The organism is Aquariibacter albus (assembly GCF_014145335.1).
GTDB classification, from domain to species: domain Bacteria; phylum Pseudomonadota; class Gammaproteobacteria; order Burkholderiales; family Burkholderiaceae_C; genus Aquariibacter; species Aquariibacter albus.
In genome coordinates, this window is sequence record NZ_JACIVI010000003.1 from 1 (window position 1) to 56,937 (window position 56,937).

General features: G+C 72.2%; 43 protein-coding genes and 3 pseudogenes (1 of these 46 only partly in view). 17 read left to right on the forward strand and 29 right to left on the reverse strand.

Annotation, left to right across the window (positions count from 1 at the left end; all coding sequences use genetic code 11):
• Positions 1–113, reverse strand: a pseudogene (locus H4F90_RS09380) (NAD(P)(+) transhydrogenase (Re/Si-specific) subunit alpha); the annotation flags it as partial.
• Positions 114–558: 445 nt separating this feature from the next.
• Here H4F90_RS09380 and H4F90_RS09385 point away from each other — a divergent pair.
• Together H4F90_RS09385 and mnmA are read left to right on the forward strand one after the other, a co-directional pair.
• Entirely contained in the window at positions 559–1,083 is a 525-nt protein-coding gene (locus H4F90_RS09385) for an NUDIX hydrolase (RefSeq protein WP_182663881.1), read from the forward strand.
• A complete protein-coding gene (gene mnmA, locus H4F90_RS09390) occupies positions 1,080–2,231 on the forward strand; it encodes a tRNA 2-thiouridine(34) synthase MnmA (protein ID WP_182663883.1) in 1,152 nt (383 codons plus the stop codon). The genes H4F90_RS09385 and mnmA overlap by 4 nt, the downstream gene beginning before the upstream one ends.
• Positions 2,232–2,260: 29 nt before the next feature.
• Here the strand turns inward: mnmA and H4F90_RS09395 are convergent, their stop codons facing one another.
• From H4F90_RS09395 to H4F90_RS09410, 4 genes and pseudogenes are all read right to left on the reverse strand, one after another.
• Positions 2,261–2,896 (reverse strand): DUF2238 domain-containing protein, encoded by a 636-nt coding sequence (locus H4F90_RS09395; RefSeq protein WP_182663885.1) that lies wholly within the window; start codon positions 2,894–2,896, stop codon positions 2,261–2,263.
• 77 nt (positions 2,897–2,973) lie between these two features.
• The gene (egtB, locus tag H4F90_RS09400; RefSeq protein ID WP_235972137.1) at positions 2,974–4,194 is read right to left on the reverse strand and encodes an ergothioneine biosynthesis protein EgtB; all 1,221 of its coding nucleotides are present in this window, start codon (positions 4,192–4,194) and stop codon (positions 2,974–2,976) included.
• A gap of 25 nt (positions 4,195–4,219) precedes the next feature.
• A pseudogene (locus tag H4F90_RS09405) lies at positions 4,220–5,603 on the reverse strand (transaminase).
• A gap of 92 nt (positions 5,604–5,695) precedes the next feature.
• A complete protein-coding gene (locus H4F90_RS09410; RefSeq protein WP_182663889.1) occupies positions 5,696–6,997 on the reverse strand; it encodes a glycosyltransferase family 4 protein in 1,302 nt (433 codons plus the stop codon).
• A gap of 318 nt (positions 6,998–7,315) precedes the next feature.
• Between H4F90_RS09410 and H4F90_RS09415 the strand changes: the two genes are divergently transcribed.
• Both H4F90_RS09415 and H4F90_RS09420 read left to right on the forward strand, forming a co-directional pair.
• Positions 7,316–9,226: a B12-binding domain-containing radical SAM protein gene (locus H4F90_RS09415; RefSeq protein ID WP_182663891.1), complete on the forward strand. Its 1,911-nt coding sequence runs from the start codon at positions 7,316–7,318 to the stop codon at positions 9,224–9,226.
• Positions 9,227–9,386: 160 nt separating this feature from the next.
• Positions 9,387–10,235, forward strand: coding sequence for a 3-hydroxybutyryl-CoA dehydrogenase (locus tag H4F90_RS09420; RefSeq protein WP_182663893.1), 849 nt, complete (start codon positions 9,387–9,389; stop codon positions 10,233–10,235).
• A gap of 51 nt (positions 10,236–10,286) precedes the next feature.
• Here H4F90_RS09420 and H4F90_RS09425 read toward each other — a convergent pair whose 3' ends face one another.
• From H4F90_RS09425 to H4F90_RS09435, 3 genes are all read right to left on the reverse strand, one after another.
• Positions 10,287–15,014, reverse strand: coding sequence for a hypothetical protein (locus H4F90_RS09425; RefSeq protein WP_182663895.1), 4,728 nt, complete (start codon positions 15,012–15,014; stop codon positions 10,287–10,289).
• 23 nt (positions 15,015–15,037) lie between these two features.
• The gene (locus tag H4F90_RS09430; protein WP_182663897.1) at positions 15,038–19,546 is read right to left on the reverse strand and encodes a dynamitin family protein; all 4,509 of its coding nucleotides are present in this window, start codon (positions 19,544–19,546) and stop codon (positions 15,038–15,040) included.
• Positions 19,547–19,711: 165 nt separating this feature from the next.
• Complete coding sequence (locus H4F90_RS09435; RefSeq protein ID WP_182663899.1) at positions 19,712–20,608, reverse strand: patatin-like phospholipase family protein; 897 nt, start codon at positions 20,606–20,608, stop codon at positions 19,712–19,714.
• Positions 20,609–20,686: 78 nt separating this feature from the next.
• Here H4F90_RS09435 and H4F90_RS09440 point away from each other — a divergent pair, with 78 nt between their 5' ends.
• From H4F90_RS09440 to H4F90_RS09460, 5 genes are all read left to right on the forward strand, one after another.
• Positions 20,687–20,923 (forward strand): SlyX family protein, encoded by a 237-nt coding sequence (locus H4F90_RS09440; RefSeq protein WP_182663901.1) that lies wholly within the window; start codon positions 20,687–20,689, stop codon positions 20,921–20,923.
• A 6-nt stretch (positions 20,924–20,929) separates the two neighbouring features.
• Positions 20,930–21,484 carry a YgjP-like metallopeptidase domain-containing protein gene (locus tag H4F90_RS09445; protein WP_328700881.1) on the forward strand — a complete coding sequence of 185 codons (555 nt, stop codon included), beginning with the start codon at positions 20,930–20,932 and terminating at the stop codon, positions 21,482–21,484.
• Between the two features lie 9 nt (positions 21,485–21,493).
• Positions 21,494–22,768: a sulfite dehydrogenase gene (gene soxC, locus H4F90_RS09450; RefSeq protein WP_182663903.1), complete on the forward strand. Its 1,275-nt coding sequence runs from the start codon at positions 21,494–21,496 to the stop codon at positions 22,766–22,768.
• On the forward strand, positions 22,758–23,324 hold the full coding sequence (locus H4F90_RS09455; protein WP_182663905.1) for a c-type cytochrome: 567 nt from the start codon (positions 22,758–22,760) through the stop codon (positions 23,322–23,324). Before soxC ends, H4F90_RS09455 begins: the two co-directional genes overlap by 11 nt.
• A gap of 120 nt (positions 23,325–23,444) precedes the next feature.
• Positions 23,445–24,563, forward strand: a complete 1,119-nt coding sequence (locus tag H4F90_RS09460) for an alkene reductase (protein ID WP_182663907.1) — start codon at positions 23,445–23,447, stop codon at positions 24,561–24,563.
• On the opposite strand, the gene H4F90_RS09465 is transcribed toward H4F90_RS09460, so the two are convergent.
• From H4F90_RS09465 to H4F90_RS09505, 9 genes are all read right to left on the reverse strand, one after another.
• Complete coding sequence (locus H4F90_RS09465) at positions 24,539–25,576, reverse strand: glucokinase (protein WP_182663909.1); 1,038 nt, start codon at positions 25,574–25,576, stop codon at positions 24,539–24,541. The genes H4F90_RS09460 and H4F90_RS09465 overlap by 25 nt on opposite strands.
• Positions 25,569–27,167: a glucose-6-phosphate isomerase gene (gene pgi, locus H4F90_RS09470; RefSeq protein WP_182663911.1), complete on the reverse strand. Its 1,599-nt coding sequence runs from the start codon at positions 27,165–27,167 to the stop codon at positions 25,569–25,571. The genes H4F90_RS09465 and pgi overlap by 8 nt, the downstream gene beginning before the upstream one ends.
• A gap of 89 nt (positions 27,168–27,256) precedes the next feature.
• Positions 27,257–27,913: a bifunctional 4-hydroxy-2-oxoglutarate aldolase/2-dehydro-3-deoxy-phosphogluconate aldolase gene (gene eda, locus H4F90_RS09475; protein WP_182663913.1), complete on the reverse strand. Its 657-nt coding sequence runs from the start codon at positions 27,911–27,913 to the stop codon at positions 27,257–27,259.
• A 44-nt stretch (positions 27,914–27,957) separates the two neighbouring features.
• Positions 27,958–29,805, reverse strand: coding sequence for a phosphogluconate dehydratase (edd, locus tag H4F90_RS09480; RefSeq protein ID WP_182663915.1), 1,848 nt, complete (start codon positions 29,803–29,805; stop codon positions 27,958–27,960).
• A gap of 16 nt (positions 29,806–29,821) precedes the next feature.
• On the reverse strand, positions 29,822–30,592 hold the full coding sequence (pgl, locus tag H4F90_RS09485) for a 6-phosphogluconolactonase (RefSeq protein ID WP_182663917.1): 771 nt from the start codon (positions 30,590–30,592) through the stop codon (positions 29,822–29,824).
• A gap of 2 nt (positions 30,593–30,594) precedes the next feature.
• Positions 30,595–32,115, reverse strand: a complete 1,521-nt coding sequence (gene zwf / locus H4F90_RS09490; RefSeq protein WP_182663919.1) for a glucose-6-phosphate dehydrogenase — start codon at positions 32,113–32,115, stop codon at positions 30,595–30,597.
• On the reverse strand, positions 32,102–33,430 hold the full coding sequence (locus H4F90_RS09495) for an MFS transporter (protein ID WP_182663921.1): 1,329 nt from the start codon (positions 33,428–33,430) through the stop codon (positions 32,102–32,104). Before H4F90_RS09495 ends, zwf begins: the two co-directional genes overlap by 14 nt.
• 34 nt (positions 33,431–33,464) lie before the next feature.
• Complete coding sequence (locus H4F90_RS09500) at positions 33,465–35,396, reverse strand: alpha-amylase family glycosyl hydrolase (RefSeq protein ID WP_182663923.1); 1,932 nt, start codon at positions 35,394–35,396, stop codon at positions 33,465–33,467.
• Between the two features lie 86 nt (positions 35,397–35,482).
• Positions 35,483–37,738, reverse strand: a complete 2,256-nt coding sequence (locus H4F90_RS09505) for a TonB-dependent receptor (protein ID WP_328700883.1) — start codon at positions 37,736–37,738, stop codon at positions 35,483–35,485.
• Between the two features lie 419 nt (positions 37,739–38,157).
• On the opposite strand from H4F90_RS09505, the gene H4F90_RS09510 reads away from it, so the two are divergent.
• The 7 genes from H4F90_RS09510 (at position 38,158) to H4F90_RS09540 (ending at position 43,993) form a co-directional block, all read left to right on the forward strand.
• The gene (locus H4F90_RS09510; RefSeq protein ID WP_182663925.1) at positions 38,158–38,859 is read left to right on the forward strand and encodes an energy transducer TonB; all 702 of its coding nucleotides are present in this window, start codon (positions 38,158–38,160) and stop codon (positions 38,857–38,859) included.
• A gap of 73 nt (positions 38,860–38,932) precedes the next feature.
• Positions 38,933–39,769, forward strand: a complete 837-nt coding sequence (locus H4F90_RS09515) for a MotA/TolQ/ExbB proton channel family protein (protein WP_182663927.1) — start codon at positions 38,933–38,935, stop codon at positions 39,767–39,769.
• Between the two features lie 40 nt (positions 39,770–39,809).
• Complete coding sequence (locus H4F90_RS09520; protein ID WP_182663929.1) at positions 39,810–40,232, forward strand: ExbD/TolR family protein; 423 nt, start codon at positions 39,810–39,812, stop codon at positions 40,230–40,232.
• 18 nt (positions 40,233–40,250) lie between these two features.
• Complete coding sequence (locus H4F90_RS09525) at positions 40,251–40,682, forward strand: ExbD/TolR family protein (protein WP_182663931.1); 432 nt, start codon at positions 40,251–40,253, stop codon at positions 40,680–40,682.
• An 8-nt stretch (positions 40,683–40,690) separates the two neighbouring features.
• Positions 40,691–41,914 carry a tetratricopeptide repeat protein gene (locus H4F90_RS09530; RefSeq protein WP_182663933.1) on the forward strand — a complete coding sequence of 408 codons (1,224 nt, stop codon included), beginning with the start codon at positions 40,691–40,693 and terminating at the stop codon, positions 41,912–41,914.
• 47 nt (positions 41,915–41,961) lie between these two features.
• On the forward strand, positions 41,962–43,005 hold the full coding sequence (locus H4F90_RS09535) for a LacI family DNA-binding transcriptional regulator (protein ID WP_235972138.1): 1,044 nt from the start codon (positions 41,962–41,964) through the stop codon (positions 43,003–43,005).
• Between the two features lie 10 nt (positions 43,006–43,015).
• Entirely contained in the window at positions 43,016–43,993 is a 978-nt protein-coding gene (locus tag H4F90_RS09540; RefSeq protein WP_328700885.1) for a PfkB family carbohydrate kinase, read from the forward strand.
• Between the two features lie 23 nt (positions 43,994–44,016).
• On the opposite strand, the gene H4F90_RS09545 is transcribed toward H4F90_RS09540, so the two are convergent.
• From H4F90_RS09545 to H4F90_RS09585, 9 genes are all read right to left on the reverse strand, one after another.
• The gene (locus H4F90_RS09545) at positions 44,017–44,340 is read right to left on the reverse strand and encodes a hypothetical protein (protein ID WP_182663935.1); all 324 of its coding nucleotides are present in this window, start codon (positions 44,338–44,340) and stop codon (positions 44,017–44,019) included.
• A complete protein-coding gene (locus tag H4F90_RS09550; protein WP_182663937.1) occupies positions 44,337–44,888 on the reverse strand; it encodes a DUF3299 domain-containing protein in 552 nt (183 codons plus the stop codon). Before H4F90_RS09550 ends, H4F90_RS09545 begins: the two co-directional genes overlap by 4 nt.
• Complete coding sequence (locus tag H4F90_RS09555; protein ID WP_182663939.1) at positions 44,885–46,162, reverse strand: ABC transporter permease; 1,278 nt, start codon at positions 46,160–46,162, stop codon at positions 44,885–44,887. Before H4F90_RS09555 ends, H4F90_RS09550 begins: the two co-directional genes overlap by 4 nt.
• The gene (locus tag H4F90_RS09560) at positions 46,159–46,878 is read right to left on the reverse strand and encodes an ABC transporter ATP-binding protein (protein ID WP_182663941.1); all 720 of its coding nucleotides are present in this window, start codon (positions 46,876–46,878) and stop codon (positions 46,159–46,161) included. The genes H4F90_RS09555 and H4F90_RS09560 overlap by 4 nt, the downstream gene beginning before the upstream one ends.
• Entirely contained in the window at positions 46,875–47,393 is a 519-nt protein-coding gene (locus H4F90_RS09565; protein ID WP_182663943.1) for a ZrgA family zinc uptake protein, read from the reverse strand. The genes H4F90_RS09560 and H4F90_RS09565 overlap by 4 nt, the downstream gene beginning before the upstream one ends.
• Positions 47,363–48,169, reverse strand: a complete 807-nt coding sequence (locus tag H4F90_RS09570) for a type IV secretory system conjugative DNA transfer family protein (protein WP_182664492.1) — start codon at positions 48,167–48,169, stop codon at positions 47,363–47,365. The genes H4F90_RS09565 and H4F90_RS09570 overlap by 31 nt, the downstream gene beginning before the upstream one ends.
• Before the next feature lie 141 nt (positions 48,170–48,310).
• On the reverse strand, positions 48,311–49,321 hold the full coding sequence (locus H4F90_RS09575) for an AraC family transcriptional regulator (protein ID WP_182663945.1): 1,011 nt from the start codon (positions 49,319–49,321) through the stop codon (positions 48,311–48,313).
• A 142-nt stretch (positions 49,322–49,463) separates the two neighbouring features.
• Positions 49,464–50,639, reverse strand: a complete 1,176-nt coding sequence (locus H4F90_RS09580) for an alpha/beta fold hydrolase (RefSeq protein WP_182663948.1) — start codon at positions 50,637–50,639, stop codon at positions 49,464–49,466.
• A gap of 97 nt (positions 50,640–50,736) precedes the next feature.
• On the reverse strand, positions 50,737–51,783 hold the full coding sequence (locus H4F90_RS09585; RefSeq protein WP_182663950.1) for an alpha/beta fold hydrolase: 1,047 nt from the start codon (positions 51,781–51,783) through the stop codon (positions 50,737–50,739).
• A gap of 173 nt (positions 51,784–51,956) precedes the next feature.
• Here H4F90_RS09585 and H4F90_RS09590 point away from each other — a divergent pair.
• Positions 51,957–52,202 (forward strand): annotated as a pseudogene (locus H4F90_RS09590) (integrase core domain-containing protein); the annotation flags it as partial.
• Between the two features lie 7 nt (positions 52,203–52,209).
• Here H4F90_RS09590 and H4F90_RS09595 read toward each other — a convergent pair.
• From H4F90_RS09595 to glmS, 3 genes are all read right to left on the reverse strand, one after another.
• Positions 52,210–53,577: a hypothetical protein gene (locus H4F90_RS09595; protein WP_182663952.1), complete on the reverse strand. Its 1,368-nt coding sequence runs from the start codon at positions 53,575–53,577 to the stop codon at positions 52,210–52,212.
• A complete protein-coding gene (locus H4F90_RS09600; protein WP_182663954.1) occupies positions 53,570–54,589 on the reverse strand; it encodes a nucleoid-associated protein in 1,020 nt (339 codons plus the stop codon). The genes H4F90_RS09595 and H4F90_RS09600 overlap by 8 nt, the downstream gene beginning before the upstream one ends.
• Positions 54,590–55,069: 480 nt before the next feature.
• Positions 55,070–56,937 carry the 3' portion of a glutamine--fructose-6-phosphate transaminase (isomerizing) gene (gene glmS, locus H4F90_RS09605; protein WP_182663956.1) on the reverse strand. Its footprint extends 16 nt past the window's final position, so the window shows 1,868 of its 1,884 coding nt (coding positions 17–1,884); its start codon lies beyond the right edge, outside the window; the stop codon is at positions 55,070–55,072.

The following is a 56,937-nucleotide window of genomic DNA, read 5'->3' on the forward strand; positions in this document are numbered from 1 at the left end:
CCGGACTGCAGCCGGATGCGGTGACCCTGGGCAATGAGCTTCTTGGCCGTCTCGGGGGTGACGGCAACCCGGGTTTCGCCTGCGGACGTTTCCGCGGGCACTCCGATCAGCATGGGGACTCCTCCGGGCAGGGGCCGACTTGTGTGCGGCCTCGTACAAGGGACAACAGGAAACAGAACCGTGGCAGACCTCGGCGAGGCCGCACACCGTGCAGCCCTGCAGGCGGGCAGGGCCAGGGCGGCGCGCAGCTTACACAATGTGTCCTGTTTTGGGTCGAAACGTCTTCGGAACGCTCCGGCCGCTGCGCCGGCGGCAAGTTCCGGGCCGCCCCCGGTCCCGGCTGACGCCTGGGCCCGCACTTCGTGCTTACCCGGGGCGGCTTGCCGCGCCGCGGCTCGGAGGCGGGCGGCGAACCCGCAGCGCGCGGGGGGTCTTCGCCTGCCCTTGTTGCAAGCCCGCACGATGCGGACTGTCGCTGTCCCCTGCACCGTCGCTTGCGCCGCGGCCGGACTTCGCCTGGCGTCCCAGCGGCGGCGGCCGGGGACCGACAATCCCGGCATGAGTGCCGTCGCCCCCCCCCGCTGGAGTCCCAACGTCACGGTCGCCGCCGTGATCGAGCAGGACGGACGTTTCCTGCTCGTCGAGGAGCACACGCCCGAGGGCCTGCGCCTGAACAACCCGGCCGGCCACCTGGATCCGGGGGAGTCACTGCAGGAGGCGGTGGTCCGCGAGGTGCTGGAGGAGACGGCCCGCGTCTTCACCCCCACCGCGCTCCTGCCGGTCTGCCTGGCGCGCTTCCAGCGTCCGGCGCGGCGACAGGACGTGACCTATTTGCGCTTCTCCTTCGTCGGCCGGGTTGGCGAGGCCGATCCGGGGCGCGCACTCGACACCGGCATCGTCCGCACCCTGTGGATGACGATCGACGAGCTGCGCGCCTGTCCCGAGCGCCACCGCAGCCCGATGGTGCAGCAGAGCATCGAGGCCCATCTGGCCGGCCGCCACCTGCCGCTGGAGGCCGTCTGGGCCGATGCCAGCCTCTACATGGCGCCCCTGCCCCCGGCCGGTGACGGGCTCAGCGCATGAGCCACGCCGGTTCCAAGCGCCGCGTCGTTGTCGGCCTGTCCGGCGGCGTGGATTCCGCCGTCAGCGCCTGGCTGCTCAAGCAGCAGGGCCATGAGGTCGTCGGCCTGTTCATGAAGAACTGGGAGGACGACGACGATTCCGAGCACTGCACCTCGCGCCAGGACTGGCTGGACGCGGCCAGCGTGGCCGACGTGATCGGCATCGACATCGAGCACGTGAACTTCGCGGCCGACTACAGGGACCGCGTCTTCGCCGACTTCCTGCGCGAGTACGCCGCCGGCCGCACGCCCAACCCCGACGTGCTCTGCAATGCCGAGATCAAGTTCAAGGCCTTCCTCGACCATGCCCTGGCCATGGGCGCCGAGACCATCGCCACCGGCCATTACGCCCGCGTGCGCCTCAATCCGGCCAGCGGCCGCCACGAGCTCCTGAAGGGCCTGGACCCGCTGAAGGACCAGAGCTACTTCCTGCACCGCCTGAACCAGGCCCAGCTTGCGCGCACCCTCTTCCCCGTGGGCGAACTGCCCAAGACCGAGGTGCGCCGCCTCGCCGCCGAGATCGGCCTGCCCAACGCGAAGAAGAAGGACTCCACCGGCATCTGCTTCATCGGCGAGCGGCCCTTCCGCGACTTCCTCAACCGCTACCTGGCCAACCAGCCCGGCCCCATCGTCGACGACCGCGGCCGGCGCCTGGGCGAGCATGTCGGCCTGAGCTTCTACACCCTGGGCCAGCGCAAGGGCATCGGCATCGGCGGCGTGAAGGACAAGGGCGCGCCGCGCGGCGGCGGCGACCATGAGGCCTGGTTCGTCGCCCGCAAGGACCTGGCGCGCAACACCCTGGTCATCGTGCAGGGCCATGCCCATCCCTGGCTGCAGCAGCACAGCCTGCAGGCCGACGCGCCCAGCTGGGTGGCCGGCGAGCCCCCCGCGCCCGGCGCCCGCCTGGCCGCCAAGACCCGCTACCGCCAGGCCGATGCCGCCTGCAGCTTCCAGCCCGCCACCCTGCCCGGGGCCGGCGAGCGGCCGGCGCGCGAAGGCTTCGCGCTCACCTTCCCCGAGGCCCAGTGGGCCGTCACGCCGGGCCAGTCGGCCGTGCTCTACGACGGCGAGGTCTGCCTGGGTGGGGGCTTCATCGACGCGGCGGCCTGAGCCGCCGGGCCCTCAGCGCCCCCGGCCCCTCAGCGCCCCCGGCCCAGCGCCGCGATCTGCCGGTCCTGCGTGCGCCCCAGCAGCAGCAGGGCGAGCAGCGCCCCCAGCAGGGCGCAGCCCATGTCGGCCTGGGTGTCCCAGGCATCGCCCTGGGTGCCGAGGAAGTCGTCGGCGCCCTGGCCCAGGGCCAGGGCCGCACCCCATTCGATCAGCTCGTAGCTTGCGCTCAGCGCGAGCGCGAAGCAGACGACCAGGAAAGCGAGCATGCGCCGGCCGGCCACATGGGCGCCGCGGATCAGGATCTCGCGCGCGACCAGGGCCGGCACGAAGCCCTGCATCAGGTGGCCGAAGCGGTCGTAGGGGTTGCGCGACAGGTCGAACAGCTCCTGCACCCAGAAGCCGAGCGGCACGCGGGCGTAGGTGTAGGCCCCGCCCAGGATCAGCACCAGCGCATGGGCCGCGATGGCCAGCTGCAGCAGGGAGGTCAGCGGGAAGCGTCGGTGGGTGGCCAGCAGCAGCGGCAGGGCGACGAGGACCGGCGCCACCTCCATCCACCAGGTCGCGCGGTCGAAGGGCCGCAGGCCGGAGGCGATCAGCGCCGCCAGCACGAGCGCGATCAGGGCCAGCGGCAGCGCCGGTGAGCGGGGCGGGGCAGGGCGTGTCATGCCCCCAGCATCGCATGCAGGCCGGGCCGGGCGCCAGGGTGGTCCGGCTTCGGCGGGGCCGCGGCAGGCGCCTCCGCTCAGGCGTCCTGTGCCAGGCGCAGGCCGCTGAACTGCCAGCGCGCGGCGGGCGGGAAGAAGTTGCGGTAGCTGTCGCGCGCATGGCCGGGCGGGGTGGCCAGGCTGCTGCCGCGCAGCACGAGCTGGCTGACCATGAACTTGCCGTTGTACTCGCCCACCGCGCCGGCCCAGGGGCGGTAGCCCGGGTAGGGGTCGTAGCTGGAGCGGGTCCACTGCCAGGCCACGCCGTGCAGTTGATGCAGGGCGGCGGCCTGCGGGCCGGTCGCGGCGGCTTCCCACTCGGCCTCGGTCGGCAGGCGGGCGCCGGCCCATTCGGCATAGGCGGCGGCTTCGTAGAAGCTCAGGTGCAGCACCGGGGCTTCGGGCCGGAAGGCTTCGACGCCGCGCAGGGTGTAGATGCCCTCGGGCTGGCCGTCGGCGCCCTCGGGCAGCCAGTAGGCCGGCGCGGTCCAGCCCTGGGCCTGCACCGTGGCCCAGCCGTCGCTGAGCCAGAAGGCCGCCCGGCGGTAGCCGCCGTCGGCGATGAAGGCCTGGTACTCGCCCTGGGTGACCAGGCGGTTGCCCAGGCGGTAAGGCTGCAGCCACACCGGATGGCGCGGGCCTTCGTTGTCGTAGGCGAAACCGGGGCCGGCGTGGCCGATCCAGGCCTCGCCGCCGGCTTGCTCGATCCACGCAAAGGGCTGCCCGGCCTCGGTGGCGCGCGGCGCCTGCGGCAGGGCGGCCGGCCGCAGCGGGTTCATGGACATCGCATGCAGGATGTCGGTCTGCAGCAGCTCCTGGTGCTGCTGCTCGTGGTGCAGGCCCAGCTCGACGAGGAAGGCGAGTTCCGCTTCGAGCGGCGCGGCCAGCAGCGCCTCCATGGCGGCATCGACATGCGCGCGGTAGGCATGCACCTCGGCCAGGTCGGGCCGCGTGATCAGGCCGCGCTGCGGCCGTGGGTGGCGCGGGCCGAGCTGCTCGTAGTAGGAATTGAACAGGGTCGCGTAGGCCGGGTCCGGGGTCCGGTAGCCGGCGCCGTGGGGCTTGAGCAGCAGGGTCTCGAAGAACCAGCTGGTGTGCGCCAGGTGCCATTTGGTCGGGCTGGCATCCGGCATGGACTGGATGCACTGGTCCTCGGCCGAGAGCGGCGCGGCCAGGGCGACGCTGTGGCTGCGGACGGCGGCGTAGCGCGCCTGGCGCTCGGCGGCGAGGAGCAGGGCCGATTCGGTGCTGGCGTTCATGGGCGGGTTCGGTTGGGGGCGCGGTTCAGGCCGCAGCCAGGGAGTCGAGGGCATCGGCCAGCGCATCGAGCAGGCGCTGGATCTGCGCGTCCTGCGTGGCCGGGCTGACCAGCATCATCATGTGGAAGGGCGTCAGCAGCACGCCGCGGTTCAGCAGGGCGAGGTGCAGCCAGGCCGCCAGAGGCTCGTCGAAGCAGGCGGCCGCTTCCTTACCGTTGCGCGGCAGCACGGGGCTGAACTGGAGTTCACAGCGCGCACCGAGCCGGCATACGGACCAGGGCAGGCCGCGGATGCCGATCAGCCGCTCCAGCCCGTCGGCCAGGCGCGCGCCGCGGGCCAGCATGCCGGCGTAGACGGCCGGGGTCATCAGCGTTTCCAGCGTCGCGCGCATCGCCGCCAGGCCGGCCAGGTGGCCGCTCAGCGTGGTGCCGATGCCGGAATGCCCGGGCGCGGCGGCCTGCTTGGCGGCCGTGGCGGCTTCGGCCCAGCGTGCGCTGAAGCCGTAGGCCGCCCCCGGCAGGCCCCCCCCGAGGGCCTTGCCGACGACCAGGGCATCGGGCCGCAGGCCCTGGGCGCGGCACCAGCCGCCCGGCCCGGCGCTGAGGGTGTGGGTTTCGTCGGCGACCAGCGGCACCCCGTACCGGTCCAGCAGGGCGCGGGCCGCGGGCCGCGGGCCAGAAGCCGGGCTCGGGCAGCACCATGCCGCAGTTGGTCAGCGCGGGTTCGGCCAGCAGGCAGGCCACGTCCCCTTCGGCCAGCGCGGCCTCCAGGGCGGCCAGGTCGTTGAAGGGCAGCACGGTGGTCGAGCCGCGCAGGTCCTGCACCTGGCCGAGCAGGCTGGGGCGCATGGTCGGCCGGCCGGCTCCGTCCAGGTCGACGAAGCAGTCGTCGACCGTGCCGTGGTAGCAGCCATCGAAGACCAGCAGGCGCCGCCGCCCCGTGGCTGCGCGCAGCCAGCGCAGCAGGAAGCGGTTGGCATCGCTGGCCGACAGCGCGAACTGCCACTGCGGCAGGCCGAAGCGGGCCTGCAGCAGGGCGCCGACGGCGGCCGCGTCCTCGTTGGGCAGCATGACCGTGCTGCCGCGGGCGATCTGGCGCTGCACGGCCGCCACCACGGCCGGCGGGGCATGGCCGAAGAGGGCGGCGGTGTCGCCCAGGCAGAAGTCGTCCAGCCTGTGGCCGTCGATGTCCTGCACGGTGGCGCCCTCGGCGTGCTCGATCAGCAGGGGAAAGGGCAGGCCCCAGTCGCGCATCCAGTGCATCGGCAGGCCGAAGAGCAGCGAAGCCTCGGCCTGCCGGGCGGAGGCTTCGCTGCGCGGTCGCAGACGGGCATACCGTGCTTGCTCGGCTGCCCGGGCCGCCGCCAGCTGATCGGGGTCGAAGGGAAGGCGGGCAGCGCGGGGCGACATGGCCGCTGCATTCTCGGGGCCGAGCCTGCCGCCAGGCTGAAGCTCGGGGATTGCCGGGTCCGCAGCCGCCGGCGGAGGCCCGCGGCAGGCCCTCAGCGGTCGGTGCCGGTCGGCCGCACGGTCTGCAGGCCGGGCCAGTCGGGGGCGGGCGGCTCGGCCTGATGCAGGGTGCCCCAGGGCTCCGTGGCTTCGCGGTACAGGGCCAGCAGCGCCTCGGCATGCCGGGACGGGCTGTGCGAGGCCAGCACGCGATGCTGGGCGGCGCGGCCGATGTCGGCCAGGTCCTCGCCGCGCTCCAGCGTGCGGCGCAGCGCGTCGCCCAGGCCGCGGACGGTGTCGGCATCGCACAGGAAGCCGTTCACGCCGTCGCGGATCAGCTCCGCCGCCATGCCGACGGGGCTGGCGAGCACCGGCGTGCCCAGGGCCATCGCGTCCAGGGCCGGCGAAGGCCGCGGGTCGTCGACCGTCGAGGGCAGCACCAGCAGGTCGGCGGCCCGGTAGGCCGCGGCGGGCACGCCTTCCCGCGGCAGGCTGCGCAAGGCGACCGAGGCGGCCCGGTCCAGCCGCGGCAGCAGGCGGTAGATGGCCGGACGTTCGGCCTCGGTGGTCAGCACGGTCAGGTGCCAGGAGGCGGGCAGCTGGTCGAGGGCCTGCAGCAGCCGCGGCAGGCCGCTTGCCGGCTGCGCGCCGCCGGCGTAGAGCAGGGCCAGGGGCCGCTCCTGGCCGGGGCGTCCCGGCGGGCGCTGCACCGTGGCCGCTTCGCTGCCGTCGAAGCGGCTGCAGCCGGGCATCACGCGCAGCGGGGCCGGGTGGAAGCGATTGGCCAGCAGCAGCTTGCGCATCGACTCGCTGGGCACCAGCACGCGGTCGAACAGACGTTCGAAGTCGAGCGCGGCCCGCTTGGTGTTCAGCCGCCGCAGCCCGCCCGGCAGGCCGCCCTGCGGGACCGTCGGGGGCTCGGCCAGCGAGCAGCCGAAGGCCAGGCAGCCCAGGCCGAGGCTGCGCGTGCATTGGTCGCCGGGCCAGCGGCGGCGGTCGTCGCGCAGGCAGAGCACGTTGTGGTCGTGGACGCTGCGCACCAGCGGCACGTCCAGGGTCTGCAGCTCGCTCAGCAGGTGAAGCTGCTCGCAGCGGTGCACATGCACCACATCAGGCGCCCAACGGTGCAGCGCGCGCAGCGTCGCCTCGCTGCTGACGGCCGGCAGCGGCAGCAGGGTCACGCCCTCGGGCACGGGCTGGGTCAGGGCGGTGGTCAGCGGCAGGGCCAGGCCCACCGTCGCGCCCGCGGCGGCCAGCGCCGGCGCCAGGGCCAGCAGGTGGGCGGACAGCGCGTCGCCGCCGCCCTCGGTGGACAGCCGATCGGCGAGCAACAGCACGCGCAGGGCTGGTTTCATGGTCGGGAGATCGGGTCGTCAGGGGGGCGCAGGCAGAAGGTCGGGCCGTCGCGCGGCATCTTCGCCCGCAGCATGCCAAGCAACATGCCGGCCACCGTCGGCCTGGGCTTTCCGGTCCCGCCTGATCAGGGGGGATCGGCCTGCGCGCGGACAATCGGGCGCGGCAGCCGGTCCTTCGCGACGGCCTCGGCCCGGTCCCCCTCGTCCCCGCCTCCTCCCGTGTCGTCTCCCCCTGTCCTTCCCGCGCCCGTCCCGTCGGCTGCAGCCTGTCCGGATGCGACGGGCCCGGCGCTGCGCGTGCTGTCGCTCATCCCGCCGATGACGCAGCTCAACACGCCCTACCCGTCGACGGCCTACCTCACGGGCTTCCTGCGATCGCGCGGCCTCGAGGCGGTGCAGGCCGACCTCGCGCTGGATCTGGCGCTGGACCTGCTGTCGCCGGCGGGCCTGGACGCCATCCGGGCCGAGCTCCTGGCCCTGCCCGCCGACCATGCCGCCCACGGGCGGCCCGCGGTGCAGACCTTCCTCGCGCAGTTCGAGGCCTACCGCCTGAGCCTGCCGCGCACCCTGGCCTTCCTGCAGGGCCGCGACCCGACCCTGGCCCACCGCATCGCCAACCGCAGCTTCCTGCCGGAAGGCCCGCGCTTCGACACGCTGGAGGCCCATGCCCTGGGTGAGGACGGCGGCGAGGATCCCCTGGCCTGGGCCTTCGGCAGCCTGGGTGTGCAGGACCGTGCGCGCCACCTGGCCACGCTCTACCTGAACGATCTGGCCGAGGTCATCCAGGCCGGCGTCGACCCGCGCTTCGAGTTCGTCCGCTACGGCGAGAGCCTGGCCGCCAGCCAGGCCTCCTTCGACCCGCTGGCCGAGGCCCTGGCCGCGCCGCCGACCCTGGTTGACCGCAGCCTGCAGCGCCTGAGCGCCGCGGTGCTGGCGCGTCATCGCCCGCGGCTGGTGCTGCTGTCCGTGCCCTTCCCGGGCGCGGTCTATGCCGCGCTGCGGATCGCGCAGACGATCAAGGCGCAGGACCCCTCGGTCGCCATCGCCCTGGGCGGCGGCTGGGTCAACACCGAGCTGCGCGAGCTGGCCGAGCCGCGGCTCTTCGATTTCGTCGATTTCGTCTGCCTCGACGCGGGCGAGCGGCCGCTGCTGGCCCTGGTCGAGCACTTGCAGGGCCGCCGCTCGCGCCAGCGCCTGGTCCGCACCTTCCACCGTGCCCCGGCGGACGACGGCCAGCCCACCGTGCGCTACGCGAACTGGGCCGAGCCCGACATCCCCTTCGCCGAGGTCGGCACCCCCACCTGGGACGGCCTGCCGCTGGACCGCTACCTCAGCCTGCTCGACCTGCTCAACCCCATGCACCGGCTGTGGAGCGACGGCCGCTGGAACAAGTTGACCGTGGCCCATGGCTGCTACTGGAAGAAGTGCAGCTTCTGCGATGTGAGCCTGGACTACATCAGCCGCTACGACGCCGCCGGCGCCGAGCTGCTGTGCGACCGCATCGAGGCCATCGTCGCCGAGACCGGCCAGACCGGCTTCCATTTCGTCGACGAGGCCGCGCCGCCCAAGGTGCTCAAGGCCCTGGCCACCGAGATCCTGCGCCGCAAGCTGGCCATCAGCTGGTGGGGCAATGTGCGCTTCGAGAAGACCTTCACCCCGGAGCTGGCCGGCCTGCTGGCCGACAGCGGCTGCATCGCGATCTCCGGCGGGCTGGAGGTGGCCTCCGACCGCCTGCTCGCGCTGATGAAGAAGGGCGTCTCCGTCGAGCAGGTCGCTCGCGTGACGCGCGGCTTCACCGAGGCCGGCGTGCGCGTGCATGCCTACCTGATGTACGGCTTCCCGACCCAGACCGTGCAGGACACGGTGGATGCGCTCGAGTACGTGCGCCAGCTCTTCCAGCAGGGCTGCATCCAGAGCGGCTTCTTCCACCGCTTCGCCTGCACCGTGCATTCGCCGGTCGGCCAGCGGCCGCAGGACTACGGCATCACGCTCAAGCCGCTGCCGCCGGGCCACTTCGCGAAAAACGACGTCGGCTTCATCGACCCGACCGGCACCGACCACGACACCCTGGGCCGCGCGCTGAAGAAGGCGCTCTACAACTACATGCACGGCCTGGGGCTGGAGGACGATGTGCGCGGCTGGTTCCAGGAGCAGGGGGTGCACCCCGTGCCCCGGCCCACCGTGGGACGCCGCCGCATCGAGCGCGCGCTGCAGGCCCCCGCGGCCTGAATCCCCGGCCGGGCCGCCCGGGCCTGTCGCGGCCCGGAACAGGGCGGCACGACCCATGCTGCAGTGCAAAAAACGGCTGACAATCGATGCCAGCCGCACTGGCGGGCCCCGGTCCCCAGCCGCGACCCCTTTTCCCCGATCGAGTCTGGAGAACCACACCGTGAGCTTGACCACCGTGGGCGTCATCGGCGCCGGCACCATGGGCAACGGCATTGCGCAGGTCAGCGCGCTGGCCGGCCTGGACGTCGTGATGATCGACGTCAGCGACGCCGCCCTGCAGCGCGGCCGCGACACCCTGGCCGGCAGCCTGGACCGGCTGATCAAGAAGGACAAGCTGACGGCCGAGGCCCGCGATGCGGCCCTGGCCCGTCTGACGCTCAGCACCGACTACGCGGCCCTGGCCGGCTGCCAGCTGGTGATCGAGGCGGCCACCGAGAACCTGGAGCTGAAGCTGCGCATCCTGCGCCAGGTGGATGCCGTCGCCGGCGAAGGCGCGGTGATCGCGACCAACACCTCCTCGATCAGCATCACCCAGCTGGCCGCGGTCATGAAGCAGCCGGGCCGCTTCGTCGGCATGCACTTCTTCAACCCGGTGCCCCTGATGGGCCTGATGGAGGTGATCCGCGGCCTGCAGACCGAGGACGCGACCCATGCGCTGGCGGTGGACTTCGCGGCCCGGGTCGGCAAGACCCCGGTCACCGTGAAGAACGCGCCGGGCTTCGTCGTCAACCGCATCCTGGTGCCGATGATCAACGAGGCCATCTTCGTGCTGCAGGAGGGCATTGCCAGCGCGGCCGACATCGACGCCGGCATGAAGCTGGGCTGCAACCATCCGATCGGCCCGCTGGCCCTGGCCGACCTGATCGGCCTGGACACGGTGCTGGCCATCATGAATGTCTTCCACGCCGATTTCGGCGACCCGAAATACCGCCCGGCCCCGCTTCTCAAGGAGATGGTGGCCGCCGGCCACCTCGGCCGCAAGGCGGGCCGCGGCTTCTACGCCTACTGAGTCCGCCCGCGGCGGGGCGGCCGGCCGTCGCATGACGGCCGGCCGCCAGCCTCACTGCGTGGCGAAGCTCGTCGAGAAGACCAGCCGCTCCTCGATCACCCGCTGGCTGCGGCTGCGGCCCTCGACGCTCACGGCGATCGAGCGGTCGCTGTGGAAGCGCTCGAACTCGCGCAGCACCAGGCGATGGTCGGCGCTGCGTTCGCCGGCGGCCAGGCTGAAGCGCAGGGTCCAGCAGGGGTCTTCCAGCAGCAGAAGCTCCGGCCGCAAGTCCGGTCGCAGCAGGGCATCGGCCAGCCCCTCGCGCGGCACGAGGGTCGCGCTCGGCGTCGGCGCCGTCTGCGTCGGCAGCGGGAGGTCGAGCCGCGGACCGAGCTTCTCGGTCTTCAGCGTGCCGAGCGGCCGGCTCTGGCGGACCGGCTGCGGCGCCAGCTTCGGCACGTCGGTCGGCGTGGCCGTGGCGCTGCCGAGCACGCGGACATCGTCCCAGTCCAGGTCGGTGGCACTGCCCGCCGGCCGGCGCTGCAGCACCAGCTCGATGCGATTGCGGCTGCGCTCGACCGGGCCGGGCAGGCCGGAGCCGAAGCCCGGCATCAAGGAGAGGTCGCTGTAGGGCGATTCGGCCGCCGCACTGCCGGCCTCGGGCACGCGGCCGTAGACCGCGCATTCGCCGATCGGCGGGTTGGCCGTGGCGAGCGGCAGGCTCAGCGTGCAGCGCCGGCGTGGCAGCAGTTGCACGAACTCGGCCATCACCACCGACGACACCTTGGCCTCCGGCAGGGCATGCGGCTGGTAGCGCACCAGGGCCAGGCGCACGAAGGGCATGTAGGCCGGACCGGCTTGGATCTCCAGGTCGCAGTACCAGCGTCCCTGTTCGGCATCCCAGTCCACCCGGTGACCGACGACCAGCACCGTGCCGCCGCCGTCCGGCAGGCTGACCGTCTCGCTGCCGACGGCCAGCGGGAAGGCCGATGCGCTGACCTTCGGGCTGGGCAGCCGGCTGCGCCACAGCGGATCCTGGCCCCACTGGGTCAGCCGCTCGGCCTGGGCCGTGCCCACCTGGGCCAACGCCACGCCTTCGCCCGCCAGCACCACGCCGAGCAGTTCGCCGTCCCCGGAGCTGAACCAGGGGCGTTCCAGGTAGACGCGCAGGCCGTTGCCCTCCCGGGTGCGAGCCTGGGTGGCGCCGCCGGTCGGCGGCAGCCAGCGCACCGTGGGCAGCACCGGGCCGAGCACCGGTGCGGCCGGCCGGGCGCTGGCCGGCACCACGACGCCCGCCCGCCGCGTGCCATCGGCCGGCAGCGGGCCGGCCTGCACCCGCAGCACCGGGGCGCCCGGATCGTCTGCCGCGCCGATCGCGTAGTGCGCCTCCTCCCAGGCGGGGCCTTCAAGCTTCAGCGCGTCGCCGTCGTCTTCCCACAGCTCGGGTGGCAGGTACTCCCGGAAGCGGCTGCTGGCCACCATCCGGTAGCGAACCAGGCGGAAGCGCGTGTCGCCGAAGTCCTGCAGGTCGCCGCGGACCGTGTCGGTCCGGGCGAGAAGCTCGACCAGCTCGCCCAGCGGGCGCTGGCGGCGGGCATCGCTGGCCTGGGTGATGGCCCCGGCCTCGCACAGGCCCTCGCGCGGCAGCTCGATGCGGGCGAGCCGGGCCGTGCCGGTCTGCCGCACGGGCTGGGGCAGCTCCGGTTTGTCGACCCATTCCACCCAGTCCGCCAGGATCTCCAGCTGGCCGGTGCTCGGCCCGTGCCAGCGGATCGGGGAATGCAGCTGCGCGGTGCTGGCTCCCGGCGCGCGGCTCACCGAGAGCCGCTCGAAGGCCGGCGCGAAGACCGGGCGCTGGGTGCCGTGCACCAGCTCCAGCGTCCGGTAGGGCGTGATCATCGGATGCAGGCCGGCGGCGGCTCGCTCGCTGAGATCGGCGGCGGCGCTCTCGGCCCAGCGCGGCAGCGCGAAGTGGTCCCGGTAGGCCGGGTCGACATGGCAGGCGTAGCGCAGCCGCGCCTGGCGGCCCTTGGCCAGGAAGAGGGTCAGCTCGCGGGTCTTCGGATTCCACTGGGGCAGCCCGTCGTCCAGGGGCTGTTCCAGCGCGCTGGTCGGGTCGTAGCGCATGGCCCGTTCCGCCAGCAGGATGCGCAGGCTCTGGCGCATCAGGTCCTGCGAGACCGGCCCCTTGCCCCGACCGGGCAGGAAGGGCAGCTTCAGCACCCAGGACTCGCCGGCCGCCCGGTTCAGGCTGGCCCCGTCGGGCCAGTTCAGGGGCTTGAGCGCGATGCCGAGGCTTTCCAGGTCGCGCAGCACCAGCCCCCCGGCCGCCGGGTCGCTGAGGTAGGGCGTCTCGATCAGCGCCTCGCCGTGGATCAGGTACTGGCCCGCGGCCAGACGGTCCCCTGCCGGGGCATCGGGCTGCGGCAGGCGCACCGGCAGGGCCGTTGTCGTCGCGATGCCGGCCAGTCGCGCCGGGGTGACGATCTCGATCTGCGAGTCCGCCGAACGGTCGAAGAGCGAGCCGGCCTCGCGGGCCGCCACGGCATAGGCCTGGTTGAGGACGGCGGCACGGCCATCATCGAAGGCGCGGTCGAAGCCCCCGTGCTGCTCGGCCTGCCACTGGGAGGTCTTCGGCGGCACGACATGCCGCTCGCAGACGGCGCGGTAGTCGAAGTCCTGGGGCGTCCCCTGCTGGGCGCGCAGGCCCATCACGCGGCCCATGGCCTGCGCGGTGTAGGCCGGCACCCCGTCCTGGCTGTCGCCGCTGCGGATGACCATCCGCTCCAGCGATTCGCCCTCGCTGACGCGATGACGGTGCACCAGGGCCGGCGGATCCAGCGGCTCCATGCGACCGTAGGGGATGGGCTGGCTGGCGCCTTCGAGCGCCTGGTCGTCGCTGCCGACCTCGTCGAGGCCCAGGCCGTTGCCGGCCAGATCGGCCAGTCGCACCCGCAGGCGATAGGTCTGCCCGAAACGCAGGCGCGGCAGGCTGGCCGGCGGCACGCGGAAGCTCACCAGGACCGGGCTGCCGCGTCCGGCGGCGTCCCGCGTCTCGTCCAGCTCGGTGGGGGTCTCCGTCTGGAGGCCGCTGCCCTGGGCCTCGCCGTTGCGAATCGCGCGGCCCGGGCGCGGCACGGCCAGGCTCCAGCCGGCCCAGCGGCACAGGGTCTCGTGGAGGTAGTGCTCGTCCGGACCGGGCGTCGCCGGCTCGGCCGGGCTGCTGGTGCTGGCAGCCTTCACATAGCCTTCGTCCGGCGGCAGGGGCTGGCCGAAGGGCTGAAGGGGGGCTCCGCCGCGCAGGCGGTAATCGCCGATCCGGGCCAGCAGCGGGCGCCAGCGGCCCCGGTCGAGCACGTCGACACGGTAGCCGCGCAGCAGGTCCTCGGCCCGGAAGACCACGTCCCGGCCCTGCACGCTCGATGCGACCAGGTCCGTGTTCTTCTGGGCGACCTGTGCCGCCCGCTGCGCCAGCTGCAGGGCCCGTCCTTCGCGGCCCAGGCTGATCGAGCCGGAGCGGAGGGCCGCCAGGGGCTGGCGCTCGCCGGTGGTGTAGGTCACTTCGCCGGCTGGGCTGCTGCCGGTCAGCACGCTCTTGTTGAGCAGCTTGGTGCTGCTGAGCAGGTACTGCACGGTCTTGAGGGCGGCACCGTCGGCATCGAAGCCGAGCAGGCTGTGCGGGTTGGGGAGCTTGTCCTGAGCCTGCCCCCGGACCGGTTCGCCCGCACCCGCCAGGTTCAGCAGGCCGTCGCGCAGGTCGCTGTCGAGCGCATCCGCGAGGAAGCGCGCGCCCCGCACCCGCCAGGCCGTCGAGGGCTGGCGGTGCAGCGATCCCCCCAGGCCATCGACCACCAGGTGGAGCTGGCCGCTGCCGCCCGCAGCCTTGGCCGCCGCGGTGTCGATCGGGCTCTTGGCCACCAGCGCGAAGTCCAGCACCAGGCCCAGCGCCCGCATCAGGGCGGGATGGTCACCGAGCGCGGCCACGATGCCGTGGAAGTCCAGCTCCGGGTCCTTGGGCGAGGGCGGGATGTTCTTGAAGTCCGGCCGCCGCAGGGCCTTCTCGTCCGCACGGGGCGTGCGACGGCGGTAGAAGCGGTCGGCCTGGTAGAGGGCGTACTCGGCTTCGCTGCGGAACAGACCCCGCACGGTGGCGGGTGCGTCGGACCAGCGCGCCGGCAAGGCCGTCAGCTGGACTTCGCGGCCCTCGCCCTTGGCGTCGACGACCTGGATGGCGACACGCTTGGCCGACTCGACGCGTTGGTCGAACTCCGGGGCCATCGTCCGCTCGAAGCCCGGGTCCTTGCCGGGCCGCAGGCCCGCGTCCCGGAACAGGCCCAGGTCCAGAAGCAAGCCGCGGAGGCTGGGCGCGGTTTCGCTGCCGGGCAGCAGGGTCGGATGCTCGTCCAGGTGCTTGCGTGCGACCTGGGCATAGTGGAAGCGCAGGGTCTCGGCCACGGTGCGCGTCGGATAGCTGTGCCAGCGCATCTGGGCCATGTCCGTGAAGGTCCATCCGGCGACCGGGGTCCGCTCGGGGAAGACCTGGGGCCAGAGGCTGGCGTCGACGGCGCCCAGCCGGGCCAGCGGCAGCGCCGCTGCGCCGTTCACGCTGAGCCCGAACTTCAGGCCGGCCAGCGTGGCCGGCCAGTCCACCCAGGCGGGAAAGGCCCCCAAATGCTGTTCCTGGGCCGACTTCGGCGTCAGTCGGGGGGCGACGAAGACGGAGAGGCGGGGCCGCCTTTGACCCTTGTGCTCGACCCATCCGTGGGGCAGCACGGTCCAGACGATCGCGTGTTCGCTCATGGCGTGTTCCTCGGGTCCGGGGTTCAGGCGAAGGCCGCCGCGTAGGCATGCCAGGCGCAGGTCTCGCCCTCGGCAAGGGCCTGCAGGTCGGCCTCGATCGGCGTGGTCGTCAGCACAGCCACCGCGGGGCCCATCAATTGGCGGAAGCTGGGGTCGCCGTTGGAGCCGGCGAACTTGCGCTCGGCGCTGACCTTCACGCTGGCCGAGAAGCAGAAGATGCTGATCTCGACGGTGATCGTCGCGCGCCCGACCACCTTGCCGGTCTGCGACTGGTATTCGAGCGCCATGTAGAGCTCGATCGACGCGCTGATGATCCCCAGCACGTCCACCTCGCCGCCGATGCGCAGGTAGCCGGTCAGCGTGCAGTCCGACTGCTGCATGCGGAAGTACAGGCCGGCCATCACATGCACGCTGCCGCTGGCCACGCCGAAGTTCAGCGACAGGCAGGCGCCGAACTCCAGCGCGGCCTCCAGCAGCTGCACGCCCTTGGGGTCGACGGTGATGCCGAAGAAGCCGCCGCCGCCGAGCATGGCCACCGTCAGGCAGAAGGGCTGCTCCCGGGTGCAGAAGTTGAAGCGCACCGACAGCGGCTGGCCGATGAAGGGCACGGTGAAGCCGGCCCCCAGGCTCAGGTTGCTGAGCGAGAACATGCCGACCGCGACGCTCGGCAGCGCGAGCGAGAAGCCGGCGTCGATGCCCTTGGGGCTGACGTCCAGGTAGGGCGGGTCGGAGAAGCCGTCGAGCGGGATCAGGTCGCGCAGGCTCTCGACAAAGCTCAGCGGGCCGATGAACTTGATGCCGCTGAACTTCACGTCGACGTTGGTCTTGAGGTCGGCGTCGGCGCGGAACTCGATCTTCTCGAAGTTCAGTTCCAGGAAGCCGGCGGCGCCGATGAGCACCAGGTCGAAGTGCTTGAGGCTGCAGACGACCTCCATCGACGCGTCGCCGCTGCACTTCTTGACCTTGGCGACCACCGCGACGACGAAGCCCTTCGGATCGTTCGCGCGGAAGATTTCCTGGCCCTTCGTGCTCGGCACCGACTGGATCTTCGGCGTCCAGTCGAAGCGCACGGTCAGCTCCTCACCGAACAGCAGGTCGACGGCCTTCTCGGCCAGCACCACGGCCGTGTCGAGCGCCTTCAGCCCGTCGATGAGCAGCTTGCGCGGTGCGCCTTCGAGCAGATGGACGGCCTGCAGGGTGTCGCGCAGCTCGTCGCCGGCCGCATTCACGGCCTGCAGCCTGGCCAGCAGCGCGACCTTGGCCGCCTCGTTGCTGTCGTCCAGCTCGGACAGCTGCTTGAGCAGCTCGCCGAGCGCGTCGATCAGCGCCGTGCCCTGCTGGACCAGCACCGGCATGCGTGCCAGATCCTCCAACAGCCGGCGGGCCTGGCCGATGACGGTGCGCACCTCCTGCAGCCAGCCGGGCGGCAGGCCCGGAAGGTTCAAGGCCGTCAGCAGCTCGTCGAGGGCGAGGCCGACCGCATCGAGGCGCTGCTGCAGCGTGCCCAGCGCGGCCGAGACGGCGGCCGGATCGGCCGAGGCCAGGCTGTCGCCGAGGGGCGAACCCAGCAGCTGGGTCAGCGCCGTCTCCAGCGCGCCCAGGCGCTGCTCGAGCTGCTTGGCCTTGGCCGCAGCCTGGGTCATCGGCCCGGCGACCTGCTGCTGGGCCTGGGCGATCAGGTCCTGCACGGTCGACTTCAGCGCGGCGATCGCCGCGCGGCCCAGCGCCGCCGCCAGGCCGGCCAGGGGGTCGGTGCCGCCCATCAGACGCTCGACCTCGCCGATCAGCTGGCCGACGACGTCGGCCGCATCGGTCACGAACTTCGGCACCTGGCCCAGGTCGGCCAGGTTCTGGACCACGCTCGACAGCGGGATGCAGCCGAAGAGCAGCGGCAGCGGCACCCCGCCGCCACTGAACATGCCGCCGTCCTGTCCGAACTGGGTCGCGAAGCGCTTCACGTCGCCGGCCACCGGGCCCGCCAGGCGCGACAGCGCGCTCGGGCTCAGGTTGGGCATCACGAAGCCGCCGGACCGGTTGCCCTGGCCGGAGAAGTCCAGGGCGGCCATGCCGGGCTGCTCCAGCACATCGGCGAAGACCTTGCCGCGGTTGTCCAGGTGCTCGAAGCCGAGCTTCAGGTAGTCGGCGTTCAGCCGCAGGCGGTTGCTGCCCCCGCTGCCCGCCAGCACCGCGGTGGCACCGACCCGGGCCTGAAGGTCGCGCAGGGCCGGAAAGAAGTAGGGCTCGGTGAGCTCGCTGCCGGCGTGGGCCAGCAGGCCGGTGGTCTGGGCGGCGTTGTCGACCTCGGCATCGAAGCGCAGCCACAGGGCCTCGACGCTGGTGTCGCCGGGCTTGTCTTCGGGGGCCAGGCTCAGTCGCTGGCCGTTCGTGAGCGCCGCCGTCCAGTCCTTGTCGAGGGCCGGGCTCAGGGCGCTGTCGACCGTGGCCTGGGCCTTGGCGCGCCAGGCGCCCTGCACGGTCGTGAGCGTGGCCCGCGCGATGGCCGGATCGACCCGGCCGCTGGTCTTGCTGACCGGCCGCCCGGCGATCGCGTCGATGAAGATCATCGGCAGCTCGAAGTCGATCGCACGCCCTTCGAGGTCGAGGCCGGTGCAGCTGAAGCGGAACGGCGTGTTGGCGGCGAGGCAGGGCCAGAAGACGCAGCCCTCGATGCCCGGCAGGGAGACCGGCGGCATCAGGTCGGGCGTGACCTGGGTGTTGATCCGCACGCTGGCCAGCGGGAAGCGGCGCAGGAAGGAGGCGCCCTCCGGCGTCTTCAGGCTCGCATCGGTGTAGCTGCGCTCGGGCTCGCGCACGACGATGAACATCCGTTGCCGCAGGTAGGCCGTGTTGCCGTCGAGCAGGGCCTGCGTGCCGGGGTCGTCCTCTTCCTTGTAGAAGCTGCGCTCGCTCACCTTCACCAGCGCGGCACGGTGGCCGAAGGGGAAGAGCCGGCCCTGGTAGACGATGCGCACCTTGTGGTCCCGGCCCAGCGCGGCACGGTGCGCCCATTCCTCGACCGACAGGCCGGCCGGCGGGCTCCAGGCCCCGCGCGATTCCAGCCAGCCGCCCAGCGGGCTGACCATCAGCCGCCGCGCCTGGATCGCCTCGGGGGTGTACTTGGGGATCCGGAAGTTCGAGGACAGGTGAACGATCTGCTGCCGGTCGTGGTCGTCCATCGGCAGGCGGAAGGGCGCCAGGCCCTCGTCGTCCGGGGCCGGCAGGCTGCCGCTGGCGGGCGCCTGGCCGCGCATGGGCGCCGGCTGGCCCTGGGCGTTGCGGGGCTGCTCGCCGCCCAGGCCGTCCCGCGCCCAGACGGCCCGAACTGCCGGCCCGGCGGGCTGCCCGTCCGGGCCCACGGCATCACCGAGCCGGCTGTGCCAGAGCTCGGTCCGCCCCGTGCGGGCCGAGGTCACCGGCGCGATCGCGTGCTGCCAGCGTCCGCCGGCATGCGGGCTGAGGATGAGTCGCCAGGGCAGTTCCAGCGCGGTCTCGTGCGGCAGCGGTTCGCGCGGGGCGGGCGGCAGCAGGGGCTTGAGCAGCGGCTCGTTCTGCAGCCCGCCGGCATCGACGAAGCGCAGCCGGTCCTCGCGGCGCGCGAGCAGGGGCGAATCGACCCCGTCCTGGCGCATCAGCTGCTGCTGGCGGCGGGCCTGGCGGGCGAGCTGCGCGGCATTCGCCTGCGCGGCGGCAGCGGCTGCGGCTGCGCTGCCTCCGCGCGCCCCGACCTTGGCGCCGGGCACTGCCTTCAGCGCGGTGTTGCGCAAGCTGCGGTTGCTGATGACGGCCGGATCGACCCGGACGGTTTCCGTGAACCAGCGGCTCGGTGGGCGTGCCGTCCGGCCTGGCGGCAGGGCGGTCGGCACCACCGCCGGCTCCAGGGTGCGGACGGCCTTCAGCAGCGCATCGAGCCGGTAGTCGCACTGGAAGCCGGCGGGCACGCGGAAGGCCAGCCGGGACTCTTCGGCGCTGCGCGCCTTCACGGGCGGCGGCAGCGGCACCTCACCGCCGCCCACGGCGGGCTTGCCGGCCCCGGCCTCGGCCTTCGGCTCGCCCGCGCGGACATGGAAGAAGGTCTGCTCGCCCTGGGCCTGCGGCGGCAGGTGCAGCACGAGGGCCACCGGGTCGGCGCCCGGGATCGCCTCCAGGCGCGGTGGCTTGCCGGCGCCCTGGGGCACGGTGCGCAGGCCGATCAGTTCGATCCGCAGGGCGAGCAGGTCGGTGTCGCGGACGACGGCCCGGCCCCTGCGGCCGGCGCTGAACAGGCCGGTTTCCGGTTGCAGCAGCGGCAGCACGGGGATCTTGAAGTCCTCGACCGCCAGCCCGCCAGGAAGCCGCTCGACCTTCGGCAGGTTCAGCCGGCCCGGGGACGGCTCGACGGTCGTGGACACCGACTCGGGCCCGACGATGCGGCGGGTCGGCTCTGCCGTCGGCGTCACGCGCGGGGCGGTCTGAAGGTCCTTGAGCGCACTCGGCTTGATCAGGCCCCCGCCGACGCGGCGGGGCTGGCGCGGGGGCTGCTTGTCCTTGGGCATCGCCGTCTCCTCCCCCCCCGGCTGCCCGGCCCGGCCGGGCCTGCAAGCTTGCCGAAAGGCCGGCGCAGGATAGGCGGCCGGCCCCGCTCGATCAATCGCGGGACATCCTTCCCTCGGGGGAGGGTGCGGCGCCGGATCGCGGCGCGACGCGCGATCCGCTCCGCCTCAGGCGTGCAGGGCCCGCAGGGCTTCGGCCTGGGCCAGGGCAGCCTGCTCGCCCGCAGCGATCGCGCGTTCGCGGAAGGCCCGCGACAAGTTCACCCAGTAGCCGAAATCGGGATGCAGCAGCAGGTCGGCAGCGGCGGCATCGGGGGCGGTGCGGGCGCGCTTGGCCAGATCGCCCTCGCGGAAGCGCGCGGCCGCGGCGGGCGCGCGGTCCTCGTGCGCCGAGGCGTCGACGGCCAGCACACGCTGCGCACCCAGGGCCCGCGCCAGCCGCACCGGCAGCGGACTGATCGGGTCGGCGTCGCCATACAGCCGGCCGCGGATCCGTACCGGCGCCAGCTCGCCGACGACGGCTGCCGCCGCCTGCACGGCCAGGCCGGCCTCGCCGGCGGTGAAGCCGACCAGGGCGCCGTCGTCCAGGCGCTGGGCCACGCAGACCATCGGCAGGGGCAGATCCTGCAGGCGTGGCGCGGGCAGTTGCGCCTCCAGCCATTCCGGCAGTCCTCCCGCGCCCAGCCAGTGCGGTCCGCCGGGCTGCAGGCGGATCAAGTCGTGCAGGCCGACCGAAAGCGCCAGGGCCTCGATGCGCGCCGCGTCCAGGCCGCCGGCCCGCAGCGTGCCGATGAGCGCCCCGACCGAGGCGCCCACGATCAGGTCCGGCACCAGGCCGAGCCGGTCCAGAGCCTTGAGCACGCCCACATGCACGAAGCCGCGCGGCCCGCCCGAGCTGAAGACCCAGGCCACCCGCGGGCGTCGGGCCAGCGGCAGCTCGCGCGGGGCGTCCGGCCCGCCATGGTCCTCGGGCAGGGTGCAGCCGCCGAGCAGGCTGCCCAGGCCCAGCGCAGCGAAACGGCGCAGGGTGTGGCGGCGGGCGGGGCGCGGCGGGTCGTGGGGCATTGTGGAAGGCAAAGGCTGCGGGATCCCGGCGCCTACGCCGGCCGCGGGCGGCCGGATGCCGGATGCCTACACTGCCACATGCCTGCCGATGACCACGACCCCGCCGACCCGAGCGACGCGCGCCTCACCGATCTGGAGATCAAGCTCAGCTTCACCGAGGACCTGGTCGAGCACCTGAACGCCATCGTCGCACGCCAGCAGCAGACCCTGGACGCGCTGCAGCACGAGCTGCGCCTCCTGCGCCAGCAGCTCCAGGCCCAGGACAGCCCCGCCGGCCCGCGCAGCCTGCGCGACGAGCTGCCGCCGCACTACTGAGCCGGCGTGGACGAAGCCAGCCGCTCCGCGCCCGCCCCGCTGCCTTTCCTGGCCGGCTACCCCGCCGGGCTGCAAGCGCAGGTCCGCGAGCTGCTGGCCACCGGCCGCCTGGCCGAGTACCTGGCCCGGCGCCATCCCGAGCCACATGCCGTGCGCACCAGCGCCCAGCTCTACGCGCATGTGCAGGCCCTCAAGCAGCGCCACCTGCGCCGCGCGCCGCCGCTCGGCAAGGTCGAGTACGACAGCCGCCTGCTGCTCGACCAGCGGGCGCTGGGCACGCTCAGCACCGTCTCGCGCGTGCAGGGCGCGCGCCTCCAGGCCAAGCGCGAGATCCGCATCGCCGCCGTCTTCAAGGACGCGCCGGCCGCGATGCTGCAGATGATCGTCGTGCACGAGCTCGCGCACCTCAAGGAGCGCGAGCACGACAAGGCCTTCTACGCGCTCTGCGAGACCATGCTGCCCGGCTACGCGCAGATCGAGTTCGACACCCGCCTGCACCTGCTGCTGCGCCAGCAGCAGGCCGAAGCCGCACGCCGGACACCGGCCGCCGGCCCTGCCTAAACTGCGGCGATGCCGCGCCCCTCCGCCCTGCCCCCTGCCGATCCGGTGCCGCATGCCCCCGCGCCGCGCCGCCGCTTCCTGCAAGGGGCCGCGGCCTGGATGGCGGCGGCCGGGCCGACGGCGGCCGCCGTCGACGCCCCGGATGCGGCGGGGGCCCAGCCCTTCAGCCCCTACGGCCAGCCGGCCCCGGCCGAAGCCGGCGTGCAGCGCCGCATCGGCCTGAACCATCGCGGCCTGGACACCAACGGCGCCGCCTGGACCCCGCTGGAACAGCTCGACGGCACGATCACGCCCAACGGCCTGCACTTCGTCCGCAACCACGGCGGCACGCCCCGCATCGACCCGGCGCAGCACCGCCTGCGCCTGATCGGCCGCGTGCGCCAGCCGCTGCAATGGAGCGTCGAGGCCCTGCTGCGCTACCCGCGCCGGGCACAGCAGGCCTTCCTCGAATGCGCGGGCAACAGCAGCGCCGGCTGGTTCGAGGAGCCGGTGCAGCGCCCGGCGGGCCTGGTCCATGGCCTGCTGTCCGGCGCCGAATGGGCCGGCGTGCCGCTGGCCCTGCTGCTCGACGAGGCGGGCGTGGATCCGCAGGCCGGCTGGCTGGTCGCCACCGGCGGCGATGCCGGCGCCATGCATGTCAGCGTGCCCATGGCCCTGGCGCGCGAGCGCGGCCTGATCGGCCTGTTCCAGAACGGCGAACGCCTGCGGCCCGAGAACGGCCACCCCATGCGCCTGGTGCTGCCGGGCCTCAAGGGGGTGCTCTGGGTCAAGTGGCTGAGCACGCTGGAAGCCTCCGATCAGCCGGCCATGGCCCGCAACGAGACCGCCCGCTACACCGAGCCCCTGCCCGACGGCCGGGTGCGGCAGTTCGCGATGCGCATGGACGTGAAGTCGCTGATCACCTCGCCCTCGCACGGCCAGACCCTGCCCGGCCCCGGCGTGCACGAGATCCGCGGCCTGGCCTGGAGCGGCCATGGCGCGATCCGCCGGGTCGAGGTCTCGGTCGATGGCGGCAAGCACTGGACCGAGGCACCGCTCGATGCTCCGGCCCAGGCTCATGCCCTGAGCCGCTTCCGCCTGCCCTGGCGCTGGGACGGCCAGCCGGCCCTGCTGCAGAGCCGCGCCACCGACGATCGCGGCCGGGTGCAGCCCAGCCGCGAGGCCCTGCTGGCCACCCGCGGCCGCGGCGGCTTCTATCACTACAACGCCATCGTCAGCTGGGCCGTCGCCCCGCATGGTGCGGTGCTGCACAGCTACGGCCAGGATGCTTTCGATGCCTTCTGAGCGCCGCTCCGCACGCCGCCGCGGCCTGCTGGCCGCGCTGCTGCTGGGCGCCGGGCCGCTGGCCGCCGCCGCCTCGCCGGGGCTGGGGGCCGAGGCCGGCCCGCCGCGCCTGGGCCAGCCGCTGCCCCCGGCGCAGGCCGGCAGCCTCAGCGTCTACCCCGATGGCCGCGGCCTGCCGCCCGGCCGCGGCAGCGTGGCTGAGGGCCGGGTGCTGTATGCCCAGCACTGCGCCAGCTGCCACGGGGCCGAGGGCGAGGGCCAGGCCCAGGGCCTGAACGGCGGCCGCCTGGTCGGCCGGGCGCCGCTGGCGCTGCGCCCCGGGGCCGAGCGCACCATCGGCAACCACTGGCCGCAGGCCAGCACCCTGTTCGACTACATCCGCCGCGCCATGCCGCTGCAGGCGCCGGGCAGCCTGCCGCCCGAGGCCGTCTATGCGCTCAGCGCCTGGCTGCTGCATGCCAACGGCCTGCTGCCCGAGGACGCCGTGCTCGATGCCGCCCGCCTGGCCGCGCTGAAGCTGCCGGCGCGCGAGCGCTTCATCCGCCACCCCGACTGAGGCTGCGCAAGCACAGCGGCCCGTGGCGGCGGCAAGCCCCCACGCGGCAAGGGCTATTCGCGGTCGACACACTGGCGGCCTCCGTGTTTACCCGGGGCCGTCAGGGTCTCGCTGTGTCCGATGTCCGCTTCCGCTTCGCCCCTTCCGTCGGCCGAGGCCGCGCTGTTCCAGCCCGGTCGCCTCGGCACCATCGCGGTGGCCAACCGTGTCGTCATGGCCCCGCTGACCCGCTGCCGCGCCGACGAGGCCGCCGGCGACGTGCCGGGTTCGCCGATGAACGTCGACTACTACCGCCAGCGCAGCGGCGCCGGCCTGATCATCAGCGAAGGCACCCAGGTCGCGCCGGCCGGCAAGGGTTACCGCGCGACGCCCGGCATCTACAGCGCGGCCCAGGTCGCGGGCTGGAAGCCGATCACCGCCGCCGTGCATGCGGCCGGCTCGAAGATCGTCGCGCAGATCTGGCATGTCGGCCGGGTCAGCCACCCCGACCTGAACGGCGGCCACACGCCGGTCGCGCCCTCGGCGGTTGCCGCCGCCGGCCAGGTGCACACGCCGCGCGGCAAGCAGGATCTTCCCCAGCCTCACGCCCTGAGCCTGGACGAGATCGCCGAGGTCGTCGCCCAGTTCCGGCGCGGCGCGGCCAACGCCCTCGCGGCCGGCTTCGATGGCGTCGAGATCCATGGTGCCAACGGCTACCTGATCGACCAGTTCCTGCGCGATGGCGCCAACCAGCGCCGCGACGCCTACGGCGGCAGCATCGAGAACCGCTGCCGCTTCGCGCTGGAGGTGGTCGATGCCGTGGTGGCGGAGATCGGCGCGGGCCGGGTCGGCATCCGCCTGTCGCCGCTGACGCCGTCCAACGGCATCCACGACTCGAATCCGCAGGCCGTCTTCGGCGCGCTGATCGAGCAGCTCGACCGGCGCGGCCTGGGCTTCCTGCACCTGGTCGAGGGCGCGACCGGCGGCACGCGCGAGCTGGGCGGCTTCGACTATGCCGGCGTCCGCCGCAGCTTCCGCGGCAGCCTGATCCTGAACAACGGCTACACCCGCGCGATGGCCCTGGAGGCGGTGCAGTCCGGCCGCGCCGATGCGATCGCCTTCGGCCGCGCCTTCATCGCCAACCCCGACCTGGTCGAGCGCCTGAAGCGCGACGCACCCTTGAATGCGCCGAACCCCGCGACCTTCTACGCCGAAGGCCGCGAGGGCTACACCGACTACCCGGCGCTCGCGGCCGCCTGAGGGTCGGCCGGCCGGACCGGCAGGTCCAGCGCCCGCGCCGCGCCGAGCAGCGCGGGCGCCGCCCCGTCGATCACCCAGGTCGGGATGGCCTGCAGGTAGCCGCGGAAGCGGCCCTTGGCCTCGAAGCGTTCGCGGAACGTCGAGGCTTTGAGGCGTTCCCCCAGGCGCGGCACGATGCCGCCACCCACATAGACGCCGCCGCGCGCGCCCAGCGTCAGCGCGAGGTCACCGGCCACGCTGCCGAGGAAGCCGCAGAACAGCTCCAGCGCCTCGTTGGCGGTCGAACCCGGCAGCTCGCCCGCGCGCTCCAGCACCTGGGCCGGCGAGACGATCTCGATGCCGCGCTTGCCCTCCAGCGCCAGCAGGGCGTGGTACAGGTCGACCAGGCCGGGGCCGGACAGCACCCGTTCGGCCGACACATGGCCGTAGCGCGCCTGCAGTACCTGGATGACGCGGAACTCACGCTCGGTGCTGGCCGCCAGGGTGACGTGGCCGCCCTCGCCCGACAGCGGCCAGGCCTCGGCCCCGCCACCCACCGGCAGCAGGCCCGACACGCCCAGGCCGGTGCCCGGGCCGATCAGGGCGCGTGGCGCATCCGGCGCCGCCGTCCCGCCGCCCACCGCCCGCAGCGCCTGCGGCGGCAGGGCCGGCAGGGCCAGGGCCAGGGCACTGAAGTCGTTGAGCATCAGCAGCCGGTCCAGGCCCAGGGCGGCGCGCAGGCCTTCGATGCTGAAGGCCCAGGCGTGGTTGGTCATCTTCACCGCATCGCCCGTCACCGGGTTGGCGATGCCCAGGGCCGCGCAAGCCGGCGGCGGCAGGCCCTGCTGGTGCAGGTAGGCGCGGATCGCGTCCTCCAGCCGGGCATGTTCCAGGCAGGGCAGCACCTGCAGCTGCGTGATGGCCGCCTGCGGCCCGGCCTGCCAGCCGAAGCGCGCATTGGTGCCGCCGATGTCGCCGAGCAGGCGCGGCCCCGCCGGCTGCGGGCCGGCGCCGGGGGCGCGGGCCTCATGCATCGGCTTGCTCCAGCGCCTGCACCATGGTCTTGCCCAGCTCCACGCCCCACTGGTCGTAGGCATGGATGCCCCAGATCGCCGCCTGGCAGAAGACCTTGTGCTCGTACAGGGCGATCAGCGCGCCCAGGGTCCAGGGGTTCAGGCGGTCCATCCAGACGATGCTGCTCGGCCGGTCGCCCGGGAAGCTGCGGTGCGGCAGCAGGCGCTGCACCGTGGCCTCGTCCAGGCCGGCGGCGCGCAGGCTGGCGGCGGTGTCGGTGGCATCGCGGCCGCCGGCCAGGGCCTCGGCCTGGGCCTGCAGGTTCAGGCGCACGACCCGGTCGTGCTCGGCCGCCAGCGGCAGGCCGGCGCCGCTGGCGCGCGTGCCGATGAAGTCCACCGGGATGCGGTGGCGGCCCTGGTGCACGAGCTGGAAGTAGGCATGCTGGCCGTCGATGCCCAGGCCGCCCCAGACGATGGGGCCGGTCTCGACCGCGGCCGGCGCGCCGTCGACCTGCACCGACTTGCCGTTGGACTCCATGTCCATCTGCTGCACGAAGGGCACGAAGCGCCCGAGCAGGCTGGCATAGGGCACGATGAGCTGGGTCGGGCAGTGCAGGAAGTTGCGGTTCCACACGCCGAACAGCGCCATCAGCAGCGGCAGGTTGCGGGCCGGTGGCGCGTCGAGGAAGTGCGCATCCATCGCCCGCCCGCCGGCCAGCAGCGCCCGGAAGGCCGCGGCGCCCAGGGCCAGGGCCACCGGCAGGCCGATGGCCGACCAGACCGAGTAGCGGCCGCCCACCCAGTCCCAGATGCGCAGGGTGCGCTCGGGCGCATGGCCCTGCGCCTGCGCGCGCTCGGGGTAGGCGGTGACGGCGAGCAGGTGCGTGTCGAGCCGCTCCGCTGGGCAGCCGCCGTCGCGCAGCCAGCGCCGGGCCGAGGCGGCCAGGGTCAGCGTCTCCTGCGTGGTGAAGGTCTTGCTCTGGAGGATGAAGGCGGTGCGGGCCGGGTCCAGGCCCTCCAGCGCGCCCTGCAGCGCCCAGGCGTCGGGGTTGGAGACGAAGTGCAGGCGCAGCGGCCGGGCCTCGGCCGGCAGCATGGGCAGCAGGGCCTCGCAGACCATGCGCGGACCGAGGTCCGAGCCGCCGATGCCGAGGTTCACCACGTCGGTGAAGCGCTGGCCGTCGTGGCCCGTCCACGCACCGCTGCGCAGGGCTTCGGCGGCGGCCAGCATGCGCTGCAGCTCGGCCTCGACCTGCTCGGCGCAGGCCCGTCCCCAGGGGGGCTGCGGCGCGGCCGGGTCGCCCCGCAGGGCCAGGTGCAGCACCGCACGGTCCTCGGTGGCATTGATCGGCTCGCCGGCCGCCATCGCGCGGGCCTGGGCCTGCACGCCGCTGGCCTCGGCCAGGGCCAGCAGGGCGTCGAGTTCGGGCCGGTCCAGGGCCTGGCGGCTGTAGTCCAGCTGCAGGCCGGCGGCCGCGGCCTGGAAGGCGGCGGCGCGGCCGGGTTGCTGCAGGCGCTCGCGCAGATGCGGCTGGGGCTGGGCGGCCAGGCGGGCCAGGGCGTGCCAGGCCGGGCGCTGCGGCGCCGGCACGAAGGGCGGGAGGGGCATGGCGTGCGGAGCGGGTCGAGGGGTGGGGGCGACGTGGACGGCGGCGGTCGCTGGGCGGGGTCCGGCGTTGCGGGCGGGCGACGGCGGGCTCAGGTGCGGGCGGCTTCCGCGGCCTCGGTCGCGGCACGGGCCAGCTGGCGGATGCCGTCCCAGTCGCCCGCGGCCAGGCGGGCGGGGGGCGTCAGCCAGGAGCCGCCGACCAGGGCGACGTTCGGCAGCTTCAGGTAGGCGCCCAGGCTTTCGGGCGTGACGCCGCCGGTCGGGCAGAAGCGCATGTCGCCCAGCGGCCCGGCCAGGGCCTTGAGCATGGGCAGGCCGCCGGCCTGCTCGGCCGGGAAGAGCTTGAGCAGGCGGAAGCCCAGCTCGCGGGCGCGCATCACCTCGCCGGGCGTCATCACGCCGGGAATGAAGGGCAGGCCGGCGGCGCAGGCGGCATCGGCCAGGCGCTCGGTCAGGCCGGGCGAGAGCGCGAAGCGCGCGCCGGCATCGCGCACCTGCATCAGCTCGGCGGGCCGGGTCACGGTGCCGGCGCCGACCTGCATGGCCGGCACCGCGCGGGCCACGGCCTCGATGGCGGCCAGGCCGGCCGCGCTGCGCAAGGTGATCTCCATCACGTCGATGCCGCCGTCCAGCAGGGCCTGGGCCAGCGGCACGGCCTGGTCGACCTGTTCGATCACGATCACCGGCACGACCCGCGAGCGGAAGGCGGGCAGGCTCGGCGTGGCGGGGTGGGGGCTGGGGGACATGGCAGGTCTCGGGTGGGTGGGGCCGGGTTGGCGTTCACGCCCGCTCAGGGCTGGCCGAGGCCGAAGGGCGAGGCACCGGCTTCGGCCGCGCTGGCGTGGTCGCGGAAGAGCTGGAAGATCTGCCGGCCGTGGTTGAGCAGGCCCTCGCGCGGCGCGCGCAGCGCGGGGCGGCGGGCCGCCAGCACGGCCGCTTCGACCTCCAGCTCCAGCAGGCCGCGCTCGCAGTCCAGCGTGATCCAGTCGCCGTCCTCGATGCGCGCGATCGGGCCGCCGTCGAGCGCCTCCGGGCTCAGGTGGATGGCCGCCGGCACCTTGCCGGAGGCGCCGGACATGCGGCCGTCGGTCACCAGCGCGACGCGCTGGCCGCGGTCCTGCAGCAGGCCGAGCACGGGGGTCAGCTTGTGCAGCTCGGGCATGCCGTTCGCTCGCGGGCCCTGCTCGCGCACCACGGCGACCAGGTCGCCCCGCAGCTCGCCCGCGCGGAAGGCCTGTTCGAGCTGCTTCTGGTCGCTGAAGACGCGGGCCGGCGCGCGCACCACGCGGTGTTCGGGCTTGACCGCCGAGACCTTGACCACCGCCCGGCCCAGATTGCCCTGCAGCAGGCGCAGGCCGCCATCGGGGCTGAAGGGCTGGGCGGCCGGGCGCAGCACATCGAGGTCGCCGCTGGCGGCCGGCGCATCGCGCCAGGCCAGCCGGCCGCCGTCCAGCCAGGGCTCGCGGGTGTAGGCGCGCAGGCCGCGGCCCATCACGGTGTCGACGTCCTCGTGCAGCAAGCCGGCGTCGAGCAGCTCGCGGATCAGGAAGCCCATGCCGCCGGCGGCATGGAAGTGGTTCACGTCGGCCTGGCCGTTGGGGTAGACGCGGGCCAGCAGCGGCACGGCGGCCGAGAGGGCGGCGAAGTCGTCCCAGTCCAGCACCAGGCCGGCGGCCCGGGCCATGGCGACCAGGTGCAGGGTGTGGTTGGTCGATCCGCCGGTGGCCAGCAGGCCCACCAGGCCGTTGACCAGCACCCGCGCGTCGATCTGATGGCCCAGGCCGCGCCGCGCCGGGCCGGGCTGGGCCAGGGCGACGGCGCGCTGCACGGCGGCCTCGCTCAGGGCCTCGCGCAGCGGCGTGCCCGGGTTGACGAAGGAGGCGCCCGGCAGGTGCAGGCCCATGATCTCCATCAGCATCTGGTTGGAGTTGGCCGTGCCGTAGAAGGTGCAGGTGCCGGGCCCGTGGTAGGCCGCCTGCTCGGAGGCCAGCAGGGCCTCGCGGCCGACCTTGCCTTGCGCGTACTCCTGGCGCACCTTGGCCTTGGCCTCGTTCGACAGGCCGCTGGTCATCGGCCCGGCGGGCACGAAGACCGTCGGCAACTCGCCGAACTGCAGGGCGCCGATGAAGAGGCCGGGCACGATCTTGTCGCAGACGCCCAGGCACAGCGCCGCATCGAAGACCTGGTGCGAGAGCGCGACCGCGGTGGCCAGCGCGATCACGTCGCGCGAGAACAGCGACAGCTCCATGCCGTCCTCGCCCTGGGTGATGCCGTCGCACATGGCCGGCACGCCGCCGGCCACCTGGGCGGTCGCGCCGGCCGCGCGGGCCGCGGCGCGCAGGCGCTCGGGGTAGCGCTCGTAGGGCTGGTGGGCCGAGAGCATGTCGTTGTAGGCGCTGACGATGCCGAGGTTGGGCAGGCGCTCGGCATTCAGCCGCAGCTTGTCGTCCTGCGGCATCGCGGCCCAGGCATGGGCGGCGTTCGCGCAGCCCAGGCCGGCGCGCTGGGCGCCGGGGCGGCGTGCGCTGTCGATCATCGCCAGGTAGGCCGCGCGGCTGGCGGCGCTGCGCACCTCGATGCGCGCGGTCACGGCCGCCAGGGCAGGGTGCAGGGCGGGGGCGGGCGCGGGGGTGCTCATGCGGAGCCTCCGGAAGTCAGTGGGGCAGCCACAGCGTGAACGGCACGGCCGTCTGCTGCAGCAGGTGGGCGATGGGCCAGGCCGGCGATGCGGGCCGCGCGGGATCGGCCACCACACGCGCCAGGGTGGCGAGCTTGTCGGCGCCCTGCAGCGGCAGCATGAGGGCGCGGGCGCGCAGCAGCTGGGGCAGGGTCCAGCTCAGCCGCGGATGCGCGGGCTGCGGGGCGGGATCGGGCAGGCGCATGGCCAGCACCCGGGCCGGCTGCCGCGGGTCCAGGCCGGCGGCCAGGTCGGGCGAGCCGGGGAAGAGCGAGGCGGTGTGCGCATCCGCCCCCATGCCCAGCAGCACCAGGTCGGCGGGGGGCAGCGCGGCGAGGCGCGCTTCGGCGGCGGCGGCGGCCTCGGCCAGGGTCGGCAGCGGGCCGGGGGCGATCAGGGGCACGAACTGTGCGGCGGCGGCCGGGCCCTGCAGCAGGTGCTCGCGCACCAGGCGGTCGTTGCGGTCGGGGTGGCCATCGGCCACCCAGCGTTCGTCGACCAGGGTCACGGTGAGCTGCGCCCAGGGCAGGGCCTGCGTACGCAGGGCCTCGAACAGCGCGACCGGCGAGCGTCCGCCCGAGACCGCGAGCGTGGCCGCGCCGTGATCGGCCACGGCCGCGCGCAGCGTGCCGGCCACGGTCCCGACGAGGTCCGCCAGGGCGTCCTCGGCCGGCGGCTGCCGCAGCCGCAGATGCGGCCAGCGCGCCTGGAGGGCGGGGGCCAGCCGGGCCAGGACGGCAGCGTCCATGCTCAGGACTCCTCGAACCAGGCCAGGTCCTCGCGCGCCATCAGCGCCGAGCTGGCGGCCGGGCCCCAGGTGCCGGCGCCGTAGTCGCGCGGGCGTTCGTCGAGCAGCTTCCAGCCGTCGAGGATGGGCTCGACCCAGGTCCAGGCGGCCTCCAGTTCGTCACGGCGCATGAAGTGGGTCAGGCGGCCCTTGATCACGTCCATCAGCAGGCGTTCGTAGGCTTCGGCGCGGCGCTTGTCGGAGGCGGACTGCAGGTCCAGCTCCAGTTTGACCGGCCGCGGCACCATGCCCGAGCCGGGTTCCTTGACCATCATCTCCAGCTGGATCGATTCCTCCGGCTGCAGGCTGATGATGAGCCGGTTCGGCCGGCCGCCGGACTGGTTCGGGAAGATCGAGAAGGGCTGGCGCGCGAACTCCACGATGATCTCGGAGCGCCGCGTCTGCATGCGCTTGCCGGTGCGCAGGAAGAAGGGCACATGCGCCCAGCGCGCATTGTTGATGTGGGCCTTGAGCGCGACGAAGGTCTCGGTGCGGCTGTCGGCCGGCACGTTCTCTTCCTCGCGGTAGCCGCGCACCGCCTGGCCTTCGGCGAGGCCGGCGGTGTACTGGCCGCGCACGGTGTCGCGCCGCACATCGGCCAGCTCCATGCGGCGCAGCGAGCGCAGCACGCGCAGCTTCTCGTCGCGCACATCGTCGGGGTTCAGCGAGATCGGCGGCTCCATCGCCACGATGCACAGCAGCTGCAGCAGGTGGTTCTGCACCATGTCGCGCAGCGCGCCCGCGCCATCGTAGAAGCCGGCCCGGCTGCCGACGCCGACCGACTCGGCCACCGTGATCTGCACGCTGCGGATGTAGGGGGCGCGCCAGAGCGGCTCGAAGATGGCGTTGCCGAAGCGCAGCACCATCAGGTTCTGCACCGTCTCCTTGCCGAGGTAATGGTCGATCCGGTAGACCTGCTCCTCGCGGAAGTGCCGGCCGATGTCGGCATTGATCGCGCGCGCCGAGGCCAGGTCGGTGCCGAGCGGCTTCTCCAGCACGACGCGCGAGCGCGCGTCGATCAGGCCGGCTGCATCCAGCTGCGCGCCGATCTGCGAGAACAGGCTGGGTGCGGTGGCCAGGTAGAAGACCCGCTGCGGCACGCTGCCGGCGGGCTCGCGCAGCACGGCGTAGTCCTCGGCCCGGGTCGCGTCCAGGCAGCGGTAGCCCAGGATGCCGAGGAAGCGCTGCCAGACCGGCGCGCTGAAGGCCGCCGGATCGATGAAGGCGCGCGAGTGGCCGTCGATGAAGGCCAGGTAGTCGGCCCGGCTCCAGCCCTGGCGGCCCAGGCCGAGGATGCGCGTGCCGGGCTCCAGCCGCTCGTGCAGGAAGGCCATGTAGAGCGCCGGCAGCAGCTTGCGGAAGGCGAGGTCGCCGCTGCCGCCGAAGATGACGATGTCGAGCTGGCCGGGGCCCGGTTCGGGGCTGGCGACAGCCGCTTCCAGCGCGGCGGACGGGCGGGCCACGGAGGCCTCAGACGGATGCATGGCGGCTCTCCTGGGAACGGGGGGCATGCAGGCGCAGCGCGAAGCCGGCCGCGACGATCAGCAGCACGCCGGCCAGCTGGATGACCTGGCGCGGGTCGCTGCCGAGCAGGCTCTTGTAGTAGAGCGGCAGGGTCAGCATCTGCACGATCATCGGCAGCACGATGAAGGTGTTGAACAGGCCCATGTAGACGCCGACGCGCTCCTTGGGGATGCTGTCGGCCAGCATGATGTAGGGGTTGCCCATGATGCTGGCCCAGGCCAGGCCGATGCCGACCATGGGCAGGAAGAGCAGGGCCTTGCTCTGGATGCCGGGCAGGGCCAGCATGCCCAGGCCGGCCAGCACCAGGCAGGCCGCATGCACGCGGGCCGGACCGTGGCGGCGGCTGAAGGGGATGAGCGCGAAGGCCGCGAGGAAGGCGACGAAGTTGTAGAAGCCGCCGATCTGGCCGTTGAGCAGGCCGGCCTCGCGCAGGCCGCTGCTGCCGGCCTCGCCACTGCCGAACATCGACAGGGCCAGCGAGGGCACGATGTAGATCCAGTAGCACAGCATGCCGTACCACTGGAAGAACTTCATCCACCACAGGCGGCGCATGGCCTGCGGCATCTCGCGCACCGCCGCGACGATCTCGCCGAAGGTGGCCCTGAGCCCGCGCGGCAGCGCGCGCAGGGCGGCGCGTTCGGCCTCGCTCAGCGGCAGCTCGGGCGTGCTGCGCACCGACCACAGCACGCTGGCGATGGACACGACCGCGCCGATCATGAAGGCCGTCACCGTGGCATGCGGGATGCCGCTGTCCAGCGTCGCATCGCGGTCCAGGCCCCACCACACGAGCAGGCTGGGCGTGAGGTAGGCGAGGGTCTGGGCCAGGCCGGTGAAGGCGCTCTGGATCAGGAAGCCCGAAGGCTGCTGCACGCGCTCCAGCCGGTCGCTGACGTAGGCGCGGTAGGGCTCCATCGTCACGTTGTTGGCCGCATCCAGGATCCACAGCAGGCCGGCCGCGAACCACAGCGTCGGGCTGAAGGGCATGAGCAGCAGGCCCAGGCTGCACACCAGGGCGCCGATCAAGAAGTAGGGCGTGCGCCGGCCCCAGCGGCTGTCGGTGCGGTCGCTCATCGCGCCGACGACCGGCTGCACCAGCAGGCCGGTGACCGGCCCGGCCAGCCACAGCAGCGGCAGGCTGGCCTCGTCGGCACCGAGGAACTTGTAGATCGGGCTCATATTGGCCTGCTGCAGCCCGAAGCTGTACTGGATCCCGAAGAATCCGAAGTTCATGCTGAGCAGCTGCCACAGGGTGAGCAGAGGTTTCCGGCGGGTCATGGACAAGGTCCTGCGTGCGCGGTGGACGGGGGGCTCAGGCCGCGGGCGGCCGCAGCCACAGGGCGGCATGGCCCGGCAGGGTGAGCGGCTGCTGCGGATCGATCGTGAGCATGCGCCCTTCGGCATCCAGGGTCTGCAGCGGGCCCTGGGCGAGCGTGCGCAAATCCGCCGTGCAGGCGGTTTCGCCGAAGTTGAACAGGCCGATCACGCCGTCGCGCGCCAGCGCCAGCAGGCCGGGCGCTTCGGCCGGCAGCAGGCGCAGCCGCACCGGCCTGCCCTGCGGCAGCAGGGCCAGGCGATCCCGCTGCAGGCGGCGGAGCATGGCGAAGCAGCGGCCGGCCAGGTGCTGGGGATCGTGGCGTCGTGCGGCGGCGGCGGCGTCGAAGGCGGGGCGGTGCAGCTCGCGGCCGTCCGGGCCCTGGCGCGCCTGCAGCTCGGCTTCCCCGACGTTGTCCTGGCCCAGTTCCTCGCCCATGTAGATCAGCGGCAGGCCGCCGACGAAGAAGCTCAGGGCATGCAGCAGCTGCATGCGGGCCAGGGCCGGCTCCGGGTCGCGGCCGTCCGGGGGCAGGCCGGCCAGGGCCAGGGTCATGCCATTGGTGCCGTGCACGGCATGCTCGTCGGCAGCCTGGAAGGCCCGGCCGCGGGGCCGTGGGTCGGGGCCGCGGCCGGCGTAGTGGCGCGAGGCCCGGGCCAGGCGCGCGACGGGCTCGCTGCCGAGCGCGCTCAGCTCGGGCCGCAGCACGTTCCAGCCGATGTCGTCGTGGCAGCGCACGTAGCTCAGCCACAGGCAGCCTTCGGGCAGGTCGGGCGTGTGGCGCAGCACCTCGCGCACCGCGCCGGCCTCGCCCTCGGCCAGGGCCAGCCAGGCGGCCGCCATCAGGCTGGCGTGGTAAGCCACCTGGCATTCCGGGCCGGGCTGCGGGCCGAGGCCGAAGTAGGGCGGCAGCTCGCGGGTCGGCATGATGGCCTCGGCCTTCAGCACCACGCCGGGGGCGGCCAGCGCGCACAGCGCGCGCAGGGCCTGCAGGATCAGGTGGATCTCGGGCTGGTTCAGGCAGTTGCTGCCTTCGCGCTTCCACAGGTAGCCGGTGGAGTCGAGCCGGAAGGCCTCGACGCCCTGGTTGGCCAGCTTGAGCAGCGCGGCCGCGATCTCGGCGAAGACCGCCGGGTTCGCGTAGTTCAGGTCCCACTGGTAGGGGTAGAAGGTCGTCCAGACCCAGGCCTGGCGTGCCTCCACCCAGGTGAAGTTGCCGGGCGCGGTGCCGGGGAAGACCTGGCCAAGATGGCGCTCCTGCGCGGCCACGGCCTCGGCGCTGTCGCGCCAGTGGAAATAGTCCAGGTAGGCAGGGTCGCCGGCCAGCGCGGCCTGCGCCCAGGGGTGTTCGTGCGAGACGTGGTTGAGCACGAAGTCGCTGCACAGGCTGATGCCTGCGGCGCGTAGGGTGCGGCACAGCGCGGGCAGGTCGGCCTGGGTGCCGAGCGCGGGCTCGACGGCCTCGAAGCTCGCGACGGCGAAGCCGCCGTCGTTCGGCGGGCTGCCCGCCTTCAGGAAGGGCAGCAGGTGCAGGTAGCGCACGCCCAGCTCCTGCAGGTAGGGCACGCGTTGCGCGACACCGCCCAGCGTGCCGGCGAACTTGTCGACGTAGGCGCAGTAGCCGAGCAGGCCGGCATGCAGCCATTCGGGCTGCCGCTCGCGGTCCAGGTCGAGCTGCCACAGCGCCGGCTCGCGCTCGGCCGCGCAGCGCAGGGCCTGGCACAGCACGCCGTCGAGGAAGGCGTCGAAGCCCGGCTGCCGGCCGTAGAGGCGCTGCAGCCGGTCGTGGAGACGGGGAAACTCGCGGGCCAGGCGGGGCCGCAGCGCGGCCGCCCGGGCCGGCGGCATGGCGGCCAGGGCCGCTTGCACGCCGGCGGGCCAGCAGGGGTCGACCGGGAGCGGACTCGCCGTCGCGCCGTCGAAGCTCATGCGATCTCTCTTCACGGTGGGGAGGGTCGGAGACCGGGTCCGCACCCGGGCCAGCTCGTGACCGGCCCGGATGCGGTCGGACCCGTTCAGAAGCTGTGACGCAGCGACAGGCTGACGGTGCGGCCGTTGATCGAGCGGGCGGCGGCACGGTCGGTGTTCGATTCCGTGTAGCCGATCTTGTCGAACAGGTTGTTGGCCGTCAGGCTCACCGTGGTCGAGGGCGTGAGCTCGTAGCGCGCGAAGGCGTTCACGTAGGTGTAGGCCGGCAGCTCGGTTTCCAGCGCGGTGGTCTGCGCGTCGCGCGACTTGGTCGTGCCGACGACCGAGGCGCCGACCATGACGGGCCCGGCCTGGTAGCTGGGCGCGAGCTGGAAGATCACCTTGGCCTGGCGGTTCGGCGCCTTGCCGACGTAGGCGGCGTTGTTGCTCTCCACGACTTCGGCATCGGTGTAGGTGATGCTGCCGTTCAGGCGGAAGTTGCCGAGGCGCCAGCCGCTTTCCACTTCCACGCCCTTGGCGTCGAACTTGTTCGCCGAGGACACGCCGGTGGTCAGGTCGAAGTTGCTCTCGTCCGTCTTGGCCTGGAACAGGGTGATGAAGGTGCTGAAGTTGCCCTGGCGGTACTTCACGCCGCCTTCGAGCTGCTTGACGCGGTTCGGCTCGACGTCGATGCCCTTGAAGCAGCTGTTGCCGCAGACGGCCAGCGCCGCGCCCGAGGGGAAGAGGATGCGGTCGCTCTGCAGCGCACCGCCGCGGCTGTAGCGGCCGAACAGGGCCAGGTCCTTGTTGAGCCGGTAGTTCACGCCCAGCGAGTAGGAGTTCAGCGTCGAGCGGTAGTCCACGCCCTGCGAGCCCGGCGAGCCGCCGCCGTTGTCCTCGAAGCTGCCGGTCACGCGCTGGCGGTCCTTGCGCACGCTGGCGTCCAGGTTCCAGGGGCCGCTTTCGAAGCCGACGGCCAGGTAGGGGGCGACGCTCTCGTAGCTCAGGTCCAGGTTGCGCTTGTAAAAGCTGCTGTAGGGGCCGTAGCTGGTGTTGCTGTTGACCGGCAGGCTGGATTCGAAGCCGCCGATCTCCCAGTCGAGGTCGAGCTTCTGGCTGGCCAGGAAGAGGCCGGCGGTGGTCGTCAGCGTCTGGCCCTCGCCGAACTTGAAGGCCCGGCTGGCCTTCAGGTCGTTGACGGCCAGGCTGGCGTCGTTGAAGCGCGCGCCGAGGTAGAGCGCGTCGTAGGACGTCGGGCTGTTGGTGGCCGGGTTGTTGCCGGCCGCGCCGTAGCTGTTGGGCAGGATGCCGTTGAACTCGCCGCTGTTGCGCGACAGGCGGAACTTGTCGTTGAGGGTCCAGCCGCCGCCGAGGTTGAGGTTGACCTCGCCGCCCAGGGCCAGGCTCTTCGAACGCAGGCCGTCGTTGATGTCGGCCGCGCGGCCGCCGTGCAGGCCGTAGTTGCCGATCTTGGGCAGCTTGCTGTCGTAGGGCGAGAACTCGCGCGGGTCGACGCCGCGGACTTCCTGGATCTTGCCGTTGACGATGCGCACCGGCACCGGCAGGTTGGTCGGCGTCTGGTCGTCGAGGAACTTCAGGAAGAGCTTGGCGCTGTTGCCCCCGCCGAAGTCCTTGCTGATCGCCATGCGGACCTGGCCGCCCTTCTCCAGCGTGGCCCCCTGGGTTTCGCGCAGGCCTTCGCCGTTGCGCAGGAAGCCGCTGATCTGGAAGCCGGTGGTCTCCGACAGGCGGGTGGCGTAGGCGAAGTCCACGCGGCGGCTGCGGCCGCCCCCGAGGTTGGTCGTCACGCCGACCGTGCCGCCCTCGGTCTCGCCGGTCTTGCTGAGGAAGTTGATCACGCCGCCCGCCGCGTTGGTGGCCAGGGTCGAGGCCGAGCCGCCGCGCACCACTTCCAGGCCGTCGGTGCCGTAGTCGGCACGGATCAGCATGTCGGGCGTCAGGAAGTTGAAGTCGCCGAACAGCAGCACCGGCAGGCCGTCTTCCTGGAACTGCACGTAGCGCGAGCCGCCGGCCGAGATCGGCACACCGCGCACCGTCACGTTGGCATTGCCTTCGCCCGAGCTGGCCTCGGCCCGCACGCCGGGGATGGAGCGCAGGATTTCCGCAGTGCTGGTCGCGCCCGAGTCCTGGATCTGGTCGCTGCTCATCGAGCTGACCGACAGCGACTGGCGCATCTTCGGCCGCGCCTCGGGGGTGGCCGTCACCACGACCTCGTCGAGGTTCAGCGTGCCGGTGGGCGCCTGCGGCGGCGCGTCCTGCGCGAGGGCGCCGAGCTGGACCAGGGCCAGCAGCGCGGCGAGCGGAATGCTCTTCGGCACGAAATGGGGGGTGGGCTTCTTCACGTTTGTCTCCGGATTCGCTGGGGAAAAGCCGGTCGGCTCCTGCGGCGACGGCTGGACCGCGAAGCGCCCAGGCAGGGCCTTGGCAATTGCGGCCTCGGCATGTTGGCTGGAACTGCAAACGTTTGCAATCTGGCCGGCTGACGAAAGCCTGCTGGCCGCCCGATGTTCGGGGCGCTGTCCGGCTGCGCTTCATTCGGACGGCTTCATTCCCCTAAGGACTTTCCCTGAATGTCGCCAAAAGCGCAAAAACCAGTGGTTTCAGGGGGGCGGCCCAGGGGCTTGCCTTGACGGGGGGCTCGGAATGCAAGCGTTTTCAACGAAGGGTAAGTACGGATGCGAATGCCTTGAGCCGGTCCCTAGCATTGCAAACGTTTGCAATTCGATGGCGACCCATCGCCTCGCCGAGGAGCTCCAGTCCCATGTCCGACTACGCCAGCCGCCAGCGCAACTCGCGAAACCACGTCGCGGGTCTGTCCGTGGTGGTCCTGCTGCACCTGCTGATCGCCTGGGCGGTGAACTCCGGCCTGACCCAGAACATCGTCAAGATCGTCCGGGGTCCGGTGGAGGCCCAGCTGGTCGAGGAGAAGACGCCGGACCTGCCGCCACCGCCGCCTCCCCCGCCGCCGCCCGATGCGGCCCCGCCGCCGCCGGCCGTGGCGCCGCCGCCGGTCTTCGTGCCGCAGCCCGAAGTGGCGCCGCCGCCGACCCCGGCGGCCCACGCGATCGCCGCGGTCACCAGCACGCCGCCGCCGGCCGACGCGCCGCCGCCGGGTCCGCCGGTGCCCCCCGCGCCGCCTGCCCCGCCGGCGCCGCCCGCTCCGCCGGCCCCGCCGCCGGACGTGCGTGTCGCGCCCGTCATCAACGCCGCGCAGAACTGCGAGAAGCCGCCCTATCCGGCCGCTTCGCGGCGCGCCGAGGAGGAGGGCACGGTCCAGCTGCGCTTCCTGGTCGGCGTCGACGGCAAGGTGCTCGATTCGCAGGTCGAGCAGACCTCCGGCCACAAGCGCCTGGACGAGGCCGCCCGGGCCGCCCTGTCCCGCTGCCAGTTCAAGCCCGGCACGCTCAACGGCCAGCCCGAACAGGCCTGGGCCAGCATGAAGTACACGTGGCGCCTGGAGTGATTCCGGCCCGCGCCCGCCCCGCACCCCATCCCCACGCCTGTCCCCACGGCGATTTCCCGAGGAGTGAACCGACATGAAGAACGCCCTGATCACCCTGGCCTCGCGGGCCTGTCTGGCCCTCGGGCTGCTGCTGACCGTGCCGGCCATGGCGGCCGACCCGGCCCCTGCCGCCGCGGCGAGTGCCGCCGTCGAGGCCGCGCCGGCCCTGGCCCCGGTCCCGGCCGTCCCGGCCCCGGCCGCCGATGCGCACGGCGGCGACAACCCCTACGGCATCAAGGCCCTGTGGGCCCAGTCCGACGTGGTGGCCAAGACCACCCTGCTGATCCTGGCGCTGATGAGCATCGGCAGCTGGTATGTGATCGTCACCAAGCTGGTCGAGCAGGGCCGCGTCGGCGGCCATGCCCGCAAGGTGCAGGAAGGTTTCTGGAACTCGGCCTCGATCCGCGAGGGCACCGAGAAGCTCAGCGCCGCCAGCCCCTTCCGCTTCATCGCCGAGAAGGGCCTGGAAGGCGCGAGCAAGCATGAGGGCCTGCTGGGCGCGGTGGACTTCAACACCTGGGTCACGATGAGCATCCAGCGTGCCATCGGCCATGTGCAGAGCCGCCTGCAGGACGGCCTGGCCGTGCTGGCCACGGTCGGCTCCACCGCGCCCTTCGTCGGCCTGTTCGGTACGGTCTGGGGCATCTACAACGCGCTGGTGAAGATCGGCCTGTCGGGCCAGGCCTCGATCGACAAGGTGGCCGGCCCGGTCGGCGAGTCGCTGATCATGACCGCCATCGGCCTGGCCGTGGCCGTGCCGGCGGTGCTGGGCTACAACTGGCTGGTCCGCCGCAACAAGTCGGCCATGGAAGAGGTGAACGCCTTCGGCAGCGACCTGCACTCGGTCCTGCTGGCCTCGGCCAAGAAGTGACGGCCTCCCGCAACCCCTCCTTGCAGCGCAGAGGCCAGCCATGGGCATGAACGTCGGCTCGGATTCCGGCGAGGACGAGGTCCTCAGCGCCATCAACACGACCCCGCTGGTCGACGTGATGCTGGTGCTGCTGATCATCTTCCTCATCACCATCCCGGTGGTCACCACCTCGATCAAGGTCAACCTGCCCAAGGAGACCAATGTCGTGCGCGAGACCAAGCCGGACAACGTGATCATCTCCGTCAACGAGGTCGGCGGCATCTACCTCTACGACACCCCGATCAAGGACAGCCGCGACCTGCTCGACCGCATGAAGGTCTTCGCCGCGAAGAAGCCGCAGCCCGAGGTGCAGATCCGCGGCGATGCGAAGAGCGACTTCGAATCCGTCGGCCGCGTGATGTATGCGGTGCAGCGCGCCGGCATCGTCAAGGTCGGCTTCATCACCGAACCCACCGGCCCCTGAGCGCCGAAGGAGAACCCCATGGGCATGAACCTCGGATCCGGCCCCGGCGCCGAGCCGGAGGTGATGATGGACATCAACACCACCCCGCTGATCGACGTGATGCTGGTGCTGCTGATCATGCTGATCATCACCATCCCCATCCAGCTCCACAGCGTGGACCTGAACCTGCCGACCCCGTCGAACGCACCGAAGAAGCTGGACCCCGTGATCGTCAGCCTGCAGGTCGATGCCGACCGCAACGTGCGCTGGAACGGCGAGGTGCTGGCCGGCGGCCGCGCCGAGCTGGAGGCCCGCCTGCAGGCCGCAAGCCTCCAGCAGCCGCAGCCCGAGCTGCACATCCGCTCGCATGCCAAGGCGCCCTACGAGGTCGTCGTCAGCGTGATGACCAGCGCCCAGCGCGCCGGGCTCAAGAAGCTCGGCATCGTGGGCTCCGAGCAGTTCGCCAACTGAGGCCGGGCATGCGAGCTCTCCTGTCCTTCCTCGCCGCGCGGCGGCAGGCCGTCGGGCGCAAGCGCGTGCTGCCGCTGCTGGGCCTGCTCGTGCTCGGCCTGCCGGCGGCCGCCGCCGAGCCCAGCTACCGCCGCGAAGTGCTGCAGGCCGTCCAGGCCGCGCAGGAACAGCTCGGCGCCAAGCGCCCGGCCGAGGCCCTGCAGCAGCTGGCCGCGGTGCGCACCCGCGAGGACCTGAACCCCGACGAGCGCCTGCTCACCGAGCGCCTGGCCGGCGTGGCCGCCCTGCAGGCCCAGCAGCCGCGCGAGGCCCTGAGCGCCCTGGAGCGGGTGATCGCCATGCCGCAGCTGCCGGTCGCCGACCGCCCGGCCATCCTGGATGCGCTCAGCAGCGCCAGCGCCCGCGCCCAGGATGCGCCGCGCACCGAGCGCTGGGCCCGTGCCTGCCTGGACGCCGGCTGCCCGCCCGAGCGCCTGCGCCCCCTGCTGCTGCAGGCCCTGGCCGTGCAGGGCAAGCATGCCGAGCTGCTGCAGGCCTTCCGCGCCGAGCTGGCCGAGCCGGCCCGCCTGCGCGCCCTGGCCGAGCCCGAGCTGCGCATGATCGGCGCCAGCCAGGCCGCGCTGAAGGACCACGCCGGCTACATCCAGACCCTGCAGGCCCTGCTGGCCCGCGCACCCAGCCGCGCCTACTGGGGCGATCTGCTGCTGCGCCTGCCCGGCCAGCCCGGCTTCAACCCGCGGCTGGAGCTGGATGTCTACCGCCTGATGCTCGACACCGACACGCTCGAAGAGCTGCCCGAATACCTCGACATGGCCCGCCTGGCCCTGAAGGCCGGCCTGCCGGCCGAGGCCGTGAGCGTGCTGGAGCGCGCCCGCGCCAAGGGCCTGGCCCTGGACGCGCCGGCCGCGGCCTTGCTCAAGCAGGCCAGCCAGCGCAGCCGCGAGGACGAGCAGGCCCTGCCCGAGCTGCAGAAGGCCGCCCGCGACGCCGACGGCTGGGCCCAGCTCGCGCTGCTGCACTTCGCGGCCGGCCGCTGGAGCGAGGCCCAGGCCGCCTGGACCCGCGCCTTCGCCGCCGGCACGCCGCGCCATGCGGAAGAAGCCCGCCTGCACCAGGGCATCGCCCTGCTGCGCAGCGGCCAGGCCGCGGCGGCGCGCGAGCTGCTGGGCAAGGTGGGTGGCGATCCGGCGACGCTGGCGCGGCTCTGGCTGCTGCGGCTGCCGGCCTCCTGAGGCCGTCGAGGGGCATGATGTAATGAATCGACACCTCCCCGTCCCGCATGGCCCGATCCGATCCCGAGAAGCGCCGCGTCCAGATGATGGACATCGCCCGGCTGGCCGGCGTGTCCGCCGCCACCGTGTCACGCGCCCTGAATGGCAGCCCGCTGATCAATGCCGAGACCCGGCAGCGCATCGTCGAGCTGGCCAACTCGCTGAACTACTCGATCAACGCCAGCGCCAAGCGCCTGCGCCAGGGCTACAACAAGACGATCGGGGTCGTCATCCCCTACCAGCGCAAGACGCGCCAGCACATCTCCGACCCCTTCTTCCTCGGCATGCTCGGCACCCTGGCCGATGCGTTGACGGACCGCGGCCACGACATGCTGCTCTCGCGCGTCGACACCGAGCGGCTGGAGGACCTGGCCGAGATCTACAGCACCGGCCGCGCCAGCGCCGTGGCGGTGATCGGCCAGTGGGACCAGCACGATCCGCTGAATGCGCTGGCCGTGCGCGGCGTGCCCTTCGTCGTCTGGGGTGCGCACCTGCCCAATCAGCTCTATTGCACGGTGGGCACCGACAACGCCCGCGGCGGCCGCATCGCCACCGAACACCTGCTGGCCCTCGGCCGCCGGCGCCTGGCCTTCATGGGTGACATCCACATGCCCGAAGCCGCCCAGCGCTACGAAGGCCATTGCGACGCCCTGCGCGACGCCGGCCTGGAGCCCGACCCCGCCCTGCTCATCCCCACCTCCTTCAAGGGCGACGATGCGCAGCTCGCGATGCGCAAGTTCCTCGCACGCCGCAAGCGCATCGACGGCCTCTTCGCCGCCAGCGACCTGATCGCCCTCAACGCCATGGGCGTGCTGATGGCCCAGGGCCAGCGCGTGCCGCAGGACGTCAGCGTGGTCGGTTACGACGACATCGAAGCCGCCTCCTACGGCCACCTGCCGCTGACCACCGTGCGCCAGCCGCTGGACCTGGCCGGCCGCGAGATGGTCGATTGCCTGCTGCAGGCCGCCCAGGGCCAGCGGCCGGCCTCGCGCGTGCTGGAGACGACGCTGCAGGCCCGCGCCTCGACCGCCCCGCTCGACCCTGCCCCCTGAGGCCCCCGCCGTGTCCGACCTGTTTCCCGCCGTCGCCTTCGCCGGCGAGGCCCTGATCGACCTCATCCGCCGCGAGGACGGGGCCTATGCCCCCTGTCTCGGCGGCTCGGTCTACAACCAGGCCCGCACCCTGGCCCGCCAGGGCCTGCGCAGCCACTACCTGAACCCCCTGTCGGCCGATGCCTTCGGCCGCGCGCTGGCCGGGCAGCTCGCCGCCGACGGCGTGCAGGCCGCCGACCCGCAGCCGCGCCTGGCCCCGACCGCCCTGGCCGTGGTCGACCCGGGCACCGGCGGCGGCCCGCCGCGCTATGCCTTCTACCGCGAGGGCGTGGCCGATCGCGACACCCGTGCCGAGGCCCTGATCGCCGCCTGCGCCCGCCTGCCCGGCCTGGCCCTGGTCGCCTGCGGCGGCCTGGCCCTGGACCCGCGCGATGCCCGCCTCTACCTGCCCTGGCTGGACGCCCAGCGCGCCGCCGGCCGGCAGGTGGCCCTGGACGTGAACATGCGCCCCCAGGTCATGCCCGACCTGCCCGCCTACCGCGCCCAGGCCCTGGCCGCGCTGGCCCGCGCCGACCTGGCCAAAGTCAGCGACGAGGACTTGCAGCACCTCGGCCTGCCCGGCGACACGCCGCAGGCCCAGGCCGCCGCGCTTTTCGCGCAGGCCCCGGCGCTTCGCCTGCTGGCCCTCACCCTCGGCCCCGAGGGCGCCTGCCTGCTCGACCGCGGGGGCCTGATCGCCCGCTGGCGCGAGCCGCGTGCGCTGCAGGTGGCCGACACCGTGGGCGCGGGCGACTGCTTCTTCGCCGGCCTGATCGCCCAGGCCCTGCGCCTGGGCCTGATCGGCCCGGCCGGCCTGCGCCTGCCGCAGGCCGAGGAGGGCCTGGCCCTGCTGCGCCATGCGGTGGCGGCCGCCAGCCTCTGCGTGCAGCAGCGCGGCTGCGTGCCGCCGGACTGGGACGCCACCTGCGCCTGGCGCGACGGCGCCTGAGGCGCGCACCGCGCGTCGGCGGCTCAGTCCGCCTGCGGATCGCCGAAGCGCGCGACGAAGGCGTCGAGGAAGCGCGGCGAGGCGCTCAGGCTCAGCGCCAGGTGCTGCCAGCCGCCGGGCTCCTCGCGCTGGCTCAGGGCCTGGTCCCAGTCGGCACCGTCCTCCACCGGGCCGGGGCCTTCGGGGAAGGCTTCGGCCGCCCAGGCCAGCACGCCGGCCGCCTCGGTGGCGATGGCGGCGGCCTCGGCCGGGTCGCGGCTCGCGGCCTCGGCCTCCAGGCCCAGCACGCCGTCGCTGCCCTCGCTCAGGCTGAAGACCAGCCAGCGCAGCGCTGGCCCCGGGCTCAACGCGAGCCCTCGCGGTAGGGCTCCACCCGCGGCGCCTCCAGGCCGTAGCCGCTGGCGCCCAGGGCCGAATCCTGGCGGCGCAGCTTCAGCGTGCCGCTGACCCAGACGGCATCCATGCTGCGCAGGGCCTGCGGCTTGGCCAGCACCACGTGCAGGATCTGGTTGGCCGGCGGCGGCGGGCTGTGGATGCAGGCGCCGAAATAGGGCACCAGCAGGAATTCGCGCACCTGGCGGCCGCTCACCTCCAGCGGCACCACGTAGCCGGGCAGGCGGATCGGCGCACCGTCCAGCTCGCTGCGGGTGGGGGCGTTGTCCCAGGCGCTGCGCAGCTCGCGCATCAGCTCCAGCTCGCGCGCATCGCCTTCGCGGATCAGGCCCAGGTCGCGGCCTTCGAAGAGCTTGCCCGGGTCCCAGTCCTTGGGCACCAGGGCCTCCCAGGCCGTCACCTTCTCGGCCGCCGCAGCCGGCGGCGAGGCCGCCAGGCCGAGGGTGGCGGCCAGCAGCAGGGCGGCCAGCGCGCGGAGCGCGGGCAGGGACAACAGCTTCATGCAGAGCCTCCAGGGGACAGGCCATCGGCCAGGGCGAGACGGTAGGCGCGCCAGCCGGGCAGCAGGCTGGCGAGGGTGCCGGCCAGCAGTACGGCGGCCAGCCAGCCCAGCTCGGCCGCCGCGGGCGCGCGCAGCGGCAGGCTCAGGCCCAGCCGGCTTTCGAGCAGCGGCCCGAAGGCCCACAGGCCGAGCTGCGCGGCCAGCAGGCCCAGCAGCGCGCCGGCGGCGGTCACCAGCGCGCCTTCCAGCAGCAGCAGGGCCAGCACCTGCGGCGGGCCGGCGCCCACCGAGCGCAGCACGGCCAGTTCCTGCCGGCGCGCGTCCAGGCCGGTGGCCACCACCGCCACCAGGCCGGCCAGGCTGACCGCGGCGACCAGCGCGCCCATCGCCACCAGCGCACGCTCGACGCCGGCCACCGCCGTCCACAGCTCGTCCAGGGCCACGCCGGGCAGCACGGCCAGCAGCGGCTCGTCGCGGAAATCGGCGATGCGGCGCTGCATGCCGAACACGGCGCTGCGGGATTTCAGGCCGACCAGGGCCGCCGTCACCGCGCGCGGTTGCAAGTCCTCCGCCGTCAGGGCGCGGGCCGGCGCGGCCGGCCGGCCCGGCAGGCGGTAGCCGAGCAGGCCGCCGGCGTGCATCGCCTCCAGCGTCTCCAGGCTGACATGCACCGCGCGGTCCACCGGCGTGCCGGTGCGGGCCAGCACGCCGACCACGCGCACCGGCTGGTCGGCATGGTCCTCGCCCTCGATCTCGCCCGCGCCATGGCGCAGCACCAGGGCCTGGCCCAGGCCGGCCTGCAGGCGCTCGGCCACCTCGGCACCCAGCACCGCCTCGTGCAGGCCGGCGAAGGCCCGGCCGCTGGCCAGTTCCAGCGCGCGCTGCTCGCCATGGCGCACATGGCGGAAATAGTCCGGCGTGGTGCCGACCACCGGGAAGCCGCGGTGGCTGTCGCCCAGCGAGATCGGCACCACCCAGGCCACCGCCGGGTCGGCGGCCAGGGCCTGCACGCTGCGCCAGCGGATGGTGTTCGTCGGGCTGCCGAGGTGGAAGACGCTGTAGAGCAGCAACTGCACGCTGCCCGTGCGCGCGCCGACGATCAGGTCGGTGCCCGAGATCGACTGCGTGAAGCCCTCGCGCAGCGCCACCCGGCCGCGCTCGACCGCGAGCAGCAGGAAGGTGGCCAGCGCGATCGAGGCCAGCACCAGCCCCAGGCCGAAGCGCCTGTGCCAGGCGCTGGCGCGCGCCAGGCGCAGCAGGCCGCCGCCGCTCATGCGCCGGCCTCCGGCAAGGCCGCGGCCTGCAGGTCCAGCACGCGCGGGAAGTGCGGCGCCAGGCGCGGATCGTGGCTGACGAAGAGCAGCGCGGCCTGCGCGGCCTCGCAGACGCCGATCAGCAGGGCCATGAACAGGTCGCGGCGGCGCTCGTCCAGGGCCGAGGTGGGCTCGTCGGCAATCACCAGCTCGGGCCGGCCGATCAGCGCGCGTGCCGCCGCCACCCGTTGTTGCTGGCCCACCGACAGGCGGGCGGCGGGGCGGGCCCACAGCGCCGGGTCCAGGTCCAGCCGGCGCAGCAGGGCCTCGGCCTCGGCGCGCGGCGCCTCGCGGCCCGGGCCGCAGCGCGCCGCCCGGCGGGCCGAGAAGCGGCAGGGCAGCAGCACGTTCTCGATCACGCTCAAGTAAGGCAGCAGGTTCAGGCGCTGGAAGATGTAGCCGATGTGGTCGGCGCGGCGCCGGTCGCGTGCGCCGGCCGACAGGCCGGCCCAGTCCTGCCCCAGCAGCTTCACGCAGCCCGGCGCGGCCGGCAGCACGCCGGCGGCCAGCGAGAGCAGGGTGGTCTTGCCGCTGCCGCTGTCGCCGCGCAGCAGCAGGCGATCGCCGGCCGCCAGCCGCAGCGCGGGCAGGTCGATCAGGTCTTGGTCGGCGCCGGGCCAGCGGTGGCGCAGGCCCTGCACCGCCAGCACCGGGCCGCTCGGCTGCGTCTCGCTCATTGCGGCCAGCTCAGCGTGTCGGCCGGGCGCTTGAGCTTGTGCAGGGCCTGGCCGCGCGGGCCGGCCACGGCCGCGTCGATGCGGGCGATGCGCCGGAAGTCGGCGAACAGCCGGTGCTTCAGGCCGCGCAGGGCCTGCGGCTGCGCGCACTGGTAGCGGTAGTCGGCGACCAGCTCGGCATGGTCGGCCCCGGCCGCGCCGCCTTCCAGCACCGGCGCTTGCACCGTGGCCGCCGCCAGCGTGCAGCCGGCTGCGGCGCTGGGCTCGAACAGCGCGCCCGGCGCACGCAGGCTGCGCAGCAGCTCGGCCGCGGCCTGGCGCTCGGCCGCCGTGCGCGGCGCGCGCTCGAAGCCGATCAGGTCGTCCAGCGGCGCACGCAGGCCCAGGCTGAGCTCGGCCCCGTCGATCGCCACCTCCAGTGTCACCACGCCGTGCTGGTGGGCGCCGGGGGCGGCCTGGGCCGGGAGCAGGGCGCAGGGCAGGATCAGGGTAAGCAGCAGGGCGGCACGCGGCATGGCTTCGGTCGACGGGATCGGGCAGGTGCGATCCGGCGGGTCGGTGCAGGTTCACCGCAGCGTATCAGCGCCCGAAGCTGTCGTCGTGCGCGTCGCGGACCGCGTTCGCGCGATCGACCTGCCCACGGGCCTGGGCCTCCAGCGCGCGCTGGCGCTTCTGCCTGCTCCTGGGCCTTTTCAAGCGGCGCGCGCAAGTCTTCGAACTGCTTGTCGAGCTTCCCTTGACGCCCCTGCTTCTCGTCAGCGCCCTTGTCGGCATGGCGTTCGTCGAATTTCGATTGCAGCGCAGCGATCTTGTCGTCGAGCGCCTGCTTTTTCTGCTCGTACTTCTCATCGAGGGCCGAGAGGGTCTGGCCCAGCGCCGGATCCAGGTCGACCCGCCGGATCTCGTCGAGCAGCGCGTTCTCCCGCTCGACGTCCTTCGGGTTCACATGCGCATCGGCCAGCATGCCGTCCGCGTTCTTGTACGCGTTGCGCAGCGGGCCCACGCTCTGCGCGAACATCCACAGCCGCAGGCCGTACTTGCGGCCGATGTTGAGCGCCTTGTCGACCGGCGGCAGGTCCTTCAGGCGCGGCAGCTCGTCGAGCATGATCAGGATGGGTGCCGCGCCGCGCGCCGGCACCTTGTCGCCGGTCAGCATGCGGATGTGCTGGCCGATGAACACGCGCAGCAGCGAAAGGTAGGACTCCACCGCATTCGGCGGCACGACGATGTAGATGGTCGGCCGGCTTCCACTGCGCAGATCGTCGGGGCTCCAGTCGGAGCGGTCCGTGATGCGTGCCCCCTTGGTGCAAGGCTCGTGGCGAGAACGTGGGGCGCTGCGGCCGGTCCCCGGGTCGCAGGGGGCTGTCGATCGGGCGACCCGCGAGCTGCTGCCTCACGCGGGGGGCGTCCGGGTCGCCCGGGCCCCGGTCCGCTACCGCCGGGCCAGCGTGGCCGAGGGGGATTCGCCGAACCGGCGTCGGTAGCTGCTCGCGAGCATGCCCAGGTTGATGTAGCCCCAGGTGGCGGCGATGTCGCAGACCCTGGTGCCCGCCGGCGCGATCATCAGCTCCGCCCGCACGCCGCTGAGCCGCACCTCGCGCAGCGCCTCCATCGGGGTGCAGCCGCGGTGTTCGCGGAAGGCTGCGTTCAGGGTGCGAACGCTGACATGCGCGCTCTGCGCCAGTTCGCTCAGCGTCGGGGCATCGCGTCCGTGGTCGCGCATGTACTGCTCGGCGGCCAGGACATGCTTGGGTGCCACGCGGTGCTGGGTGGGCTGCTGGGGATGGGTCAGCTGGTTCCGCCACAGGGTCAGCAGGTGGACGCCCAGCATCTCCTCGAGGCGGCGCCCGAGGGGGCCGTGTTCGACCGCCTCCGGCATTTCCGTGATGCAGCGGCACACGAAGGACAGCAGGTCGATCCAGCTCGACTGGGTTCCTCCGAAGCGGAAGGTCTTCGTCCACATGCGCTCGTCCGCGGGCAGGCCGAACCACCGCTCGTGCAGGGCGGCCATCGCGTCGTGCCGGAAGGTGAGGTTCAGCTGGAGGTGGTTCGGATCGGCGTCGAGGCAGTAGTAGGTTCGGGAGTTGTCGACGAGGAACGCTTCGCCGATGCCGGTGTCGAGGTATTCCCGGCCGCTGGACCAGTGCCGAATCGCGCCTTTCAGGGTGGTCAGTACCATGCCGGTCCCGGCCTCGGCGGAGAAGTCCGTCAGGTGGACGGGAACCCCGTAGCTGAATCGACTGACCGTGAAGTGCCCGATCCGGATGACGTCAAGCACCGAGTTCGGCGAGCGCACGCACCCCACCGGCGTCGTCGTGTATGGCATGTAGACCTGCTGGCACCAGTGCTGCACGGCGTCCCAGTCGGTCGAGGCCACCAGGCGGTAGCGCGTGCTCGGCGCACCGCTGGCGTCCTGCACCAGGACGTTGCGAATTGCTTCCATGTTGTCGGTCTCCTCGCGCCGCGCCGACGCCGCCTCCGGGGACGTGCCCCGTCGACGCTGCGCCCATGCGTGGTGCCCCAGCGATGCTAATGCGCGGCCGCCCGGCCCGGGGGCCGGGCGGGTCGCCGCCTCGATCCGCGGATCAGGCCGGCAGGGCCAGCAGCTCCCGCAGGTTCAGATCGACCTGGGCGATCGCGTCGGCATCGGTGCCGAAGAGGCCGAGGTGGCCGTCGACGGTGGTGATCGGCCGGAACGCGCTGTTGGGGATCAGCACCTGCTCGGCCAGGCAGTCCGACGGGGGGAAGAACATGTCGGTGCTGAAGGGCATCACGAAGACCTTGGCCTTGATGCGGCCCAGCGCCGCGGCCTTGTCGCCGCCGGTGAGGAGGCTGACGTCGCCCCGCTGCCACTTCCACGCCATGGCCAGCAGGTTGTTGGGGTCCATCGGCGCGAAGTAGGGAATCATGAAGCCGTCGACGAAGGCGCGCAGGGAGTCGAAGCCCAGGGCCCGATGGCGGTTCAGGCGGAAGAACTCCGTGCTCCAGCCCATCACCGTCCACATCTTGGCGTGGCGGCCCAGGCCCGCGGCCACGTCCTCCGGCAGGTCGTAGCGCCCGGCGTCGAAACCGGGGTCGCTGCTCAGGGCGTCCTTCAGGGTCTTGGTGAACAGGAAATCGTGCTCGGTGTTGCAGGCAGTGCCTGCGAGCGGGGCGGCCCGCTTCACCATATCGGGGTAACGCACGGCCCACTCGTAGGTCTGCTGCGCCCCCATCGACCCGCCGACGACCAGGGCCAGGCTGCGGATGCCGAAGTGCTCGGTCAGCAGGCGGTGCTGGGCCCGGACGTCATCGCTGATCCGCACCTTCGGAAAGTTGGGTCCGCCCAGGGCGCCGCCGATGTTGTGCGGCGAGGTCGACAGGCCGTTGCCGATCTGGTTGACGATGACGATGAAGTACTTCGACGGATCCAGGGCATGGTCCGGGCCGACGTAGACCTGCTCCATGATCTTGCTGGTGCCCGAGTACCAGGTCGGGATCAGGATCGCGTTGCTCTTGTCCGCATTCAGTGTGCCGAAGGTGGCGACGGCCAGTTCGCAGTTCGGCAGGACGCCGCCCTCGGCCAGCTCCAGGCGGCCGATGCTGATCCGCTCGTAGGGGCCGTGCACCGCCTGCGTGTAGTACGGGTTCACCAGCGGCAGCAGCTCGTCGGAGCCCGAATCGCCGCCGCCGCAGCCCACGGTGAGCAGGCCGCCGGCCGCGGACACGGCCATGACGCTGCTGGTTTTCAGGAAGTTGCGGCGGGTGTAGGGAGTGGCCATTTTTTGTCTCCAATCTTGGTTTTGAGGTCAGGCGCGATCGGCGCAGGGCTGCGCAAGGCCCCAGAGGCCTTGCATCCAGCGACCGCCGATCCGCGGATCAGGCCGGCAGGGCCAGCAGCTCCCGCAGGTTCAGGTCGACCTGGGCGATCGCGTCGGCATCGGTGCCGAAGAGGCCGAGGTGGCCGTCGACGGTGGTGATCGGCCGGAACGCGCTGTTGGGGATCAACGCCTGCTCGGCCAGGCAGTCCGACGGGGGGAAGAACATGTCGGTGCTGAAGGGCATCACGAAGACCTTGGCCTTGATGCGGCCCAGCGCCGCGGCCTTGTCGCCCCCGGTGTGGAGGCTGACGTCACCCCGCTGCCACTTCCACGCCATGGCCAGCAGGTTGTTGGGGTCCATCGGCGCGAAGTACGGGACCATGAAGCCCTCCACGAAGGCGTCCGCGCTCGCGAAGCCCAGGGCCTGATGGCGGTTCAAGCGGAAGAACTCCGTGCTCCAGCCCATCACCGTCCACATCTCTGCATGGCGCCGCAGGCCGACAGCCACGTCCACGGCGGTGCCGTAGCGGCCGTCCCGGAAGCCGGGGTCGGTCGTGATCCCTTCCTCCAGCGTCTCGGTGAACAGGAAATCGTGCTCGGTGTTGCAGGCAGTGCCTGCGAGCGGGGCGGCCCGCTTCACCATGTCGGGGTAGCGCACGGCCCACTCGTAGGTCTGTTGCGCTCCCATCGAGCCCCCGACGACCAGGGCCAGGCTGGTGATGCCGAAGAACTCGGTCAGCAGACGATGCTGTGCGCGGACGTCATCGCTGATCCGCACCTTCGGGAAGTTGGGTCCGCCCAGGGTGCCGCCGATGTTGTGCGGCGAGGTCGACAGCCCGTTGCCGATCTGGTTGACGATGACGATGAAGTACTTCGACGGATCCAGGGCGTGGTCCGGGCCGACGTAGACCTGCTCCATGATCTTGCTGGTGCCCGAGTACCAGGTCGGGATCAGGATCGCGTTGCTCTTGTCCGCGTTCAGCGTGCCGCGCGTGGCCACCGCCAGCTCGCAGTTCTCGATCACCCCGCCCTCGGCCAGCTCGAGCCGGCCGATGTTGATCATGTGGTACGGCCCGTGGACCTCTTGCGAGTAGTAACTTGCCATGGTGTGTCTCCTTCCTTGTTGTCGAGCGGTCGCATGGCACGCGATGGACGCTCATCGATTCCTGGAGGCACTTTGGGTCCGGTCCTCGGCGGAGGCTGTCCGGATCTGGCAGGGGGATGTCTGGATCTGGCGGGAAGTTGGGTTGGGGTTGCGGGTGGTGCTGTGCGCCACAGAGCCACGGCATCCGGCACATCCTGATCGAGTCAGGCCGGCCCACGCAGAACGGCTACATCGAGAGCTTCAACGGGCGGTTCCGCGACGAGTGCCTGAACGAGCACTGGTTCCAGACGCTGCGCCAGGCACGTACGGAGATAGCCAACTGGCGGCGCGACTACAACGAGGTGAGGCCAAGCCAGCCGCGCAGCCAGACCTTCGCATCGGAACCTGAGCGAAAGATCGCTGCAGAGGAGCTGACGTAGAGCAGATTCAGCGAGCGGAGGAGCTTGCCGCTTTCGGTGACATCTGATCCCTCTGCGTATCTGCCGTCGTGACCATGCCGGCATTGGCAGCCGAAACCGGCGCACTTGGCTTGACAGATGAAGCCGGCGATTGAGGCGCGGGGTTCGACGACGCCGCGGAAACTCCAGATGCTGGATTCGAAGGGGCGGCGACAGGTATTCCGGTCACACTGGCCCAGGCAAGCGGTGTCAATCGCGAATAGGCCCAGTGTGCCATTGCGAGGCCGCAAACCACCACGATGCTAATTACGCCCAAGATGACCTTCTGGCTAAAAACACGGCGAACAAGCGACGTGAAGGCATCCTCCAACGAGCCGGCGACCGCCTTGTACTCACGCTCCAGTTGCAACTTCTGCCGCTTGATCTCGCCCTCCAGCACCAGAAGCGTTTGGAACTGGTTGAACAGCAGCAGGAGTGTGAGGCCGACAAACACCCACGCCCCCAGCAGGACGGCGGTGTTCACTATGAACTCGGCTCCGAAGTCGGCCGACGGTTTCATCTGGGTGGCGACGATGATCGTGGCGATCGGGATGCCCAGCAATTGGTTCTGAACATCGGACAGGACCTTGTGAATCTTTCCGGCGAACTCGACGCGCGCCGCCTCAACCGTATCCTTCAGCTTTTCATAGGAAAATCCGGCGGCGTAAATTTTGTAGCCTTGGTCGTAGGCAGCACGCAGTTCTTTGGCGTGCGCGAGCAGGTAGGCGAATCGGTTTTGCGTCGGTTGAGCACGTACCAAGTCAGTGATTGCCGAGGCAAAGATTGCGGCGCACTGCTTCTTGTGCGTATCGGCAGGGATGAGGGTCGTGAGCGCCCTCACATCGTCCAGGTTCAGCTTGCGCAAATCGGTCACGGTGTAGTTGACCGGCAGGTCGAAGCGTCCGCCGCTGATGAACACAAGGTTCTGCTCAGGCGTATCCAGAAATCCCGCGGCTTCCTTCAGCGCCTGCACGAGGCCAATGACGACCATGTATCGGCCTACGTCGGTCGCTTGATCGAGCAAGTCGTCGGAGGATTGCTTGGTATCCAGGACAAGGAATCTCGACTTAGCTCGTATGCGGTTGCCGGGTTCGTCCAGTAACTCGTCCAAATCCTTGGCTACCGATGCCCAGCCCGGCTTAGGATCGAAGGACAGCGTTACGGTCCGACCGATCACCACAGCGTTGACGCTCTCCACGACTTCCAAGCCGGTCCTGTCGTGCTCCTTCAAGCACAGCTCGACAGCAGTCCGGTCGGCCTCCGTCGCCACAAAAAAGCTGCCGCGAGTTGCACCCGGCATCGCCGGCGCGAAGCCTTTGGCAATGAGCGCGAGCGCCGTCCATACCAGGTCAGTCATCGTTCATCTCGGCTTGCAGTTCCGCTTTCAATGCATCGGGGAGATTGCGAAGCACCAGTTCGCCGCGCTCGGCAATGTACTCAGCGTGTCCTTTGCTGAGCGCGCGACGGTCCAGGGCTACTGTCCAGAACGGCGTCTTCCCATGAAACTTCAGCAGCTTCCTCAAGCTGCCACTGTCGGGCACAAAGCCGTCGCTGAGCTCGATTTCGTCGCTAGCCAAGGCCTGTTGTAGCTTCTTGGGTTCGGCCGGCCAGGCGAAGTTCGTCAATTCCTCAAGGCTGACGGGCTCCCGTGCCTTGCTGCGCTCAATGCAATAGCCGTGAGCGCGTCGCAGGAATTCATCGGTGGCCTGTTGGTCGAGGCCTTCACTATGAGCGAAGTCTTTCAGCCCTGTGACAAGGCGCTTAGTGTCCTCCGTGTCCTTAACCACCAGCCTGCAGCCAAGGAAGTACATGAAGTACTCGGCGACGTCACCGCGTGCCTTAAGGAAACCCACGTACCGGGTATGAGGATCGCCACTCAACCACGCCGAAAGATTGACGCGACCGGCGACCCGGACGTTCTCAAGGTCGATGTGCACGGCCTCTTCGATCTCAAGCGTCTTCTCGTTGACCGCGGTGCTCGCAACGTTGTTGATGATGGCTACAAGCAGCCAGTCATCACCCGTCTTCGACCGACCATGAACCATGAGTACGTAGCCGCCCTTGGACGCCGAAGCCTGCATCGCCTTCCCGGCCAGGACCTTCATGAGCTGCTTTGTCCCGTCGACAAAGCTGGTCTTGCGATCCTTAAACATGTCACGCAGCACCGGCGCGGTGGGATACGTCAGCTCATCGTCCTCAAACCGGCCATATCCTTTGCTGGCGCGATTGCCGTACAGGTCATTGATCTGGTCCACCAAACTCTGCACGGTCGGGGTCAGCTCAAGCTCAGCATCGCGAGTCTGCACCGTGGCCGGCTTGTGCGCATCCTTGCTCAGCTTGTGCAGCACTGCGGCGTGAATCGTGGTCATGTGAACTCCGAGGACGAATGTTGTCGGACCAAAGCCCTGACGAAATAAGGATAAGAGCTGTGTGGCTCAGTGCGTGAGCTACCTGGAATTTTTTACACCGCACAGGAGCCTGTGCTCCAGAGCGCGGCGGCGGGATTTTAGGCAGCCCTCCCTCGTAGCTGGGTGTTATTCACGACACATCGGCGCCGCAACCAGTCAATTGTGAACTGACTAAGCTTCGTGAATCGATATTGGCTCTTTCAGGCAGCCCGGGTGTCCCTGCAGCGCTTGCTCGGACGCCTGCCAAGGCTGCCGACTAGCGTGGCTGGATTTGGTTGGAACAGCTACTCAGCTGCTGAGCCGAGAACGACTGAGATCGCCTGAAGCTGTACCTTCCCCCCCCCCCGGACCGTGTCTCAGCAATTAATGCACTGTCCCGGACTTTGATGCGTTGTCTCAGACATTAATGGCAAAGAACACCGGTTTGAGCCGTCCCGGCAATCACTCCACCGTCACACTCTTCGCCAAATTCCTCGGCTTATCCACATCCGTCCCCCGCGCGCAGGCGGTGTGGTACGCCAGCAGCTGCAGCGGCAGGGTGTGGAGGATGGGGCTGAGCGGGCCGTAGTGTTCGGGCAGGCGGATGATGTGGACGCCGGCGCTGGGGCTGATCTGGGTGTCGGCATCGGCGCAGACGAAGAGTTCGCCGCCGCGGGCGCGTACTTCCTGCAGATTGCTCTTGAGCTTTTCCAGCAGCGCGTCGTTCGGGGCGACGGCCACCACGGGCATGGCGGCGGTCACCAGGGCCAGGGGGCCGTGCTTGAGTTCGCCGGCGGGGTAGGCCTCGGCGTGGATGTAGCTGATTTCCTTGAGCTTGAGCGCGCCTTCCAGGGCGACGGGGTAATGCAGGCCGCGGCCCAGGAAGAGGGCGTGTTCCTTGGCGGCGAACTGTTCGGCCCAGGCGATGAGCTGGGGCTCCAGGGCCAGCACGGCTTGCAGGGCGGCGGGCAGGTGGCGCAGGGCGCGCAGGTGGGCGGCTTCGGCCGGGGCGTCCAGGCGGCCGCGCAGCTTGGCCAGGGTGAGGGTCAGCAGGAAGAGGCCGGCCAGCTGGGTGGTGAAGGCCTTGGTGGAGGCGACGCCGATCTCCACGCCCGCGCGGGTCAGGTAGGCCAGTTCGCATTCGCGCACCATGGCGCTGGTGGCCACGTTGCACACGGTCAGGCTGTGCGGCATGCCCAGGCTGCGGGCGTGCTTGAGGGCGGCCAGGGTGTCGGCGGTTTCGCCGCTCTGGCTGATGGTGACGACGAGGGTGCGCGGGTCGGGCACGCTGTCGCGGTAGCGGTATTCGCTGGCCACTTCGACGCTGGTGGGCACGCCGGCCAGGGCTTCCAGCCAGTAGCGGGCGGTGCTGCCGGCGTAGTAGCTGGTGCCGCAGGCCAGGATGAGCACGCGGTCGATCTGGCGCAGCGTGGCTTCGGCGCCGGGGCCGAAGAGGCTGGGCGCGAAGCCTTCCACGCCTTCCAGGGTGTCGGCCAGGGCGCGCGGCTGCTCGAAGATTTCCTTCTGCATGTAGTGCCGGTAGGGGCCCAGCTCGGCCGCGCCGCTGTGCGCATGCACGGTGCGCACGGGGCGGTCGACGGCCTGCGGCCGGTCGGCGGGGCTGCGGCGGGCCAGCACCCAGTGCTTGCCGGCTTGCAGGTCCACCAGGTCGCCTTCCTCCAGGTAGACGATCTGGTCGGTCACGCCGGCCAGGGCCATGGCGTCGGAGGCGAGGTAGCGCTCGCCAGCCTGCGCGGGCCGGTCGGCCGGCCCCAGGCCCAGCACCAGGGGCGAGCCCTGGCGGGCGCCGACGAGGCGCTGCGGTTCGTCGCGGCAGATCACGGCCAGCGCATACGCGCCTTCAAGCTGGGCGGTGGCCTGGGCGACGGCATCGAACAGGTCGCCTTGGTAGAGCGAATCGACGAGGTGGACGATGACCTCGGTGTCGGTCTGGCTGGTGAAGACGTAGCCGCGGGCGCTGAGGCGTTCGCGCAGGGCTTCGTGGTTCTCGATGATGCCGTTGTGGACCAGGGCGATACGCGGCGCGCGGCCGCTGGCCTCGCCGCCGGGGCCGTGGCTGAAGTGCGGGTGGGCGTTGTGCACGGCGGGCGCGCCGTGGGTGGCCCAGCGGGTGTGGGCGATGCCGGTGCCGGCGGCCAGGCCCTCGTCGGCGACTTGCTGGTCCAGCTCGGCCACCCGGGCGGTGCTGCGGCTGCGCTGCAGGCCGCCTTCGCGGTGCACGGCCACGCCGCAGGAGTCGTAGCCGCGGTACTCCAGCCGCCGCAGGCCCTCGACCAACAGGGGAACGATGTTGCGCGAGCCGAGCGCGC

Bases quoted from the DNA above. Each gene is read 5' to 3' on its own strand.
- H4F90_RS09510 (WP_182663925.1), top strand. From the start codon at position 38,158: ATGTCCGACTACGCCAGCCGCCAGCGCAACTCGCGAAACCACGTCGCG.
- H4F90_RS09515 (WP_182663927.1), top strand. From the start codon at position 38,933: ATGAAGAACGCCCTGATCACCCTGGCCTCGCGGGCCTGTCTGGCCCTC.
- H4F90_RS09395 (WP_182663885.1), bottom strand. From the start codon at position 2,896: ATGACACGCCCTGCCCCGCCCCGCTCACCGGCGCTGCCGCTGGCCCTG.
- eda (WP_182663913.1), bottom strand. From the start codon at position 27,913: ATGTCCCCCAGCCCCCACCCCGCCACGCCGAGCCTGCCCGCCTTCCGC.
- H4F90_RS09455 (WP_182663905.1), top strand. From the start codon at position 22,758: ATGCCTTCTGAGCGCCGCTCCGCACGCCGCCGCGGCCTGCTGGCCGCG.
- pgi (WP_182663911.1), bottom strand. From the start codon at position 27,167: ATGCCCCTCCCGCCCTTCGTGCCGGCGCCGCAGCGCCCGGCCTGGCAC.
- H4F90_RS09495 (WP_182663921.1), bottom strand. From the start codon at position 33,430: ATGACCCGCCGGAAACCTCTGCTCACCCTGTGGCAGCTGCTCAGCATG.
- H4F90_RS09525 (WP_182663931.1), top strand. From the start codon at position 40,251: ATGGGCATGAACCTCGGATCCGGCCCCGGCGCCGAGCCGGAGGTGATG.
- H4F90_RS09555 (WP_182663939.1), bottom strand. From the start codon at position 46,162: ATGAGCGGCGGCGGCCTGCTGCGCCTGGCGCGCGCCAGCGCCTGGCAC.
- H4F90_RS09460 (WP_182663907.1), top strand. From the start codon at position 23,445: ATGTCCGCTTCCGCTTCGCCCCTTCCGTCGGCCGAGGCCGCGCTGTTC.
- H4F90_RS09580 (WP_182663948.1), bottom strand. From the start codon at position 50,639: ATGGCCACTCCCTACACCCGCCGCAACTTCCTGAAAACCAGCAGCGTC.
- H4F90_RS09575 (WP_182663945.1), bottom strand. From the start codon at position 49,321: ATGGAAGCAATTCGCAACGTCCTGGTGCAGGACGCCAGCGGTGCGCCG.
- pgl (WP_182663917.1), bottom strand. From the start codon at position 30,592: ATGGACGCTGCCGTCCTGGCCCGGCTGGCCCCCGCCCTCCAGGCGCGC.
- H4F90_RS09430 (WP_182663897.1), bottom strand. From the start codon at position 19,546: ATGCCCAAGGACAAGCAGCCCCCGCGCCAGCCCCGCCGCGTCGGCGGG.
- H4F90_RS09440 (WP_182663901.1), top strand. From the start codon at position 20,687: ATGCCTGCCGATGACCACGACCCCGCCGACCCGAGCGACGCGCGCCTC.
- soxC (WP_182663903.1), top strand. From the start codon at position 21,494: ATGCCGCGCCCCTCCGCCCTGCCCCCTGCCGATCCGGTGCCGCATGCC.
- H4F90_RS09435 (WP_182663899.1), bottom strand. From the start codon at position 20,608: ATGCCCCACGACCCGCCGCGCCCCGCCCGCCGCCACACCCTGCGCCGT.
- H4F90_RS09585 (WP_182663950.1), bottom strand. From the start codon at position 51,783: ATGGCAAGTTACTACTCGCAAGAGGTCCACGGGCCGTACCACATGATC.
- mnmA (WP_182663883.1), top strand. From the start codon at position 1,080: ATGAGCCACGCCGGTTCCAAGCGCCGCGTCGTTGTCGGCCTGTCCGGC.
- H4F90_RS09410 (WP_182663889.1), bottom strand. From the start codon at position 6,997: ATGAAACCAGCCCTGCGCGTGCTGTTGCTCGCCGATCGGCTGTCCACC.
- H4F90_RS09530 (WP_182663933.1), top strand. From the start codon at position 40,691: ATGCGAGCTCTCCTGTCCTTCCTCGCCGCGCGGCGGCAGGCCGTCGGG.
- H4F90_RS09560 (WP_182663941.1), bottom strand. From the start codon at position 46,878: ATGAGCGAGACGCAGCCGAGCGGCCCGGTGCTGGCGGTGCAGGGCCTG.
- H4F90_RS09565 (WP_182663943.1), bottom strand. From the start codon at position 47,393: ATGCCGCGTGCCGCCCTGCTGCTTACCCTGATCCTGCCCTGCGCCCTG.
- H4F90_RS09520 (WP_182663929.1), top strand. From the start codon at position 39,810: ATGGGCATGAACGTCGGCTCGGATTCCGGCGAGGACGAGGTCCTCAGC.
- H4F90_RS09415 (WP_182663891.1), top strand. From the start codon at position 7,316: ATGACGCAGCTCAACACGCCCTACCCGTCGACGGCCTACCTCACGGGC.
- H4F90_RS09385 (WP_182663881.1), top strand. From the start codon at position 559: ATGAGTGCCGTCGCCCCCCCCCGCTGGAGTCCCAACGTCACGGTCGCC.
- H4F90_RS09550 (WP_182663937.1), bottom strand. From the start codon at position 44,888: ATGAAGCTGTTGTCCCTGCCCGCGCTCCGCGCGCTGGCCGCCCTGCTG.
- edd (WP_182663915.1), bottom strand. From the start codon at position 29,805: ATGAGCACCCCCGCGCCCGCCCCCGCCCTGCACCCTGCCCTGGCGGCC.
- zwf (WP_182663919.1), bottom strand. From the start codon at position 32,115: ATGCATCCGTCTGAGGCCTCCGTGGCCCGCCCGTCCGCCGCGCTGGAA.
- H4F90_RS09595 (WP_182663952.1), bottom strand. From the start codon at position 53,577: ATGACTGACCTGGTATGGACGGCGCTCGCGCTCATTGCCAAAGGCTTC.
- egtB (WP_235972137.1), bottom strand. From the start codon at position 4,194: ATGAACGCCAGCACCGAATCGGCCCTGCTCCTCGCCGCCGAGCGCCAG.
- H4F90_RS09425 (WP_182663895.1), bottom strand. From the start codon at position 15,014: ATGAGCGAACACGCGATCGTCTGGACCGTGCTGCCCCACGGATGGGTC.
- H4F90_RS09535 (WP_235972138.1), top strand. From the start codon at position 41,962: ATGGCCCGATCCGATCCCGAGAAGCGCCGCGTCCAGATGATGGACATC.
- H4F90_RS09600 (WP_182663954.1), bottom strand. From the start codon at position 54,589: ATGACCACGATTCACGCCGCAGTGCTGCACAAGCTGAGCAAGGATGCG.
- H4F90_RS09500 (WP_182663923.1), bottom strand. From the start codon at position 35,396: ATGAGCTTCGACGGCGCGACGGCGAGTCCGCTCCCGGTCGACCCCTGC.
- H4F90_RS09465 (WP_182663909.1), bottom strand. From the start codon at position 25,576: ATGCATGAGGCCCGCGCCCCCGGCGCCGGCCCGCAGCCGGCGGGGCCG.